48 protein-coding genes (1 of these 48 running past the window's edge) are annotated in these 57,525 nt (G+C 58.0%); 25 read left to right on the forward strand and 23 right to left on the reverse strand.

Annotated features, from left to right (window positions below):
- The 11 genes from ACLBW8_RS01320 to ccoN (ACLBW8_RS01370) all read right to left on the reverse strand — a co-directional run.
- Positions 1–1,595, reverse strand: the 5' portion of a protein-coding gene (locus ACLBW8_RS01320; RefSeq protein ID WP_447804381.1) for a heavy metal translocating P-type ATPase. Its footprint begins 856 nt before the window's first position; only the first 1,595 of its 2,451 coding nucleotides appear in the window; its start codon is at positions 1,593–1,595; its stop codon lies beyond the left edge, outside the window.
- 115 nt (positions 1,596–1,710) lie between these two features.
- Positions 1,711–2,250 carry a FixH family protein gene (locus ACLBW8_RS01325; RefSeq protein ID WP_262665895.1) on the reverse strand — a complete coding sequence of 180 codons (540 nt, stop codon included), beginning with the start codon at positions 2,248–2,250 and terminating at the stop codon, positions 1,711–1,713.
- Between the two features lie 31 nt (positions 2,251–2,281).
- Positions 2,282–3,697, reverse strand: coding sequence for a cytochrome c oxidase accessory protein CcoG (gene ccoG, locus ACLBW8_RS01330; RefSeq protein WP_447804382.1), 1,416 nt, complete (start codon positions 3,695–3,697; stop codon positions 2,282–2,284).
- A 431-nt stretch (positions 3,698–4,128) separates the two neighbouring features.
- Positions 4,129–5,106 carry a cytochrome-c oxidase, cbb3-type subunit III gene (gene ccoP / locus ACLBW8_RS01335; RefSeq protein ID WP_064453579.1) on the reverse strand — a complete coding sequence of 326 codons (978 nt, stop codon included), beginning with the start codon at positions 5,104–5,106 and terminating at the stop codon, positions 4,129–4,131.
- Complete coding sequence (locus ACLBW8_RS01340) at positions 5,103–5,288, reverse strand: CcoQ/FixQ family Cbb3-type cytochrome c oxidase assembly chaperone (protein WP_003193169.1); 186 nt, start codon at positions 5,286–5,288, stop codon at positions 5,103–5,105. The genes ccoP (ACLBW8_RS01335) and ACLBW8_RS01340 overlap by 4 nt, the downstream gene beginning before the upstream one ends.
- Before the next feature lie 5 nt (positions 5,289–5,293).
- A complete protein-coding gene (ccoO, locus tag ACLBW8_RS01345; protein WP_053257425.1) occupies positions 5,294–5,902 on the reverse strand; it encodes a cytochrome-c oxidase, cbb3-type subunit II in 609 nt (202 codons plus the stop codon).
- Positions 5,902–7,344 carry a cytochrome-c oxidase, cbb3-type subunit I gene (gene ccoN, locus ACLBW8_RS01350; RefSeq protein WP_064453578.1) on the reverse strand — a complete coding sequence of 481 codons (1,443 nt, stop codon included), beginning with the start codon at positions 7,342–7,344 and terminating at the stop codon, positions 5,902–5,904. The genes ccoO (ACLBW8_RS01345) and ccoN (ACLBW8_RS01350) overlap by 1 nt, the downstream gene beginning before the upstream one ends.
- 473 nt (positions 7,345–7,817) lie before the next feature.
- Positions 7,818–8,765, reverse strand: coding sequence for a cytochrome-c oxidase, cbb3-type subunit III (ccoP, locus tag ACLBW8_RS01355; RefSeq protein WP_447804383.1), 948 nt, complete (start codon positions 8,763–8,765; stop codon positions 7,818–7,820).
- Complete coding sequence (locus ACLBW8_RS01360; RefSeq protein ID WP_064453576.1) at positions 8,762–8,962, reverse strand: cbb3-type cytochrome oxidase subunit 3; 201 nt, start codon at positions 8,960–8,962, stop codon at positions 8,762–8,764. Before ACLBW8_RS01360 ends, ccoP (ACLBW8_RS01355) begins: the two co-directional genes overlap by 4 nt.
- 3 nt (positions 8,963–8,965) lie before the next feature.
- Positions 8,966–9,574: a cytochrome-c oxidase, cbb3-type subunit II gene (gene ccoO, locus ACLBW8_RS01365; protein ID WP_053257421.1), complete on the reverse strand. Its 609-nt coding sequence runs from the start codon at positions 9,572–9,574 to the stop codon at positions 8,966–8,968.
- A 10-nt stretch (positions 9,575–9,584) separates the two neighbouring features.
- Positions 9,585–11,018, reverse strand: a complete 1,434-nt coding sequence (gene ccoN / locus ACLBW8_RS01370; RefSeq protein ID WP_064453575.1) for a cytochrome-c oxidase, cbb3-type subunit I — start codon at positions 11,016–11,018, stop codon at positions 9,585–9,587.
- A 79-nt stretch (positions 11,019–11,097) separates the two neighbouring features.
- Here ccoN (ACLBW8_RS01370) and ACLBW8_RS01375 point away from each other — a divergent pair, with 79 nt between their 5' ends.
- The gene (locus ACLBW8_RS01375) at positions 11,098–11,790 is read left to right on the forward strand and encodes an alpha/beta family hydrolase (protein ID WP_447804384.1); all 693 of its coding nucleotides are present in this window, start codon (positions 11,098–11,100) and stop codon (positions 11,788–11,790) included.
- 78 nt (positions 11,791–11,868) lie between these two features.
- On the opposite strand, the gene ACLBW8_RS01380 is transcribed toward ACLBW8_RS01375, so the two are convergent.
- Complete coding sequence (locus tag ACLBW8_RS01380) at positions 11,869–13,434, reverse strand: methyl-accepting chemotaxis protein (RefSeq protein ID WP_221295383.1); 1,566 nt, start codon at positions 13,432–13,434, stop codon at positions 11,869–11,871.
- Between the two features lie 73 nt (positions 13,435–13,507).
- A complete protein-coding gene (locus ACLBW8_RS01385) occupies positions 13,508–14,299 on the reverse strand; it encodes a CPBP family intramembrane glutamic endopeptidase (protein WP_447804385.1) in 792 nt (263 codons plus the stop codon).
- Positions 14,300–14,719: 420 nt separating this feature from the next.
- On the opposite strand from ACLBW8_RS01385, the gene ACLBW8_RS01390 reads away from it, so the two are divergent.
- Positions 14,720–15,580, forward strand: coding sequence for a DMT family transporter (locus tag ACLBW8_RS01390; RefSeq protein ID WP_447804386.1), 861 nt, complete (start codon positions 14,720–14,722; stop codon positions 15,578–15,580).
- Between the two features lie 69 nt (positions 15,581–15,649).
- Here ACLBW8_RS01390 and ACLBW8_RS01395 read toward each other — a convergent pair whose 3' ends face one another.
- Positions 15,650–17,053 carry an FAD/NAD(P)-binding protein gene (locus ACLBW8_RS01395; RefSeq protein ID WP_447804387.1) on the reverse strand — a complete coding sequence of 468 codons (1,404 nt, stop codon included), beginning with the start codon at positions 17,051–17,053 and terminating at the stop codon, positions 15,650–15,652.
- Between the two features lie 590 nt (positions 17,054–17,643).
- Here ACLBW8_RS01395 and ACLBW8_RS01400 point away from each other — a divergent pair.
- The 15 genes from ACLBW8_RS01400 (at position 17,644) to ACLBW8_RS01470 (ending at position 34,232) form a co-directional block, all read left to right on the forward strand.
- A complete protein-coding gene (locus tag ACLBW8_RS01400; RefSeq protein ID WP_447804388.1) occupies positions 17,644–18,618 on the forward strand; it encodes a glycosyltransferase family 2 protein in 975 nt (324 codons plus the stop codon).
- Between the two features lie 4 nt (positions 18,619–18,622).
- On the forward strand, positions 18,623–19,693 hold the full coding sequence (rfbB, locus tag ACLBW8_RS01405; RefSeq protein WP_447804389.1) for a dTDP-glucose 4,6-dehydratase: 1,071 nt from the start codon (positions 18,623–18,625) through the stop codon (positions 19,691–19,693).
- The gene (gene rfbD / locus ACLBW8_RS01410; protein WP_407017021.1) at positions 19,690–20,586 is read left to right on the forward strand and encodes a dTDP-4-dehydrorhamnose reductase; all 897 of its coding nucleotides are present in this window, start codon (positions 19,690–19,692) and stop codon (positions 20,584–20,586) included. The genes rfbB and rfbD overlap by 4 nt, the downstream gene beginning before the upstream one ends.
- A 2-nt stretch (positions 20,587–20,588) precedes the next feature.
- Complete coding sequence (rfbA, locus tag ACLBW8_RS01415; protein WP_064454992.1) at positions 20,589–21,473, forward strand: glucose-1-phosphate thymidylyltransferase RfbA; 885 nt, start codon at positions 20,589–20,591, stop codon at positions 21,471–21,473.
- A complete protein-coding gene (rfbC, locus tag ACLBW8_RS01420; protein ID WP_447804390.1) occupies positions 21,473–22,018 on the forward strand; it encodes a dTDP-4-dehydrorhamnose 3,5-epimerase in 546 nt (181 codons plus the stop codon). Before rfbA ends, rfbC begins: the two co-directional genes overlap by 1 nt.
- Positions 22,018–22,836, forward strand: coding sequence for an ABC transporter permease (locus ACLBW8_RS01425; RefSeq protein ID WP_447804391.1), 819 nt, complete (start codon positions 22,018–22,020; stop codon positions 22,834–22,836). Before rfbC ends, ACLBW8_RS01425 begins: the two co-directional genes overlap by 1 nt.
- Positions 22,826–24,193 (forward strand): ABC transporter ATP-binding protein, encoded by a 1,368-nt coding sequence (locus ACLBW8_RS01430; RefSeq protein ID WP_447804392.1) that lies wholly within the window; start codon positions 22,826–22,828, stop codon positions 24,191–24,193. Before ACLBW8_RS01425 ends, ACLBW8_RS01430 begins: the two co-directional genes overlap by 11 nt.
- Positions 24,190–26,028: a sulfotransferase gene (locus ACLBW8_RS01435; protein WP_447804393.1), complete on the forward strand. Its 1,839-nt coding sequence runs from the start codon at positions 24,190–24,192 to the stop codon at positions 26,026–26,028. The genes ACLBW8_RS01430 and ACLBW8_RS01435 overlap by 4 nt, the downstream gene beginning before the upstream one ends.
- A gap of 29 nt (positions 26,029–26,057) precedes the next feature.
- The gene (locus ACLBW8_RS01440; RefSeq protein ID WP_262665881.1) at positions 26,058–27,137 is read left to right on the forward strand and encodes a DegT/DnrJ/EryC1/StrS family aminotransferase; all 1,080 of its coding nucleotides are present in this window, start codon (positions 26,058–26,060) and stop codon (positions 27,135–27,137) included.
- Between the two features lie 30 nt (positions 27,138–27,167).
- Positions 27,168–29,822, forward strand: a complete 2,655-nt coding sequence (locus ACLBW8_RS01445) for a glycosyltransferase (protein ID WP_447804394.1) — start codon at positions 27,168–27,170, stop codon at positions 29,820–29,822.
- Positions 29,812–30,990 (forward strand): glycosyltransferase, encoded by a 1,179-nt coding sequence (locus ACLBW8_RS01450; RefSeq protein WP_447804395.1) that lies wholly within the window; start codon positions 29,812–29,814, stop codon positions 30,988–30,990. Before ACLBW8_RS01445 ends, ACLBW8_RS01450 begins: the two co-directional genes overlap by 11 nt.
- An 83-nt stretch (positions 30,991–31,073) precedes the next feature.
- Positions 31,074–31,730, forward strand: coding sequence for an acetyltransferase (locus ACLBW8_RS01455; RefSeq protein ID WP_447804396.1), 657 nt, complete (start codon positions 31,074–31,076; stop codon positions 31,728–31,730).
- A complete protein-coding gene (locus tag ACLBW8_RS01460; RefSeq protein WP_447804397.1) occupies positions 31,730–32,686 on the forward strand; it encodes a glycosyltransferase in 957 nt (318 codons plus the stop codon). Before ACLBW8_RS01455 ends, ACLBW8_RS01460 begins: the two co-directional genes overlap by 1 nt.
- A complete protein-coding gene (locus ACLBW8_RS01465; protein WP_447804398.1) occupies positions 32,683–33,756 on the forward strand; it encodes a glycosyltransferase in 1,074 nt (357 codons plus the stop codon). The genes ACLBW8_RS01460 and ACLBW8_RS01465 overlap by 4 nt, the downstream gene beginning before the upstream one ends.
- Positions 33,757–33,791: 35 nt before the next feature.
- Entirely contained in the window at positions 33,792–34,232 is a 441-nt protein-coding gene (locus tag ACLBW8_RS01470; RefSeq protein WP_064453556.1) for a hypothetical protein, read from the forward strand.
- Between the two features lie 151 nt (positions 34,233–34,383).
- Here ACLBW8_RS01470 and cysN read toward each other — a convergent pair whose 3' ends face one another.
- The 4 genes from cysN to ACLBW8_RS01490 all read right to left on the reverse strand — a co-directional run bounded on the left by cysN (position 34,384) and on the right by ACLBW8_RS01490 (position 40,759).
- Complete coding sequence (cysN, locus tag ACLBW8_RS01475) at positions 34,384–36,270, reverse strand: sulfate adenylyltransferase subunit CysN (protein ID WP_447804399.1); 1,887 nt, start codon at positions 36,268–36,270, stop codon at positions 34,384–34,386.
- Positions 36,270–37,712, reverse strand: coding sequence for a sulfate adenylyltransferase subunit CysD (gene cysD / locus ACLBW8_RS01480; RefSeq protein WP_447804400.1), 1,443 nt, complete (start codon positions 37,710–37,712; stop codon positions 36,270–36,272). The genes cysN and cysD overlap by 1 nt, the downstream gene beginning before the upstream one ends.
- A gap of 454 nt (positions 37,713–38,166) precedes the next feature.
- Positions 38,167–39,069, reverse strand: a complete 903-nt coding sequence (locus tag ACLBW8_RS01485) for a DMT family transporter (RefSeq protein WP_447804401.1) — start codon at positions 39,067–39,069, stop codon at positions 38,167–38,169.
- A 64-nt stretch (positions 39,070–39,133) separates the two neighbouring features.
- Positions 39,134–40,759, reverse strand: coding sequence for a methyl-accepting chemotaxis protein (locus ACLBW8_RS01490; protein WP_447804402.1), 1,626 nt, complete (start codon positions 40,757–40,759; stop codon positions 39,134–39,136).
- Positions 40,760–41,148: 389 nt separating this feature from the next.
- On the opposite strand from ACLBW8_RS01490, the gene aceK reads away from it, so the two are divergent.
- From aceK to ACLBW8_RS01515, 5 genes are all read left to right on the forward strand, one after another.
- A complete protein-coding gene (gene aceK / locus ACLBW8_RS01495; RefSeq protein ID WP_447804403.1) occupies positions 41,149–42,864 on the forward strand; it encodes a bifunctional isocitrate dehydrogenase kinase/phosphatase in 1,716 nt (571 codons plus the stop codon).
- A gap of 70 nt (positions 42,865–42,934) precedes the next feature.
- A complete protein-coding gene (gene hrpA / locus ACLBW8_RS01500; protein ID WP_447804404.1) occupies positions 42,935–46,846 on the forward strand; it encodes an ATP-dependent RNA helicase HrpA in 3,912 nt (1,303 codons plus the stop codon).
- A 342-nt stretch (positions 46,847–47,188) separates the two neighbouring features.
- The gene (locus ACLBW8_RS01505) at positions 47,189–48,310 is read left to right on the forward strand and encodes a beta-ketoacyl-ACP synthase III (RefSeq protein WP_064453548.1); all 1,122 of its coding nucleotides are present in this window, start codon (positions 47,189–47,191) and stop codon (positions 48,308–48,310) included.
- 65 nt (positions 48,311–48,375) lie between these two features.
- Positions 48,376–48,990, forward strand: coding sequence for an RNA polymerase sigma factor (locus ACLBW8_RS01510; protein WP_064453547.1), 615 nt, complete (start codon positions 48,376–48,378; stop codon positions 48,988–48,990).
- The gene (locus tag ACLBW8_RS01515) at positions 48,984–49,217 is read left to right on the forward strand and encodes an anti-sigma factor family protein (RefSeq protein ID WP_447804405.1); all 234 of its coding nucleotides are present in this window, start codon (positions 48,984–48,986) and stop codon (positions 49,215–49,217) included. Before ACLBW8_RS01510 ends, ACLBW8_RS01515 begins: the two co-directional genes overlap by 7 nt.
- Positions 49,218–49,337: 120 nt before the next feature.
- Here ACLBW8_RS01515 and ACLBW8_RS01520 read toward each other — a convergent pair whose 3' ends face one another.
- Positions 49,338–50,660: a putative porin gene (locus ACLBW8_RS01520; protein ID WP_064453545.1), complete on the reverse strand. Its 1,323-nt coding sequence runs from the start codon at positions 50,658–50,660 to the stop codon at positions 49,338–49,340.
- Positions 50,661–50,944: 284 nt separating this feature from the next.
- On the opposite strand from ACLBW8_RS01520, the gene ACLBW8_RS01525 reads away from it, so the two are divergent.
- Positions 50,945–52,069 (forward strand): GNAT family N-acetyltransferase, encoded by a 1,125-nt coding sequence (locus ACLBW8_RS01525; protein WP_064453544.1) that lies wholly within the window; start codon positions 50,945–50,947, stop codon positions 52,067–52,069.
- 36 nt (positions 52,070–52,105) lie between these two features.
- Here the strand turns inward: ACLBW8_RS01525 and ACLBW8_RS01530 are convergent, their stop codons facing one another.
- From ACLBW8_RS01530 to ACLBW8_RS01545, 4 genes are all read right to left on the reverse strand, one after another.
- Positions 52,106–53,938, reverse strand: a complete 1,833-nt coding sequence (locus ACLBW8_RS01530) for an ABC transporter ATP-binding protein (RefSeq protein ID WP_262665858.1) — start codon at positions 53,936–53,938, stop codon at positions 52,106–52,108.
- An 82-nt stretch (positions 53,939–54,020) separates the two neighbouring features.
- On the reverse strand, positions 54,021–54,584 hold the full coding sequence (locus ACLBW8_RS01535) for a peptidylprolyl isomerase (protein ID WP_128590780.1): 564 nt from the start codon (positions 54,582–54,584) through the stop codon (positions 54,021–54,023).
- Between the two features lie 3 nt (positions 54,585–54,587).
- Positions 54,588–55,391, reverse strand: a complete 804-nt coding sequence (locus ACLBW8_RS01540; protein WP_407017005.1) for an alpha/beta fold hydrolase — start codon at positions 55,389–55,391, stop codon at positions 54,588–54,590.
- A gap of 14 nt (positions 55,392–55,405) precedes the next feature.
- Positions 55,406–56,329 carry a LysR family transcriptional regulator gene (locus ACLBW8_RS01545; protein WP_447804406.1) on the reverse strand — a complete coding sequence of 308 codons (924 nt, stop codon included), beginning with the start codon at positions 56,327–56,329 and terminating at the stop codon, positions 55,406–55,408.
- Positions 56,330–56,378: 49 nt separating this feature from the next.
- On the opposite strand from ACLBW8_RS01545, the gene ACLBW8_RS01550 reads away from it, so the two are divergent.
- Complete coding sequence (locus ACLBW8_RS01550) at positions 56,379–56,693, forward strand: 3-phosphoglycerate kinase (RefSeq protein WP_447804407.1); 315 nt, start codon at positions 56,379–56,381, stop codon at positions 56,691–56,693.
- A 151-nt stretch (positions 56,694–56,844) separates the two neighbouring features.
- Entirely contained in the window at positions 56,845–57,447 is a 603-nt protein-coding gene (locus ACLBW8_RS01555; protein WP_262665854.1) for an FMN-dependent NADH-azoreductase, read from the forward strand.
- The last annotated feature ends 78 nt before the right edge of the window (positions 57,448–57,525 follow it).

Below are 57,525 nucleotides of genomic sequence, written 5' to 3' on the forward strand. Positions count from 1 at the left end.
TTCAGTGCGCTCAAGGGGCGGATCGCGCGTAACGCCAAGCGGCCTTCGGTCAGCGTACCGGTCTTGTCGAAAATCACAGTGTCGATTTGATTCAAGCCTTCCAGCACATGGCCACGGGTCAACAGCAACCCGAGTTTGTGCAGAGTGCCGGTGGCGGCGGTGAGGGCGGTCGGTGTGGCCAGTGACAGCGCGCACGGGCAGGTCGCCACCAGCATCGCCAGCACGATCCAAAATGCCCGCGAGGCATCCAGTTCCCACCACACCAGGCCGATCAATACGGCGGCAATCAGTGAACACAACAGGAACCACTGCGCCGCACGGTCAGCGATTTGTGCCAGGCGCGGTTTCTCGGCCTGGGCGCGCTCCAGCAGGCGCACGATGGCGGACAGGCGCGTGTCATGGCCCAGGGCACGGACCTCGACGGTCAGTGCGCCTTCGACGTTGAGCGTGCCGGCGGTGACTGCATCACCGCTGTGCCGAGGCTGAGGCAGGTACTCACCGGTGAGCAGGGATTCATCGATGCTGGACTGGCCGTCAAGAATCACTCCGTCCGCCGGCAGTACCGCGCCGGGATGCACCAGCACCCGGTCACCCAACGCCAGTTCACTGAGCAGGATGCGTTCGCTCTGGCCGTCAGCGTTGAGGCGTAGGCAGGAGGCGGGTAACAGGTTGACCAATTGCGCGGTGGCGGCGGCCGTGCGTTCCCGCGCCCGGCGCTCAAGATAGCGGCCGGCCAGCAGGAACAGCGCGAACATGCCCACCGCGTCGAAGTACAACTCGCCAACGCCGGTGATGGCCGTCCAGATACCCGCGAAATAGGCGCCGCCAATCGCCAGGGATACCGACACATCCATGGTCAGGTGGCGCGTGCGCATGTCGCGCAGGGCGCCCTTGAAAAACGGCGCACAGCTGTAGAACACGATGGGTGTAGTAAGAAACATCGCCACCCAGCGCAGGATCACGTGCAGCTCCGGGCTCAGGTCGATATTGAATTCCGGCCAGGTGGCCATGGTCGCCATCATCGCCTGGAACCACAGCAACCCCGCCACGCCCAGTTGGCGCAAAGCCAGGCGATTTTCGCCGGCCAGTTGCTCGGCAGCGCGATCAGCCTGGTAAGGATGGGCGGCATAGCCGATATGGCGCAGCTCAGCGAGCAGTTGGCTCAACGGCAATTGCCCGTCGGCCCAGCGCACCTGCAGGCGATGGTTGGACAGGTTCAACCGTGCCTCGGCCACCGCGGGCAGGCTGCGCAGGTGTTTCTCGATCAGCCAGCCGCAGGCAGCGCAGCTGATGCCTTCCATCAGCAGCGTGGTTTCGGCGAGCTCGCCGTCGTGGCGCACAAAAGGCTTTTGCACATCGGCGCGGTCGTACAGAGCCAACTCGTCCACCAGCTGCACTGGCAGCGCCTCGGGGTTGGCCGAGGCTTCACTGCGGTGCTGGTAATAGCTTTCCAGGCCGCCGGCCACGATGGCTTCGGCCACCGCCTGGCAGCCTGGGCAGCACAGTTCGCGACGTTCGCCGAGGATCACGGCGGTAAACCGGCTACCGGGAGGGACGGGCAGGGCGCAGTGGTAGCAGGGAATCGGGCTGGTCATGATTTGGATCTTTGATGGCTGGGAGGGCCTCATCGCGGGCAAACCCGGCGCCCACATTGGATCATGGTGTCCTTGTGGGAGCGGGCTGGCCCGCGATGCGCGAAGCGCAGGTTGCTTACTTTTTCAGGTCTTCCGCACCTTGCAACGGCTCATCCCCCAGCAGCAAGTCCTTATCGTGGCTGACCTGTTCTTCTTCAAACAGGCGCCAGGTCTTGTCGCCTTCCACACCCAGCAGTTCCACGAAGCGTCGGCCTTCGACCTTGTCGGTAACCTGGCCGACGTAGCGGCCGGGCTCGCTGTCGCTGCGGGCCAGGTTGATCTTGCGGTCCTTTTCCGGCTGGGTCGGGGAAATCAGGTTCAGCTCCAGGGTATTCGGGTTGCTGTTGCCGGTGAGGTGCAACTCGACTTCACCGGTCAGTTCGTCCAGGTGCACATTGGCCCGCAGTTGCAGGGTCTGGGCCAGCAGTTCACGGTCCAGGGAGCGGTTGATACCCTTGCCGGCTTCGTAGTAGTTGTCGTTAACCAGGTTGTCCGGGTTTTTCACCGCAATGGTCACCATGGACAAGGTCAAGGTCACCGAGCAGGTCAGGATCCCAATGATGATCCAGGGCCAGAGGTGCTTGTACCAAGGGCTTGCGGCAGTAGCTACGGGCATTGTTGTGCTCTCTAGTTAGCGAACTTTATGTTTAACGGACTTGTGGGCCGATGAATCGGCTCTTGGCTTCAATGTGGACGCTGTCGTCATCGGCATCCTTGAGGATGAATTTCACCTCGTTGGTACTCGATGGCAGTTGCTCCGGCGCGCTGGACAGCTCCACCGGCATGCTGAAAATTTCTCCGGCGGCGACCTTGATTTCGCGTCGGCCTTGCAGCTTGAGGTCCGGCAGGCCCGAGGCGTCGAGCACGTAGGTGTGGTCGCGCTGGTCCTTGTTCATGATTTTCAGGCTGTAGACGTTTTCGATGCGCCCTTCAGCGTTTTCCCGGTACAGCACGCGGTCCTTGCTGACGTCGAACCCCACCAGCGCGCGCATGAAAAATGCGCCGGCCAACAGGCTGATCATTGCCAGCAACACCAGGGCATACCCAATCAGGCGCGGGCGCAACTTATGGGTTTTCTGCCCGGACAGGTTGTGCTCGGTGGTGTAGCTGATCAGGCCGCGCGGGTAATCCATCTTGTCCATGATGTTGTCGCAAGCGTCGATACACGCGGCGCAGCCGATGCACTCGATTTGCAGGCCGTCGCGGATGTCGATACCGGTGGGGCACACCTGCACGCACATGGTGCAATCGATGCAATCCCCCAGACCCTCGGCCTTGTAGTCGATGCCTTTCTTGCGTGGGCCACGCTCTTCGCCACGGCGCGGGTCGTAGGACACGATCAGGGTGTCTTTATCGAACATCACACTCTGGAACCGCGCGTACGGGCACATGTAGATGCACACCTGTTCGCGTAGCCAGCCGGCATTGCCATAGGTGGCAAGGGTAAAGAAACCGACCCAGAAATACGACCAGCCATCGGCCTGGCCGGTGAAGAAATCAAACACCAGTTCGCGGATCGGCGAGAAGTAGCCGACGAAGGTCATGCCGGTGACAAAACCGATCAACAGCCACAGCGTGTGCTTGCTGAATTTGCGCAGGAATTTGTTGGCGCCCATTGGCGCTTTATCCAGTTTGATACGCTGGTTACGGTCGCCTTCGGTGACCTTTTCGCACCACATGAAGATCCACGTCCACACGCTTTGCGGGCAGGTATACCCACACCAGATGCGCCCGGCATACACGGTGATAAAGAACAGGCCAAAGGCGGCAACGATAAGAATGCCCGAGAGCAGGATGAAATCCTGGGGCCAGAAGGTCGCGCCAAAAATGAAGAATTTACGCTCCGGCAGGTTCCACCAAACGGCCTGGTGGCCACCCCAATTCAGCCACACGGTGCCGAAGTAGAGCAGGAACAAACCGGCACCACCGAGCATGCGCAAATTGCGGAACAGGCCGGTGAAGGCGCGGGTGTAGATTTTCTCTCGCGGCGCATAGAGGTCGACCGTGTTGCTGGCGTTTTTGGCAGGCGGGGTAACGTCGTTTACCGGTATCTGGTTGCTCATCATTGCATCCCACGGCGGTGGAGATTTGCCTCGGCCAGTACGTGCCAACCGGGGTCAAAAATAGGGTCTTGCAGTGGCGTAATGATACGCCTCCGGTCCTGCTCAAAGGGTGCGACCTTTGGTCGCGTTGGGGGAAATCAATTGATGGTGTACGTGATCTGGATCAATTGACTTGGCAAGTATGGACGGTTTTGGCGGTTGTGGTGGTCGTACGAGTCTTAAAGCCCTCCACCCAAGAGACCGAGGTCTAACAACAAACAGTTCGAATGTGGGAGCGGGTTTGCTCGCGAATTCGCGGTGTCAGTCACCTTATTCATTACTGACACACTGCATTCGCAAGCAAGCCCGCTCCCACACTGGATCTGTGGTGTGTGCAGAAAAAAGGCCCTGTCAGCGACGGCTGACAGAGCCTCCTTCTATTGGCGTCTGCCTTACTGCGCTTCAGCCTGCTTATCGCCATGGGACAGGCTGTAAACATACGCTGCCAGCAAGTGCACTTTGTCATTGCCTTGCAACAGTTCCTGCGCAGGCATCTGGCCCTGGCGGCCATAACGGATGGTCTGCTGCAGTTGCGCAAAGCTCGAACCGTAGATGAATGCACCCGGGTGGGTCAGGTCCGGCGCGCCCATGGCCGGGGTGCCTTTGCCCGCAGGGCCGTGGCAGGCCACGCAGTTGGCGGCGAAGAGTTTCGCGCCGTTGGCGACGTCGGCCTTGGCGCCTTCGGGCAGTTTGCGGCCGTCGAGGTTGGTCACCACAAAGCCTGCCACGTCGGCCACGCCTTGCTCGCCGATGACTTCGGCCCAGGCCGGCATCACTGCATGGCGGCCTTTCATGATGGTTTCCTTGATGGTGGCGGGCTCGCCGCCCCAGCGCCAGTCGGCGTCGGTCAGGTTAGGGAAGCCGTAGGCACCCTTGGCATCGGAACCGTGGCATACCGAGCAGTTGGAGGCGAACAGGCGGCCACCCATCTTCAAGGCTTGCGGGTCTTTGGCGACGTCTTCGATCGGCATTGAGGCGAACTTGGCGAAGATCGGCCCGAACTTGGCGTCCGACTTGGCCATTTCCTTTTCCCATTCGTGCACGCCGGTCCAGCCGGTCTGGCCATTGGCGAACGGGGTTTGTTTGTCGTTGTCGAGGTAGTTGTAGCCCGGCAGCAAGCCCTTCCAGTTACCCAGGCCGGGGTACAGCGCCAGGTAGCCAAGGGCAAAGATGATGGTGCCGACGAACAGCATGAACCACCATTTCGGCAACGGGTTGTCATACTCCTCGATGCCGTCGAACGAGTGGCCGACTGTCTCGTCTGTTTGCTCGGCGCGCTGCCCCCTGCGGGTCGACAGCAGCAACCAGGTCAGGGCGAAAATGGTACCCAGACTGAGGACTGTGACGTACAGACTCCAGAACGTAGTCATTCTTTGTTACTCCTAGACGCTTGCTCGACGTGCTTGATGGCTTCGGGATCATCTGCAAAGGGCAGCATGGTCGCGTCGTCAAACTCCGACTTGCGCCGTGGGCTGAACACCCACAACGCCAGGCCGATAAAGGCCACCATCACGACAACGGTGCCCAGGCCTCGAATCATCCCGATATCCATGAAGATCACCGTTTGCTTTTGATGATGGTGCCAAGGCCTTGCAGGTAGGCCACCAGTGCGTCCATTTCGGTCTTGCCCTTCACGGCGGCGGCTGCACCGGCGATGTCTTCATCGGTGTAGGGCACGCCCAAGGTGCGCAGGACTTCGAGTTTCTTCGCGGTGTCCTTGCCGTCGAGCTTGTTTTCCACGAGGAACGGATACGCTGGCATTTTCGACTCAGGCACCACGTTGCGCGGGTTGTACAAGTGCGCACGCTGCCAGTCATCGGAGTAACGACCGCCGACGCGGGCCAGGTCCGGGCCGGTACGCTTGGAGCCCCACAGGAACGGGTGGTCCCAGACGCTTTCACCGGCAACCGAGTAGTGGCCGTAACGTTCGGTTTCGGCGCGGAACGGACGGATCATTTGCGAATGGCAACCCACACAGCCGTTGGCGATGAACACGTCACGGCCTTCAACTTCAAGCGCGGGGCGCGGTTTCATGCCTTCGACCGGCTTGTTGGTCACGTCCTGGAAAAACAGCGGAACGATCTGGGTCAGGCCGCCGATGCTCACGGCGATTACCATGAAGAAGGCCAGCAGGCCGATGTTCTTCTCGACTACTTCATGCTTCATCAGTGAGCTCCCACAACGGCGATCTTGGTGGCGGCTTCGGCTTCTACCGGGTCGGAAGCACGCACGGTGCGCCAGACGTTGTAGGCCATGAACAGCATGCCGCTGGCAAAGAACGCACCGCCGATGGCGCGGACGATGTAGCCCGGGTGGCTGGCTTGCAGCGCTTCGACGAAGGAGTAAGTGAGGGTGCCGTCATCGTTGATCGCACGCCACATCAGGCCCTGGGTGATGCCGTTGACCCACATCGAGGCGATGTAGAGCACGGTGCCGATGGTGGCCAGCCAGAAGTGGGTGTTGATCAGCCCGACGCTGTGCATCTGCGCACGGCCGAACAGTTTGGGGATCATGTGATACAGCGCGCCGATGGAGATCATCGCCACCCAGCCGAGGGCGCCGGCGTGTACGTGGCCGATGGTCCAGTCGGTGTAGTGGGACAGGGAGTTGACGGTCTTGATCGCCATCATCGGCCCTTCGAAGGTCGACATGCCGTAGAACGCCAGCGACACCACCAGAAAGCGCAGGATCGGGTCGGTGCGCAGCTTATGCCAGGCGCCCGACAGGGTCATCATGCCGTTGATCATGCCGCCCCAGCTCGGGGCCAGCAGAATGATCGACATCGCCATGCCCAGCGATTGCGCCCAGTCCGGCAGCGCGGTGTAGTGCAGGTGGTGAGGACCGGCCCAGATGTACAGGGTGATCAACGCCCAGAAGTGCACGATAGAGAGGCGATACGAGTAAATGGGGCGCTCGGCCTGTTTCGGCACGAAGTAGTACATCATCCCCAGGAAACCGGTGGTGAGGAAGAATCCTACGGCGTTGTGGCCATACCACCACTGGATCATCGCGTCCGTCGCACCGGCATACGCCGAGTAGGACTTGAACAGGCTGACCGGCAGGGACGCGTGGTTGACGATGTGCAGCATCGCCGTCACCAGGATGAAGGCACCGTAGAACCAGTTACCGACATAGATGTGCTTGGTCTTGCGCTTGACGATGGTGCCGAAGAACACCACGGCGTAGGTCACCCAGACGATGGCCAGCAAAATGGCGATCGGCCATTCCAGCTCGGCGTATTCCTTGGTGGTGGTGTAGCCCAGCGGCAGGGTCACGACCGCACCGACGATGACGGCTTGCCAACCCCAGAAGGTGAAGGCCGCGAGGCCGTCGGAGATCAGTCGCGTCTGGCAGGTTCGCTGCACGACATAGTAGGAAGTGGCAAATAACGCACAGCCACCGAAGGCAAAAATCACCAGGTTGGTGTGCAGCGGGCGCAGGCGGCCGAAGGTCGTCCATGGCAAACCGAAATTCAATTCCGGCCAAACCAGTTGCGAGGCGATAAACACCCCGAGCCCCATGCCAAGGATCCCCCAGACCACCGTCATGATGGCGAACTGGCGGACTACCTTATAGTTATAAGCAGTCGGACTGATTGCTGTGCTCATTCTAAGGTTCCACGGTTTAGGTTTTTTTATAGGTATAAAACGGCCGCAAGTATGTAGAAAGCGAGGGGCCATTGCAACGCAATGGCTGACCTGTATCAATGCGTTCCACGCCAGATTCTGCGCCCTTTCCATGTTTTGCGTAAGGACAAAATCGGAAATAGAAAGCTGATCGAGTGGACAGGAAATATTATTGCTGGCGGGGACTTGTAACTTGGTGTGTGTAAACACGCTCTCGAGGTGACGAGTGGTCAGTGGCACGATAGCCGGCCACTGCCAGCCTTTGCGCCTGTCACCCTGCAAAAATGTTCAACCCATCGAGTGCAAATCGGCCATCGACCGGTCAATACCGATCCACTGTGGGAACAAGCGTAGACCCGAATGGCAGGAGGGGAAAGTTGGGGTGGGGAAGGGTGCGACACTTGGTCGCGTAAAACAGTAGAGCTGCCGCCCCGAATGGGTGCGGCAGTCAAAGGTTACTGAGCCTGGCTTTCTGGCATTGCGCCATCAGCGTTGTGGGACAGGCTGTAAACATAGGCGGCGAGCAGGTGCACCTTCTCATTGCCTTGCAGTGCGTCCTGCGCCGGCATCTGGCCTTGGCGGCCATGGCGGATGGTCTGCTGCAACTGCGCCAGGCTGGTGCCGTAGATAAAGCCGGCAGGCTCGGTCAGGTTCGGCGCGCCCATGGCTTCCGTGCCGTGGCCTTGTGGCCCGTGGCACGCCACGCAGGTGGTGTTGAAGGCGGCTTGACCGGCCGCCAGATCCGCGGTGCTGTCAGCGGGTAATGGCAGCTTGGCCAGGTCGTGGCGCACAAAGGCGGCGACGTTTTTCACACCGTCCTCGCCCAGTATCTCGCCCCAGGCCGGCATCGCCGCGTGGCGACCATTCAGGATCGTGGTCTTGATCGCTTCAGCCGAGCCGCCCCAGCGCCAGAGGTTGTCCGCCAGGTTCGGAAAGCCATACGCGCCCTTGGCATCCGAGCCGTGGCACACCGCGCAGTTGGAGGCGAACAGGCGACCGCCCATCTTCAGCGCTTGCGGGTCCTTGGCGACTTCTTCTACCGGCATGGCGGCGAACTTGGCGAAGATCGGCCCGAACTTGGTATCGGCCTTGGCCATTTCCTTGTCCCATTCCTTGGCCGAGGTCCATCCGTCTTCATAGCCCGGCAACACGCCTTTCCAGTTGCCCAGGCCCGGGTAGAGGATCAGGTAGCCGACGGCAAACACCAAAGTGCCGGCGAACAGCATGAACCACCACTGGGGCAGCGGGTTGTCGTATTCCTCAATGCCGTCGAAGGCGTGGCCCATGGTCTGGTCGACGCTGCCCTTGGTCTCGCCCTTGCGGGTGCCGATCAACAGCCAGGTCAGGCCGATCAGGCTGCCGAGGGTCAGTACGCAGATCCATGTACTCCAGAAGGTAGTCATGGGCGAGTGCTCCTTGTTGCAGGCTCTTCTTGAGCGTCGGATGGGGAAGGTTCATCGGCGAAAGGCAGCAGGCGTGCCTGCTCGAACTCTTCATTGCGCCGGTTGTTGAACACCCACAGCGACAGGCCGATAAAGGCGATGGCGACCACCAGCGTGCCCAGGCCGCGGATGGTGCCCGCATCGAATTCAAATCCCATGGCTCACCTCTTGCTCTTGATGGCAGTGCCGAGCACTTGCAGGTAAGAAACCAGCGCGTCCATCTCGGTCTTGCCCTTGAGGCTGGCGACTGCACCGCTGATGTCTTCGTCGGTGTACGGCACGCCGAGCGTGCGCATTACGTGCAATTTGGTCTCGGTGTGGCTGCTGTCGACGGGGGCGGTGACCAGCCATGGATAGGCCGGCATTTTCGATTCCGGCACGACGTTGCGCGGGTTGTACAAGTGCGCGCGGTGCCAGTCATCCGAGTAGCGCGTGCCGACGCGCGCCAGGTCCGGCCCGGTGCGCTTGGAGCCCCACAGGAACGGGTGGTCCCATACGCTTTCGCCGGCGACCGAGTAGTGGCCGTAGCGTTCGGTCTCGGCGCGGAACGGGCGGATCATCTGCGAGTGGCACTGCACACAGCCTTCTCGGATGTAAATGTCGCGGCCTTCCAGTTGCAGCGCGGTGTAGGGCTTCATGCCTTCCACCGGTTTGTTGGTGACGTCCTGGAAGAACAGCGGGACGATCTGGGTCAGGCCGCCGATGCTCACGGCGAGCACCATCAGCAGCATCAGCAGGCCGACGTTCTTTTCAATCGTTTCGTGTTTCATCACTGACTCCTCAGGCCATCTGCGCAGCGGTGGCGTGTTCGGCGGTTTGGAGGGATGACGCCGAACGCACGGTGCGCCATGTGTTGTAAGCCATCAGCAACATGCCGCTGAGGAAGATCGCCCCGCCCACCAGTCGCACGATGAAGCCAGGGTGGCTGGCCACCAGGGTTTCGACGAAGGAGTAGGTCAACGTGCCGTCTTCGTTAATCGCACGCCACATCAGGCCCTGGGCGATGCCGTTGACCCACATCGAGGCGATGTAGAGCACGGTGCCGATAGTGGCCAGCCAGAAGTGCGCGTTGATCAGGCCGAGGCTGTACATCTGCTCGCGGCCGAAGACTTTCGGGATCATGTGGTAGAGCGCACCGATGGAGATCATCGCCACCCAACCGAGGGCGCCGGCGTGCACGTGGCCGATGGTCCAGTCGGTGTAGTGGGAGAGGGCGTTGACGGTCTTGATGGCCATCATCGGCCCTTCGAACGTCGACATGCCGTAGAAGGCCAGGGAGACGACCAAGAAGCGCAGGATCGGGTCGCTGCGCAACTTATGCCAGGCGCCCGACAGGGTCATCATGCCGTTGATCATGCCGCCCCAGCTCGGTGCCAGCAGTACCAGCGACATCACCATGCCCAGCGACTGTGCCCAGTCCGGCAGTGCGGTGTAGTGCAGGTGGTGTGGGCCGGCCCAGATGTACAGGGTGATCAGGGCCCAGAAGTGCACGATGGACAGGCGATAGGAGTACACCGGCCGCTCGGCCTGTTTCGGTACGAAGTAGTACATCATCCCGAGGAAGCCGGCGGTGAGGAAAAAGCCGACCGCGTTATGCCCATACCACCACTGCACCATGGCATCTGTCGCGCCGCCATAGGCCGAGTAGGACTTGGTCCAACTCACCGGCAGGGAGGCGTGGTTGACGATATGCAGGATGGCCACGGTGATGATAAACGCGCCGAAGAACCAGTTACCGACATAGATGTGCTTGGTCTTGCGCTTCATCACCGTGCCGAAAAACACGATGCCGTAGGCAACCCAGACAATGGCGATAAGAATAGCGATCGGCCATTCCAGCTCGGCGTATTCCTTGGAAGTGGTGTAGCCCAGCGGCAAGCTGATGGCCGCCAGCACAATCACCAATTGCCAGCCCCAGAAGCAGAACGCGGCAATTTTTGGTGCGAACAGCTGTGTCTGGCAGGTGCGTTGCACCGAGTAGAAGGAGCTGGCGAACAGTGCGCAGCCGCCGAAGGCGAAGATCACCGCGTTGGTGTGCAGCGGGCGCAAGCGGCCGAAGCTGGTCCAGGGCAAGTCGAAGTTGAGTGCAGGCCAAACCAATTGGGCGGCGAGAAAAACCCCGAGCCCCATGCCGACGATGCCCCACACCACCGTCATAATGGCGAATTGGCGGACCACCTTGTAGTTATAGGCGGTACTTAAAGTAGTGTTCATGGTTCCCCATCCACGGTTCAACCCAAGCAAATGCGGCACTTGGGCTGGAGTTATAGGCAGACTAAAAAGCGAGGCAAGCATGGGCAAAGAGCACAAGGCCAGTATTGACGGGGATCAATGGGCGCAGTGTGTGCGCGAGCATGGCTGGTTGTGGGATGCCGCGACCGGGTCTATCGCGCGTGCGCCGGTGACGCTGATCCTGGCTCATGGCGCGGGTGCGCCGATGGACTCATCCTTCATGAGCGACATGGCTGCACGCCTTGCCGGGCACGGCGTGAACGTATTGCGCTTCGAGTTCCCATACATGGCTCAGCGCCGGTTGGACGGTGGCAAACGCCCGCCGAACCCGGCGCCGAAACTGCTGGAAGCCTGGCATCAGGTGTATGCCGAGGTGCGACGTCATGTCGCTGGGAAATTGGCGGTTGGCGGCAAGTCCATGGGCGGGCGCATGGCCAGTATTTTGGCCGATGAGTTGGGCGCCGATGGGTTGGTGTGCCTGGGCTATCCGTTTTACGCGGTGGGCAAGCCGGAAAAGCCCCGGGTTGCGCATCTGGCCGGGCTGAAGACGCCGACGTTGATTGTGCAGGGTGAGCGCGATGCCTTGGGCAATCGAGCGGCGGTGGAGGGGTATGAGCTGTCGCCGAGCATCGAGGTGATGTGGCTGGTGGCAGGTGATCATGACTTGAAGCCGTTGAAGGCGTCGGGGTTTAGTCATGAGCAGCATTTGGAGGCTGCGGCGGTGAAAGTCGCTGAGTTTCTGGGTGCCTGTTAGGGCCCCTTCGCGAGCAAGCCCGCTCCCACATTTGGAATGCATTTCAAATGTGGGAGCGGGCTTGCTCGCGAAAGCGGTTTACCGGTTAAAACGCTCTACCAGCGAATACTGGGTATTGGCGGTATGCGTCAACTCTTCACTCAACTGAGCCGAGTTCATCGCCTGTTCCGAGGTCTGATCCGCCAACAGCGCAATCGTGCTGATGTTGCGGCTGATCTCTTCGGCCACCGCGCTTTGTTCCTCGGTGGCAGCGGCGATCTGGGTGGTCATGTCGGTGATATTGGCCACGGCCTCACTGATGCCAACCAACGCCTGATCCGCCTCCATCACCCGCGCCACACCTTCTTCGGCCTGGCGATGCCCGGCGTCCATGGTTTGCACCGCAGCGGCGGCGGTCTGCTGCAGCTTGGCGATCAGGGCATGGATCTGCCCGGTGGACTCAGCGGTGCGCTGTGCCAGTTGACGGACTTCGTCGGCCACCACCGCAAAACCACGGCCCATCTCACCGGCCCGCGCCGCTTCGATGGCAGCGTTCAGCGCCAGCAGGTTGGTCTGGTCGGCGATGCCTTTGATCACATCGACTACGCCGCCGATTTCATCGCTGTCCTTGGCCAATTGCGTAACGGTCACACCGGTTTCGCCCACGGCGACCGACAGACGCTGAATCGCCTCGCGGGTTTCCCCGGCGATGTCGCGGCCGCGACCGGTCAGGCGATTGGCTTCCTGAGTGGCGTCGGCGGTGCGCTGCACATGGCTGGCGACTTCCTGGGTGGTCGCCGCCATCTGGTTGACTGCGGTGGCCACCTGTTCGGTTTCTACACGCTGACGTTCCAGGCCGCTGGAGCTGTTGTGCGCCAGGGTGTTGGACTGCGCCGCCTGGTCGTTAAGGTGCTCGGCAGTGTCCTGCAAACGTGTAAGGCACGTCTTCAAACGCGCCTCCTGGCTGAGGATCGACATCTCCAGCCGCGCTTGTGCGCCACGGCTGTCGGTGTACATCTGCGCGATCAACGGGTCGGAAGTGGTCTGCTCAGCCAGGCGCAGCAAGCGCTTGAGGCCGCGCTGCTGCCAGCTCAGGCCCAGCAGGCCCAGCGGCACCGACAAACCCGCCGCAAGGGCAAAGCCCCAGTGGGAGTTGAGCGAAGCACCGATCATGAAGCTCAACTGGCTGACCAGAATAAACGGCAGCCAGTCTTGCAGCACCGGCAGCCATTTGTCCCGCTGAGGCACGGCCGACTTGCCCTGGTTGATGCGTTGATAGAGCGCTTCGGCCCGTCGGATCTGCTCGGCGGTGGGCTTGATGCGCACCGATTCGTAGCCGATCACCTGGTTGCCATCGAAGACCGGCGTCACGTAGGCGTTAACCCAGTAGTGATCGCCCGTCTTGCAGCGGTTCTTAACAATGCCCATCCATGGCAAGCCTTGTTTGAGCGTGGACCACATGTGCGCGAACACGGCCGGTGGCACATCCGGGTGACGCACCAGGTTGTGCGGGGCACGGATAAGCTCGTCGCGAGTGAACCCACTGATTTCGACGAAGGCGTCGTTGCAGTAGGTAATCACGCCTTTGGCGTCTGTGGTGGAGATCAACCGTTGCTGAGCGGGGAAGGTACGTTCGCGCTGGGTAACGGGTTGGTTATTACGCATGATTGTTCAATCCGCAAGGCTTTCATGGGTTGTCGGCCATTGCGGGCATTTATTTAACTTATTTTTGCAACAATCAGCCCGCCAGCATCGGGTAGGTAAACAACCCGAAGTGGAGCAGATTCAAGCCAAAGTGCGTGGCGATTGCTGCACCCAAGCCGCCAAAGCGATAGGCCAGCCCATATCCGACGCCTGCAATGCTCGCCAGCAGCACCCAATGCCAGCCTGCGCCCAGGTGCACCAGGCCGAATAACAGCGCGGCCAATAGCAGTGCCAGGTTCTCGCCGTAGGGCAGGTGTTTGAAGCGTTGGCTCAGGCCGCCCTGGATATAGCCACGAAACAGCGCCTCTTCGACCAGGGTCACCAGCAGCAGGTTATTCAGCACCCACAGCCACGCCTGTTCCGGCCATTTGGGTGCCCAGCTGATCATCCCCAGCAATGCGGCGCCACCCAAGGCCGCGACCGCCGTCAGGGTCACCGCCAGGGCGGCGACATAAATCGACAGGCGCAACGAACGCCGCGCCACAATCCATGGGCAAGCGAGCAGGAGCCAGAAGCCAATCAGCGGTTTGTCCTGGTTCAGGTACATCGAGAACGGCACCGAGTCCGGTGTAAGGCGCTCGGGCGCGATGCCGCGGCCGTTGTAGAAACCCGGCAGCCAGTGCATCGCCAGGCCCAATGCCAGCACCACGAACAATCCATGCCCGAGGTAGCGCGCCCAAGGGCTGCGTTGCTGGCGTACGGCGTACCCGGCGATCAGCAGCATGGCCACGGAGACCGCCGCCAGAATGCCCAATTGCCCGTAGGTCAAGGCCAGTACATAGCCAATGGAAAGAAGCACCAGGTACAGCCAGGGCAAAGCGATCATGTGAAATCCTTCAAAAAAACTGGCCGGCATTATAGCGACCGTGCTTGTTCGCAGGCATGAAAACTCTTCCACGCACAGCGCCTTGTGGAAGTGATTGCATAACTGCAAGGCGGCTGGTTATAGTCGTCGCGTCCTTATCCCTTCAAAAAAGATCAGCACATGCCAGCTTCCCTGCGCATAGCGGTAGTCGATTCAGCGGTCAACGCTGTGGTCGTGCCGTGCGGGAATAAGCAGCCTGCGCAGATCAGTCACTACCCTCCACCTGTCAGTCGCACGCCGGTGTACGCAGTCGTATCACCGCCGGGTGTTGGCATTACGGGCTGATCAGCGAATCGCTGTGCCCTGTGCCCGCCTGAAAAAAACCTACTGAGTTTCAGCCTTGGCTGAATTGGCTTTTTTGCCTGATGACAGGTGGTAACCATGTCTGTTCTTTCGAAACAATCCGTGGCCGCGGCGGCCTCGACGAGCCTGTTTGTCCTGTTGTGGAGCAGCGGGGCGATTTTCTCCAAGTGGGGTCTGGCCCATGCTTCGCCCTTTGCCTTTCTGCTGATTCGTTTTGCCATCGCCCTGGCGGGGTTGGTGGTTCTGGTGCCGATCCTCAGGTTGAAACTGCCACGTCCCGGCAAGCCCCTGCTGTATGCGGCGGCGACGGGGCTGGTGCTGTTAGGCGCGTATCAGATTTTCTATCTGCTGGCGCTGGACCTTAAAGTCACGCCAGGGGTGATGGCCACCATCATGGGCGTGCAGCCGATACTCACGGTGGTACTGGTGGAGCGTCAGCGTTCGTTAAGCCGGATGTTCGGTCTTGGGCTGGGGCTGGCGGGATTGATCATGGTGGTCTATCAGGGCATTGGAGTGTCGGGCATGTCCCTGGCCGGGATGGTGTTCGGCTTGCTGGCGCTGGCGAGCATGACGTTCGGCTCGATCATGCAAAAGCGTATCACCGACAACCCTCTCGGCACGTTGCCCGTGCAGTACCTGGCGGGGTTGCTGTTGTGTACCGTGTTTGTGCCGTTCCAGCCTTTCCACTTTGAGCAAAGCGCCAGCTTTTACCTGCCGGTGCTGTGGATGGGGCTGGTGGTGTCGTTATTGGCGACGCTGCTGCTGTACCGTCTGATTGCGCGCGGCAATCTGGTGAATGTCACCAGTTTGTTCTATCTGGTGCCGGCGGTGACGGCGGTGATGGATTACCTGATCTTTGGCAATCGGCTCGCGCTGTTGAGCGTGCTGGGGATGGGGTTGATCATCATAGGGTTGGGGTTTGTGTTTCGTAGACGTTGAGTGTGGCGCTGAGCGCTGAATCAACCCTGACGGGAGCCCGCCAAAACGGGCGCCCGTCAGGCCTGCGATCTATTGTCGAGTGAGTGCAGCCGTCAGCGTCTGCGCCATGCTTTTCACATACTCGCGCAGTTCAGGCACTGCGGTGGCTTCCCAGTCGCGCGCCTGGAGGAAGGGGCCGACGTAATACAGCCGGTCTGACGGCACTGCATTGCAATCGAGCAGTGCGCCTGACGGTGCGATATCCATACCTGTTCCGAGTGCGTCAGGCACTAACAGCCCATCTGCACGCAGGGATTTGAGCAGGGGGTCGTCCAATTGGCGAAGGTCCAGTGCCGGCGTCGTGCAATTGATCACCGCTTTGACCTCCAACTGTTCCTCGGTGCTTGCGCCACGACGGCGTACCGACACGCTTACGCTCTGAGGATTGGACGCGTAGCCGACGATGCGCCCGGCCAGCAGCTTGAGCTGTCCGCTGGCAAGTTCTTCGTGCAGGCGGGCTCCCGGTTGGGGCGCGCAACGATGCCGATGGGCATCCCAGTAGGGGCGTATGTGCCGCAAGAATCGCCGGCGTTCATCGAGCGGCAATGCATGCCACAACTGCAGGGTGGCAGACCTCAACCCACCGATGATGTCGCGCCAGTCTCCTCCGGTTTGTGCGTGCAGCCTGACCGCATCACGGACTGCGCGCACGTAATGACGCACCCTGCAATCGGTCAACATGTGCTGTGACAGCCCTTCGTCGTAAGCAGGATGTGCATTCAACTCACGGTGGGGCTGTGGCAGAAGGCCGCGGCGTGAGACGGCCTGAATAGTGCCTTTGTGGCCCCGATCACGTAAGTCGAGCACGACATCCAGCATCGTCAACCCGCTACCGATCAGGAAGACAGGGTCATTTGCACTGATGCCATCGAGTGCGCCGGGTTGCCATGGGTCATGCACGTAGCGTGGGCTTTCGTAGAACTGTCGATATTGGGGGGCAATAGAAGGTGCTTGGCGTGCACAACTACCAATGCTCAAAACGATGGTGTCGGCCCGATAATGCTCTCCGTTATCCATCAAGAGCAGTGCACCCTGTGCATTGGGCTGGGGAACTATTTTCACCACTTCCCCAATAACTTCTTGCAGCTCGCAGCCCAGCGGTGCGCGGCGGGTTGCATCGTTAAGCAGCGCTTCCAGGTAATCGCCATACACACGCCGCTCTACAAAGGAGCCGGGTGTAGCCGTTGGGGTGCTGCGTTTTACGTAGTCATAAAAGCTGTCGTCTTCGCCGGCGAGTGCGTTCATTCTGCCTGCGGGCACGTTGAGTACGTGCGCACGGGCACGGGTGCTGTAGGCGACACCCCGGGCCATGCTGCCAGGCCGGCTGATCAACAGAATTTTCAAAGGGGTGACCGGCGGGTGGCGCAATAAATGTACTGCCAGCGTCGAGCCGCAGAAGCCTGCGCCGATAATCGCGATGGTCTTGGTATTCATTCCAGCTCCAGTTTCAACGCTGCTCATTTTTCATTTGACAAAGTTGTTCTATTGCTCTTTTTGAATAAGAGCCGATAAGTGATGTGTAGAGTCGACCGATGGATTGTATGAGCGTGATAATGAAGTGGATCGGGTTCGTCATCCAGTACGCAACTGCGGCCATTCAGCGTTCGTTGATATAGATCAGTCGCACTCCCGATAGGCGTTGTCGACGCATCATAGCTGAATATGAACTATACCTGCCTCGGCGTTGCAGGGTGGGCGGCTGGGATGAATAGGTTTTTCGGGTCGCTGCGTGTGGGGCAGGTCGATGCTGTTGGGTTGATGAGTCGATGGCGCATTCACATTAGCTCGCCATGTCGGACGGGTCTGGGATTGATGCCATCCAGCTATTTAGGCAGCGTAACGTTACAAACCCCCGGTCTAGAGGCGCAACACCTCATACTAGAGCCTTTGAGGGGGGCGAGGCTGTCGACCGTTGGTCACCAGTAAGATTGCTCTTACCATGTAATGCTGTAATAATTCCGACCTTATTGTGGCCTATATCCTACCTCCCTACAGGATATGTAGTACGCTCGCAAAGGGATATTGTGTCTATTTTCGCATCGCGTAGCCTTTCCAATGCTCTGCCGAACGATGTTTGCCTGGCAAACGTCGCGGTATTGATGTGCTCGTACAATGGTGAAGCGTTCCTTGCTGAACAGCTCGACTCCATTGAGCGGCAGAGCTATAGCGGCTGGACATTAGTCATTTCTGATGACGGTTCCAAAGATGGTACTTCGCAGATCTTCCAGAAGTACTGCAATCGTTGGGGCAGCGACCGCTTGCGCGTCGTGGCGGGTCCTCAAAAAGGATTTGTCGCCAATTTTCTGTCGCTCACGTGTCGCGCCGATATCCAGGCAGACTATTTTGCATGGTGCGATCAAGACGATATCTGGAATGACGAGAAGCTGCAGGTGGCCATTGAGTGGTTGCAGACCCAGCCCTCAGATGTTCCGGCCCTTTACTGTGGCCGCACTCAACTGGTCAGTGACTCGGGTGTCACGCTTGGTTATTCGCCGCTATTCACGTTGCCTCCTCACTTCTCGAACGCGCTCGTTCAGAGCATTGCGGGCGGCAATACGATGGTGTTCAACCAGGCGGCTCGCGAGTTGATCATGGAGGCAGGGCTGGATGTCGTAGTCCCTTCTCATGATTGGTGGGCGTATCAGCTCGTCACGGGTGCGGGAGGCGTCGTTCACTACGATCCCGAGCCTAGAATGCAGTACCGCCAGCATGATGAAAATCTGATTGGCAGCAACTCCAGCTGGGCAGCTCGCCTGGTTCGGCTACGGATGATCTTTCAAGGACGTTTTTACGAGTGGAACGAACAGAACATTCGTGCACTCGAAGCCATGCAGCATCGTCTTTGCGAAGAGCATCGAACGACCCTTGCGCGCTTTAAAGGTGCGCGGAGTCAAACGTTATTTAGACGAGTGCTGGGGTTCCGGTCGGCCGGTTTATATCGGCAGACGTTCATGGGTAACCTCGGGCTAATTCTTGCAACACTACTGAAAAAGATCTGACTCAATGACTATCTTAGTAACCGGCGGTGCTGGCTTTATCGGTGCAAACTTTGTATTGGACTGGGTAGCCCAGGCGGATGAGCCGGTCATTAATCTGGATAAGCTGACGTATGCCGGCAACCTGGAGAACCTCAGCTCGCTCGAGGGTGACAAGCGCCACGTGTTCGTACAGGGCGATATCGCCGATACCCAGTTGGTCCAGCGCTTGCTCGCTGAACACCAGCCGCGCGCTATCCTGAACTTCGCCGCCGAGTCGCACGTTGACCGCTCTATTCATGGTCCGGAAGATTTTATCGAGACTAACGTCGTCGGTACCTTCCGTCTGCTGGAGGCGGTGCGCGCCTACTGGAAAGGTTTGGATGCGGATGCACAGCAGTCTTTCCGTTTCCTGCATGTGTCGACTGACGAAGTCTATGGCTCCCTGGCCAAGGACGATCCTGCGTTCACCGAAACTCATCAGTACGAGCCTAACAGCCCTTACTCGGCGAGCAAGGCTGCGAGCGACCACCTGGTACGTGCCTACCACCATACCTATGGCTTGCCGGTACTGACGACCAATTGCTCGAACAACTACGGCCCGTACCATTTCCCGGAAAAACTGATTCCGTTGATGATCGTCAACGCACTGGCAGGCAAAGCACTGCCGGTGTACGGCGACGGTCAGCAAATTCGTGACTGGTTGTACGTAAAAGACCACTGCAGCGCCATCCGTCGTGTACTGGAAGCTGGCACTGTGGGTGAGGTCTATAACGTGGGCGGCTGGAACGAAAAGCCAAACCTGGACATCGTCCACACCGTTTGCGCCTTGCTCGATGAGCTGCGCCCTCAAGCGAATGGCAAGCCTTACAGCGACCAGATCGCTTACGTGACGGATCGCCCTGGCCATGACCGCCGTTATGCCATCGACGCACGCAAACTGGAGCGTGAGTTGGGTTGGAAGCCGGCCGAGACGTTCGAGACCGGTATTCGCAAGACCGTGGAGTGGTACCTGGACAACCAGGATTGGGTGAGCAATATCCAATCGGGTTCGTACCGCGAGTGGGTAGAAAAGAACTACGCCGAGCGTTCGGCATGAGGATCCTTCTACTTGGCAAAAATGGCCAGGTGGGATGGGAGCTTCAACGCAGCTTGGCCCCTTTGGGCCAGGTGCTTGCGCTCGACTCGAAAAGCCAGGACTACTGCGGCGACCTGAACGATCTGCAGGGGCTGGCCGCGACTGTGCAGCGGTTTGCGCCTGACGTCATCGTCAACGCCGCGGCCTACACCGCCGTCGACAAAGCCGAAAGCGAGCCCGCCCAGGCGCTGCGTGTCAACGCAGAAGCTCCGGCGGTACTGGCGGCCGAGGCGCTGAAGCTGAATGCCTTGCTGGTGCACTATTCCACCGACTACGTGTTCGCCGGCACCGGCGACACACCTTGGCTGGAAAGCGACCCTGTCGGCCCGCTGAGCGTCTACGGCACGACCAAGCTGCAGGGCGAGCAGGCCATTCAGGCCAGTGGCTGTGCGCACCTGATCTTGCGTACCAGCTGGGTTTACGCAGCACGCGGTAACAACTTCGCCAAGACCATGCTGCGCCTGGCCATCGAGCGTGACAGCCTGAACGTGATTGACGACCAGTTCGGCACGCCCACCGGGGCGGACCTGCTGGCCGACGTCACCGCTCACGCGATCCGCATCCTCGGCTCAAACCCGCAGTTGAGCGGGGTGTATCACCTCGCGGCTGCGGGCGAGACCACCTGGCACCGCTATGCCCGCTTTGTGCTCGAACAGGCGCAAGCGGCGGGTGTGCAGCTCAAGGTCGAACCGGCCAACGTGGGCGCGATCACCACCGCGGCCTACCCGACGCCGGCCAAGCGCCCTGGCAACTCCCGACTCAACACTCAAAAACTGCAGAATGCCTTCTCACTGCGCCTGCCTGAATGGCAGGACGGCGTGGCACGGATGCTTAAAGAAATTCTAGAGAAATGACCATGCTTAAACGTAAAGGAATCATTTTGGCCGGTGGTTCGGGCACACGCCTGCACCCTGCAACCTTGGCAATCTCCAAGCAATTGCTGCCGGTTTACGACAAGCCAATGATCTACTACCCGCTGACCACGCTGATGCTGGCGGGTATTCGCGACATCCTGATCATTTCCACGCCGCAGGACACCCCGCGCTTCGAACAGCTGCTGGGTGACGGCAGCAACTGGGGCTTGAATCTTTCCTACGCCGTACAGGCCTCCCCGGATGGCCTGGCTCAGGCCTTCATCATCGGTGAAGACTTTATCGGCAACGATCTGTCGGCGCTGGTGTTGGGTGACAACATCTACCACGGCCATGATTTCAACGAGCTGCTCAAAAGCGCAACGCAGCGTCAGGACGGCGCCAGTGTGTTCGCCTACCACGTGAACGATCCTGAGCGTTATGGCGTGGTTGAGTTCGATGCCCAGGGCAAGGCGATCAGCCTGGAAGAAAAGCCGCTCAAACCTAAGTCGAACTACGCCGTTACCGGTCTGTATTTCTACGACCAGGACGTGGTTGAAATCGCCAAGAGCATCAAGCCGTCGCCGCGTGGCGAGCTGGAAATCACCGACCTCAACCGCATCTACATGGAGCGCGGCAAGCTGTCGGTCGAGATCATGGGCCGTGGCTATGCATGGCTGGACACCGGCACTCACGATTCCTTGCTCGAAGCCAGCAGCTTCATTGCCACGCTTGAGCACCGTCAGGGCCTTAAAGTGGCTTGCCCTGAAGAGATCGCCTTCCGTCAGAACTGGATCGATGCAGAGCAACTGGAGCGCCTGGCCGCACCGCTGCTCAAAAACGGTTACGGCCAATACCTGAAACGTCTGCTGACCGAGAAGATTTATTAATGAAGCACACAGAGCTAGCGATATCAGACGTCGTTCTAATCGAGCCCCGAGTTTTCGGCGACGAACGTGGGTTCTTTTTTGAGAGTTTCAATCAAGAGCAGTTTGAGAGCGCCATAGGCCGCTCGGTCAAGTTTGTTCAAGATAATCACTCCCGCTCTGTGAGAAACGTATTGCGTGGTCTTCATTATCAAGTCCGTCAGCCACAAGGGAAGTTGGTTCGTGTGGTGTCGGGCGAGATTTTTGATGTGGCTGTCGATATCCGTAAAGGCTCCGCGACGTTCGGTCAGTGGGTAGGTGAAGTGCTGAGCGCAGAAAACAAGCGTCAGCTCTGGATCCCGGAAGGCTTTGCTCACGGGTTTGTGGTGTTGAGCGAGTCAGCGGAACTGCTTTACAAGAGCACTGATTACTACGCACCGGCTCACGAGCGTTGCCTCGCCTGGGATGACCCAAGCCTGGCAATCCAGTGGCCAATCGATGGCACCCCGACACTTTCGGAAAAAGATACCAAAGGGCAGTTGTTGTCGGCTGCCGAGGTGTTTGACTGATGCAGAATTTTTCTGTGTCTCCCCGGGAGATGGTGGGGAGCCTGTGGCGTAATCGCCAATTGATCCGGACCCTGATTCAGCGCGACGTATTGGGGCGCTATCGGGGCTCGATCATGGGCGTGCTCTGGTCATTCATCACTCCGATCATGATGTTGGCGGTGTACACCTTTGTCTTCAGCGTGGTCTTCAAGGCGCGCTGGAGTTCGGGCAGTACCTCGGTGACGGAATTCGGCATGGTCCTGTTTGTGGGGTTGATCGTATTCAACATTTTTGCTGAATGCGTCAACAAAGGCCCTGCGCTCATTTTGGCGAACGTCAATTACGTCAAAAAAGTGGTGTTTCCGCTTGAGGTGCTGCCATGGGTCTCATTGGGGGTCGCACTGTTCCATGCCGCAGTGGGCGTTATCGTCTGGCTGACGGCCTATGTGATCCTTTTCGGAGTGCCCCATTTAACGGTGCTGTTGCTGCCAATTGTGGTGCTGCCGTTACTGTTTCTAATCATGGGGGTGACCTGGTTCCTGGCATCCTTGGGGGTCTACCTGCGAGATGTCACGCAGTTCGTCGCCATCCTGACCACGGTGTCCATGTTCCTGTCTCCGATCTTCTTTCCGGCGAGTGCTCTGCCTGAGCGGTTTCAGATACTGCTGCTGCTTAACCCTCTGACTTCCGTTGTGGAAGGTGGGCGTGACGTACTGTTCTGGGGTGTGGTGCCTGATTTGAAGTTCATTGCCATTTACTTTGTCGGCTCCCTCTTTATTGCATGGCTGGGTTTTGCTTGGTTCCAGAAAACTCGCAAAGGGTTTGCAGATGTCCTCTGATACCGCGATCTCAGTACAAAATCTTAGCAAGTGCTTTCAGATTTACGCTAAGCCACACGACCGCTTGAAGCAGTCGCTTTATCCCCGTATTCAAGGGGCTTTCGGCCTGCAGAGAAAGCAGTACTTCAACGAGTTCTGGTCGTTGCGGGACGTGTCTTTCGACATCAAGAAAGGCGAGACCATAGGCATCATCGGTCGCAACGGCAGTGGCAAATCCACACTGTTGCAGATTATTTGCGGAACGCTCAGCCAGACTGCCGGATCTATCCAGACCAATGGGCGTATTGCAGCCCTGCTTGAGCTGGGTTCCGGGTTCAACCCGGAGTTCACCGGGCGCGAAAACGTTTACATGAACGGTGCGATCCTGGGTTTGAGCCGGCAGGAAATCGAAGATCGTTTTGACGAAATCGCGGAATTTGCCGATATCGGAGCGTTCCTCGAGCAGCCGGTGAAAACCTATTCCAGCGGTATGTTCGTGCGGCTCGCTTTTGCCTGCAACATCATGTCTGACCCTGAAATCATGATTGTCGACGAGGCGCTTTCCGTCGGCGATATGAATTTCCAGGCCAAGTGCATGACGGCGCTGACGCAGATCAAAGAGCGTGGCGCGACGATTCTGTTTGTCAGTCACGACGTGGGCACGGTTAAAAGCCTGTGTTCGCGCTGTGTGTACCTTGACGGCGGTAAAGTGGTTGCGGTTGGGCCATCGGCCGATGTGACTGAGCTATACGTGCGTTCGATGCGCGAGGAGATGAACGCGGAACATCGCAAGTTTTCGCGCGTTTCCAAACCGTTTGCCGAGACGGCCGAGACTGCCGAGCCGGTTCAGCCGCCGTTGGGCCTGCCGGTCGTCGAGGAAAAGGTCTTCCAGATCGATCACGCGTTCGAAGCACGAGTCGCTCAATTCCGTTACGGTACGGGCGAGGTGAGGGCGCGCTCTGTCGAATTGCTGGATATGAACGATGAGCCCACGACTTTTCTTGATTTCAACCAGCAGGTCAAGATCAGGGTGAATTTCGAGGCTTACGCCGAGAAATCCGTTACTTTGAATGTCAGTGTTTTTGACGAGAAGAAGAACAACATCACCGGCTGTGGGTTCCAGCATGTCGATCAGCCTTACCTGCTGACGAAGCCGGGAGGCAAATACGTTGCCGAGTACCTGTTCAAGATGCCTTTGCAGGAAGGCCACTACTCGTTGCGTATCAATATATCGTCGGTAATTATTGAAAATGAATCGGCAGAGTTTATTGACTTGATCAATGATGCCGTCGTTTTCCGTGTTGCTCGTTGGGAGAAGGCCCGGATTTGGTCCCAAGTCCATCAGTTCGCAGAGTTGAGGGTTGAGGAGCTGCTGTGAGCGAAAAAATCAAACAGGCCTTTATCATCGGTACCGGACGCTGCGGCACCACCTGGCTTGCCCAGATGTTGAACAGCAATCCGGTGCTTTGCGTGCCTCCGGAAATTCAGTTGTTGTTCGAATACTCCAGCAATGGCAACCGGCTGCATGAAGAGTACCTGCTCGCCAACGAGCAGGGGCTCGACAGTGATCAATTGATCTCGATCATTGAGCGCTGCTGTCCGCACAACCTCGACCAGTTTTTTGACTACCCCGAGTTCTGCCGTCAGGACAGTACGCCAAAGCGTTCATTTCGTGAATTCGTCACCGCCTTCTATGCAGCGGTTGCTGAAAGCCACAGTAAACGCTGGCTTATCGAGCAGACACCGTGGTACGGGCAACGCCTCGATTTAGTGACAGCTTTGTTTCCTGATGCAAAGTTCATTCATGTGGTGCGGGATGGGCGTGATGTCGCATTGTCGTTCTCACGTACCATGTGGTGGCACCGATCCGCGCGTTTGAACCTCTCAAGATGGCAGCGGGAGATCAAAAAAATTGCGCTGGATGCAAAGCTTTTGCTGAAGCCCGAGGCTTACCTGGAAGTCAAATATGAAAACCTGGTGGCGGACACGACTGCAGAGCTGAAAAAAATCTGCACATTCCTCGGTGTCGATTTCGACCCGACGATGTTGGACCCCCAGGCGTTCATCGATTACGACCAGTTCTGTAAATTCGACCTCGGCCTGGTGTCGTCGCAGGCCTACTCGGCATGGCGCAAGCAAAAAAGTAAAACCGTATTCACCGATAGCGTTGAAGCCTGGCGTAAAAATGACGGTGCTTTTGATAAGAGCCTGCCGCCGGAGATCTCCAATTGGTTGACTCATTACGGTTACCCGGTCGAGACACCAGATGATACCGAAGCGGAAAATGTTCACCTTCGCGAGTACAACCTGAATGTGTTGGAACAGGAAAATCTCGAGAAGTCTCACTATATTCAAGCGCTGGAGCAGTCGGTTGCCGATTGCACTCAGCATTTAGGCGACGCCAGCGTGGTGGCTAATGACTGGGCTGCGCGCGGTGAGTTGCTGGAGCAATTGGCCGGCACCATTCATGCGCTGGAACAGGAAAATGCCGAGCGCTTCGAAAAAATTCTCACCCTGGAGAGAACGCTCGCGGGACACGTTGAACACGGTTCGTTTATCAAAAACGAGTGGCAAGCGCGTGGTGAGTTGATTGACGAGTTGGGCGAGAAGTTTCAAGCGCTGGAGCGAGAGCTTGCGTCCGGTGCTGAACTGAACGAGACATTACAGCAAGCACTTGCCGCTCAGCAAAGTGAGTCTAACGAGCTGGGGCAGACAATAGACGGTTTGAAACAAGAAATTGATAATCGTACGAATCAGGTACTGCAGGTTGAGCATGCCCTGACGGCTCATGCAGAGCAGCAGAGGGTACTTGAGCAAGCGTTGCAGGCACGTGAACACTTGCTGGAGCAGGCAGGCGAAGCCAATGAGGCTTTGAAGAAAGACAGTGCAGATCGTGACGAGCGCATCAATGTGCTTGAACGATTACTGGCCGAACAGATAGAGCAGTCCGGCGTTGCCGAAAAGTATCTCGCTACCCGAGAGGCTTTGATTCAACAACTGACGGCTTCTCTTGAAGCATTAAATTCAACGAGTCAGCAACAGGCAGAAAAAATCGAACAGCTTATGTTTGATGGTGTTGTCAGTGCTAATACGAACTCCCAACTCGTTCAGGAAATCGCCGATCAGAAACTATTGATCGAGGATTTGGAAGGCCGTCTTAATGAATTTGAGCGTTCGTGGTATGGAATCCTAAGAAAACGTCTCTCTAAATGAGATGTTATTAATTTTCGCTTGAGAACTTCATGAATATTACAGTCACCAAACCCTTTATGCCTCCGTACGCCGATTATCAGAGCTACCTGGCTGGTATATGGTCTCGCGAGTGGTTAACGAACAACGGCCCTCTCCTGAACGAGCTGGAAATCAAGCTCAAAGAATGCCTGTCGGTTGATAATCTGCTGTTTTTGAGCAACGGCACCGTTGCGCTGCAGATTGCAATCCGCGCTCTTGAGCTCCAGGGCGAGATCATCACCACGCCGTTCAGTTACGTAGCGACCACTTCCAGCATTGTCTGGGAGCACTGCGAGCCTGTGATGGTCGATATCTGCCGGGACACGCTGAACATTGACGTGAACCTGATCGAACAGGCCATCACTGAAAAGACCACTGCCATCCTTGCGACGCATGTCTTTGGCAACCCGTGCGACGTAGAGGCGATTGCAGTTATTGCCAAAAAGCATAACTTGAAAGTGATCTACGATGCGGCGCACGCCTTTGGCACTCAGCACAAGGGCAAATCCCTGCTGGCCTACGGTGACGTATCGACGTGCAGTTTCCACTCCACCAAGCTTTTCCACACGGTGGAAGGTGGCGCAGTGATCAGCCCGCACGCAGATGTCTCCAAGCGCATGGCAATGATGAGAAACTTTGGCCACTCCTCGGCCACTGATTTTGGCGACGTTGGCATCAACGGCAAGAACTCGGAGTTTCACGCGGCGATGGGCTTGTGCAACATCAAGCACGTCCCCGATATCCTGAAGGTACGCCGGCAGCTGTGCGAGCGTTATGTACAAAACCTGGAAGGCCTGCCGGTTACCTTCCAGAAAATCCTGCCGAAGACCGAATATAACCACGCGTATTTTCCAGTGATATTCGAGAGCGAAGCAGTGCTCTTGAAGCTGATTGATTTTCTGAACCTGAACAGCATCTACCCGCGTCGTTATTTCTACCCGTCGCTGACAAAGCTGCCTTATGTACACGGGCAGAGTGCGAGCATCGCAGAAGACATTTCCCGCAGAATTCTATGCTTGCCGCTGTATCACTCCCTCTCTCTGGAAGAGGTGGATATGATTTGTCGGCTGGTAAAACAAGACCTGTCGTGACCAGCAGTTTTGTGAATAGGGATATTTGAAATGGCTGTAAATACTAGTGAATACGCAGGCGGGGATACGAACGTGAGTGGTACTGGATTCTTTAAACGTGATCATTTCAGCGACGAGGATAAGCTCGGTTTGCTGAATTTTCTCATGCAGGAGTTCGGTCTTCAGCAGCCACTCGTGTTGAAAGGGGCCGACGTTGCATTGTCGGCCCGGTTCATCGCCAAGCAGTATTCGCTGCGCGGGAAAAAAATTGACCTGCTGCTACTGGATTCGATTCCGGCGCAACAGTCCGACGCTGCCGTGGCTAAGCTTTTCAATCTGCTCTCGGGGCGAGGGCTCGTCTGTATCGAATCAAAAGATGCCGCGCCCGCAGTGCTGAAGAGCCTGCACCATGCATTCGAACCGGTACTGATCGTGCCGGGCTTTTCGATCTTCGCGAAACCCGGTGGTGAGTGTTCGATTCGCAGCGCGCGCTATCGAGTTGATCTGTATCTCAGGAAGCTTCACTTCCAGAAAAGTTGCTTGATTAGCAAGGGGCCTGAGCACCTGCCATTGGTGACAGTGGTCGTCCTGACATACAAGCATGAAGCTTACATTGCAGAATGCATCAATTCGGTACTGCGCCAGCAAGGTGCGTTCCGCATGCGCATTATCGTGATTGACGATGTGTCGCCCGATAACACGGCGCAGGTTGTTCGGTCCACGATCGAAAATCAGCAAAACGAGCGTATCTCCATTGAGTTCCATGCGAACACAAAGAACGTTGGCGTTGTAGGGAACCTGGCGACGTCGGTAGAGCTTGCCAAAGGCTGTGACTACCTGACGTTCTGTGAGGGCGATGATTTCTGGACATCAGACACGCGTATTCAACAACACATTGATTTGCTGGCGACGCACCCGGAATCGGTGATGTCGTTCAACTCGATTGAGCTGTGTGTGTCTGATGGATCTTCGCGCGAGATTTTTTCGGTACATAAAAATCTTGAGCGTGACACGATCACCGGCCTTGAAATGGCCGAACATAACCTCATCGGGAATTTTACTGCGTGTTTCTATCGCGGCCCGTTACTGGACGTTATCCCCGCCGAAATATTCGATATTTACACGGTGGATTGGTTCTTTAATATTTACTGCGCTCAGTTTGGCAGTATTGCTCATCTCAAGCAGCCGCTGTCGGTCTACCGTCAACATGTCGGCGGCGAATGGAGTGCGCGTAAAGAACTGGACAAGGCAACAACCCTGATCGACTTGATCGATCAGTACAACGAATTTATCGATTTCAACTACGACGAAGGCTTTCAGAAGTACAACTTTGAGTTGTATTCCTGGGTAGACGGCAAATACGCCGACAGCTTTGAAAAGCTTGATTTGATTATCGTCGATGACGTGTTCCCTTCGCGTCGAAGTGGTTTCCGTCACGTTGAGTTCACTGCGTACCTGAAAGCGTTCAAGCGTTCGTTGGTGCTGACCACCGGCGCCACGTTGCACGTGCTTGAAACGGCATCGATCAACAGTGTGATTCGCGAATACCAGCACACCTACCCAGAGTTGGGTAACCGGGTCATGCTCAAGAATGAGGCATTCCCGCTGGCCATTGGCAAGCTGCTGTATGTCACCTTCATTTCCAACGCTTACGCGCTGTTGCCGTCTGCTGAAGCATTGAATATTCCGTTCGTCTTCACACTGTACCCAGGTGGCGGCTTTGCCTTGAACAGTATCGAATGTGACAAGAAGCTAAAGCGCATCTTTGATTCTCCTTGCTTCCAGAAAGTCATCGTTACCCAGCAAGTGATTTACAACTACATCACTGAAAAGCACCTGTGCCCGGCTGACAAGATCGAGATGATTTTCGGCGTGGTGATGCCTGAAATGGCCAATGAACGACCACCGCTGAAGAAAAACCGTTGGGGGTTTGGCAAGGATCGTCTGGATGTTTGCTTCATGGCGCATAAATACACGACGTATGGTGAAGACAAAGGTTATGACGTCTTTATCAACGCTGCGAGTATTCTACGCCAGCGCTATGACAACATTTTCTTCCATGTGGTTGGCCCCTACAACAAGTCGGTGATTGATGTCGGTACGTTCAGTGACCGGATCACGTTCCATGGTTCACTGAACCCGGAGGAGTTTGATGACTTCTTCCAGGACATGGACATCATCATGTCGCCGAATATCAGTGGGAAAATCTTCCCTGGCTCGTTTGATGGTTTCCCTACTGCAAGCTGCACTGAAGCTGCACTGCGTGGTACTGCGATTTTCGCGTATGACGAATTCAACTCCGCGCAGGGCCGCTTCACCGACGGTGAAGATATCGTACTGCTCAAGTACGACCTGTGGGATATCGTCAGATTGGTTGAGAAGTACCGTGCCGATCCTGCGGCATTGAAAGCAGTGGGCGAGGCGGGTATTGGCCGTGTTCGAGCGCTTTACAGCCATGAGGCACAGCTTGCGCCACGGATCGAATTGCTGCGTCAGGTCATCAGTAACCCTGTGATTTCGTCGGCAAGCGTCGACCCGTTGCCGCTGGTCATGCAAAACGTAGAGCCTGCGAGCGAAAGCGTGAAAGATGTGGCCTCCCAATCGGTGGCGCCAGGGCCGCGCGGCAGACTGAGTACGTTGCGTAAGTGCTGCCCTGAGCCGATCAAAAAAGTGTATCGCCTTTGGAAGGCTCGCCATGTCTCTTGAGAAAGTGGATACAGTACCGGGCACTGATGACCTGCCATTGGTCAGTGTTGTGGTGCCGTCCTATAACCACGCAAAACATATCAGCAAGGCTATTGACAGTGTATTGGGCCAGGGCTTTTCTAACTTTGAATTGCTGATTTCCGATGACTGCTCGCCGGACAATAGCTGGGAAGTGATTTCCAACTTCACGGATAAGCGTATTCGGACGTTCCGGCAGGAGAGAAACCTTGGGCCTGTCGGCAACCTGGTATTTCTGATCCAGCAGGCGCGGGGCAAATATGTTGCCCTGCTAAACTCCGATGATGCTTGGTACCCGTCGAAACTCGGTAAGCAAGTAGCAGTCCTCGACGCTCAACCCGAGTTGGGGGCTTGCTTTACATGGGCGGATTTGGTGGACGGTACGGGGCAGGAAATTTCCGGTCCTGAGGCGATCTGGAATGATGTGTTCAGGCAGCCTAACCGTACGCAAGGCGAATGGCTGAAGCACTTCTTCCTGAAGGGCAACTGCATCTGCCATCCGAGCATGTTGGCGCGTAAGGAAGTGTTCGAGACGCTCGGCTATTACAACCCTGGCCTAAGGCAGCTGCCGGATTTCGATATGTGGATCCGGCTGGTCAAACAGTTTCCGATTCATGTCATTCAAGAGAATCTGGTTGGGCATCTACGAGACGGGAATAATACCAGCGCGGTCTCCCCGGAAAACTCAGCGCGAAACTTGACCGAACTGGTTGAGATATTTGGTTCGTTTTTTGAATCGCTTTCGGATGAGCTCTTCATTGACGGGTTTTCTGAACACTTCCGGCTCAAAGGGGTGCCAGCCACACAGGCCAGGCTGGAAGCCGAGAAGTTCTTTTTGCTGCTAGACAGTGCTTTCGTACCCGCCTCCGGTAGAGCGGCGGCACTGTCCGTGTTTATCAAGCGGTGTGCGGATCCTGAATTCGAGCGTGTGCTACGCGATGAGTACATGTTTTCGGTTTTTGATTTCTACCGGATAAGCGGCCAAAGCGGATTTGGGCATTACTTGATGGCCGCCCATTATGCTTCTGTTCCCGCGCCGATCTCGGTGGAAGGGGCGGGTGCGAACACGTCGGTCCAGGGCCGTTTTATCTACTTTTTAAAACGCGTAGTGCGCCGTTTACGCCGAGAGCTGCAGCGGATCAGCGCTTAGGGCCATCAGGTTAAAAGTAGACAGGCAGGCGCGCGCATCAGCGCGCGTCTGTCGAGACAGCGGATAATCTTTCAGAGAGCATTATGAAAACATTTTTTGGTCTTATTGGCGCAGGTGGACACGGCCGGGAAGTGATGCCGATGCTGCGGTCAATGATCAAGGGCACGCCGGCCGAATCGAACTCTGAGTTATTATTCGTCGTAGAAAACCTTGAAGCGCCAACGCAGATCAACGGGTATCGCGCGATCAGCCTGCAGGCCTTTTTCGAGCTCGATGGCATCAAGCGATTCAACATCGCAATTGGTGACTCCAAGGCACGGCAGAGGATTGCGGATGTTTGCATGGCCGGTGATATCTCGCCGTTTTCGTTAATCGCCCCCAGCGCGATGTTATTGGACAGTAACGAGATCGGTGAAGGGGTCATGATCTCCGCGCAGACGATCATTACCTCGAATGTAAAAATCGGTCGGTTTTTTCAGGTCAATAACCAATGCAATATTTCACATGATTGCGTCATCGGTGATTTTGTAACGTTCGGGCCTGGTGTGAAATGTAATGGAAACGTCACGATTGGTGACCATGCTTACATCGGCGCTGGCGCTCTGATCAAGCAAGGCAGGCACGGGGCTCCGTTAAAGATCGGTGCGGGAGCGGTGGTTGGCATGGGCGCGGTGGTTGTCAAAGATGTTGAGCCCTACACCACGGTAGTGGGCAACCCTGCCAGGCTGTTGGTGAAGTAATGTCCGACGCGAGCTCGCGCTTCGACTTATCGGTGCTGTTGGTTACCTATAATCATGAGCTGTATATACAGCGTGCCTTGGACTCGCTTTTCAGCCAGGACTTCTGTGGCTCTGTCGAGCTCGTTGTTGCTGACGATGCCTCCTCGGATACCACGCTAAAATGTATCCAGCGTTATGAAGGTACAGACGCCCGGTTTACTTTTAAGTACCTCTCGCAATCGGCGAACGTGGGGATTACCCGGAACTATCAACGCGGTTTTGCCGCCTGTTCCGGCGACTATGTCGCGGTGCTCGAAGGTGATGATTACTGGAGCAGTCCCTATAAGCTCACGCGCCAGGTCACGTTTCTCGATGAACATTGGGAATGCAACCTTTGCTCTGTCAACTACTTCGTTTTTAATGAAGATGATGCCAGCGTTGTCAGCCGGGTCGAGCGCGGTGACGGCTATCGGCTGTTAACCGCGCGCGAACTGATTGCCGATAATCTGGTGGGTAACTTCTCCACCTGCCTTTATAGGGCGTCAGCGTTGCAAGCGCTGCCGGCCGAATTGTTCGAACTCAAGTCTTATGATTGGATCGTCAATATCTGCGTGGCGAGAAACAGCCTGATCGGCTTTATCGAAGAGCCAATGTCGGTTTATCGCGTGCATTCGGGAGGCGCCTGGTCTCACGTTGCCCATACCGGGCAATTGGAACTGCAGCTCAGCCTGATTCCCGCGTATGACCAGCTTACGAATCAACTGTTTCATGCCAGCTTCATGAAGCTGCAACGCCGCTTGCGCCGAGCGATAGTGCTATCGCGTCGCGGCCCATCGTTAGGCAGAGTTGCGGCATGGAGTGCGGCCAACATTGAGCAGTTCATACCGCCCGTAGTGCTCATGGTTTTCGACGCGCTGATGCCTCCGGTTATTAAAAAGATATTCCTGAGGATCATCCGCCGTGGAGAGGGGTTATGAGCAGCCCCTTGATCAGCGTGATAATGGCGACCTTCAACCATGCGAGTTACGTCAAGGAAGCCATCGCCAGCGTATTGAAGCAGCGCGGCGTTGAACTGGAGTTTTTGATCGCAGACGACGGTTCCACTGACGGTACGCGGGAGGTCGTCGAGTCGATTGTCGACCCCAGGATCCGTTTTTTCCCCCATCAGGAAAACCGTGGTGCCTGCGCGGTGACCAACGAGTTGATCGCGCGTTCAAAGGGGCAGTTTATTGCGCTGATCAACTCGGATGATTATTGGTGTGACGACGACAAGCTGGCTTATCAACTGCAGATATTGCTTGAGAATCCCCAATTAGGGGCGACCTTCGGACGAGCCCGTTTCATTGATAAGCGCGGCGACGTCATCAGCAAGAATCGGTTGACCTTTGGTGCGGTGTTCGACCAGCGGAATCGGTCGCAAGGTGAGTGGTTGCGCTTTTTTTTCGAGCAGGGCAACTGTATTTGTCACCCAACGGTGCTCATCCGGCGTGAATGTTATGATGAGGTCGGTGTCTACGATAATAACCTTCGACAGCTGCCTGACTTTGATATGTGGGTTCGACTGGTAAAAAAATTCCAGATTCATATCTCTGAGCGTGAACTGATCAGCTTCCGCGTGTTGCCGGGGCAAAGCGCCAGTAGCCATACGGTGGCTAACGCTGTGCGCACGATGAATGAGCATTACTTGATTGCCACTTCTTTCTTTCGGAACGTCGGGGCGCAAACACTCAAGGATGGCTTTTCTGACCTACTGAGATATCCTGATGTCCCTGGTGACATGCATCTTGATATCGAGAAAGCGCTGCTTTTTTTCGTGCCGAACAGAGCCTTGGGCAAGGCATATGAGATGGTAGGTATTCTCGAGCTCAATCGGCTTCTCAGCCTGGATGGGCATCGAGAAGTGCTGGCAAGGGACTACAAGATTGATGCCGGTTGGTATCATCGCAAGATGCAGGATGTCGACGTGCTGCGCCCGAAAGTTTTGGCAGTGATTGGCAATAAAATCGCGGGGTTGAAAAGTCTGTATGTGAAGCTTTTCAACTCTTAACTGGTTTGAAAATAGAAATTTAAAAAGGAAGATTTATGCGTTCTCTCTATCTACCCGCTGTTGCTCTCCTAGGTCTTCTTGCTGGCTGTGATGCAGACAAGATGAAAGATGTTGCGTCGAATAACTCATGCTCGCTGGACAGCCCGGCTACGGGCACCCAAGTACTGTCCAACGTTCCGTTCGAGCCGTGGGGCTGGGCGTATAACGTTGTGGCGGGCACTGTCCCTAAAGACGTGACTCTGCAAATTATCAACGCTAAAAACGATGTTGTCCTGACGACGCCGGCAACCCGTGCTCCTCGTCCAGACGTTGCCAAGGCGTTCGACAAGCCTGACCTGGCGAACTCTGGTTTTATCGCCAAGCTCGACATCAGCAAGCTGGAAGCGGGTACCTACTCGATCAAAGTCATCCAGCAGGAAGGCAACTTCCGTTACAACTGCACCTCCCCATCCAAGTTCAAAATTGCGGCTAAATAAGCCCGGTTTGAAAGTGGATTGAGCTGCAGACACAAGCGGGCATTGAGCTGCTTGTGAGCCTTCGTCGTTAATGGTGTCTGCATTAGTGACCGGGAAAAACACCTACCCTGTGACCCGCAAGGTAGGTGTTGTCCACGTTGTACCACGTTGGTTATTTGATAATGTCCAGCAGGCGGGTGAGTGCCTGTTCAAGGTCGGTGTGCGCCGTATCGATTTCAAGGTGCGCTTCGATGGGCGCTTCATAAGGGCTGCCCACGCCAGACAGGTTCGGCAATTGCCCGGCCCTGGCCTTTTTATACAGGCCCTTCACATCCCGCTCCTCACACACTTCAAGTGTTGTACTCACATACACCTCGACAAACCGATCCGCCCCAATCAGTTCCTTCGCCATTTCCCGCTCTCTTCTGAACGGTGAGATAAACGCCGTCAAGACGATCAGCCCTGCATCCATCATCAGTTTGGCCACTTCGGCAATACGTCGGATGTTTTCCACGCGGTCGGCGTCAGTGAAGCCCAAGTCTCTGTTTAAACCTTGGCGCACGTTATCGCCGTCCAGAATATAGGTCCGATAGCCTTTGGCGTGCAGTTCCAGTTCCAGCGCGTTAGCCAGCGTTGACTTGCCCGACCCTGACAGCCCGGTAAACCAGATGACTTTGCCTTTGTGGCCATTAAGCTTTTCGCGGTCTTCCCGGGCAATCGAGAGCGCTTGCCTGTGCACATTTTGCGCCCGTCGCAAGCTGTGATTGATCATGCCCGCCGCGACGGTGGCGTGGGTGACGCGGTCGACCAGGATAAAGCTGCCCAGTGTTTTGGACTGTTGATAGCTATCGAATACCAAGGGCTTGCTGGTCGCGAGGGTGCACACGCTGATGTCGTTCAGCGAAAGGTGTCTGCTGGCGTCACGGGCAAGGGTGTTGGTGTCGATGCGGTATTTTATGTTGGTGATGGAGGCGGACGCCCATTGTGTCGCCAGCTTGATGTCATAACTGCGCCCGTTCAGGCCCGCGTCTTCGTTCATCCAGATCAGCACCGCTTCAAACTGGTCGCTCACCTCCAGCGGGCTTTGGCTCAGGGAGAGAGTGTCGCCGCGCGAGACGTCGATTTCCTTGTTCAACTTCAGGGTGATGGCGTCTCCGCCTGCGGCGGACTGTACCGAGCCATCCATGCCGATAATGTCGGTGACCGCCGCTGTTTGCCCAGAAAGGCTTGCGCGAATCTCGTCACCCACGCATACCTGCCCCTCGGCGACATACCCGCTGAACCCGCGGAACGAGGCATCCGGTCGATTGACCCCTTGCACGGGGAATACCAGGCGCTTGGATTCAGAGGAAGGGATCTCCAGCGTTTCCAGGCAGCCCATCAAGGTGGGGCCGCTGTACCACGGTGTGTTGGTAGAGCGTTGCGTGATGTTGTCGCCCTTCAGCGCGCTGAGTGGGATCGCAATGATCTTGTCGAAGCGCAGGCTTTGCGAGAACTGGCGGAACTCATCGGTGATTTGGCGGAAAACCGTCTCGTCGAACCCGATCAAGTCCATTTTGCTCACGGCCACGACAACTTGGCGAATGCCCATCAGCGACACCAGGTACGCATGCCGACGTGTTTGTGTCAGCACGCCCTGGCGGGCGTCGATCAAAATCACCGCCACATCGGCGGTTGACGCGCCTGTCACCATGTTGCGCGTGTACTGCTCATGGCCAGGGGTGTCGGCGACGATGAATTTGCGTTTGGTGGTAGAGAAGTAGCGGTAGGCAACATCAATGGTGATGCCTTGCTCACGTTCTGCGGACAGGCCATCGACGAGTAGCGCAAAGTCGAGATCCTTGCCCTGAGTGCCATGTTTTTTCGAGTCGATGTGCAAGGCCGTCAACTGGTCGTCGGTCAGTTGCTGTGCATCCCACAGCAAGCGTCCGATCAATGTGCTTTTGCCATCGTCCACGCTGCCGCAGGTGATGAAGCGCAGCAGGTCCTGGTCACGCTGTTGCGCGAGATAGTCTTCGATCGTTGGATCGGTAGAGGGCGCAAGTGATTCGAGTGCCATTAGAAATAGCCCTCCTTTTTCTTCTTTTCCATACTCGACGCGCAGTCGCTGTCAATCGCTCGGCCTTGGCGTTCCGAGCGGGTGGACCCAGCCAGCTCCAGCAATACATCGGCGGCGGTGAGGGCGTTCGACTCCACCGCGCCGGTGAGTGGGTAGCAGCCCAGGGTACGAAAACGGACGTTGCGCGCTTCAATTTTTTCGTCCGGCAGCAACTTCATGCGTGAATCATCCACCATGAGTGCCACGCCGTTACGGATGACGACAGGCCGTTGTTTTGCAAAATACAGAGGTACCAATGGGATATTTTCCTGGTGGATGTATTGCCAGATGTCGAGTTCTGTCCAGTTGGACAACGGAAATACGCGAATGCTCTCGCCAGGGTTTTTATGTGTGTTGTAGAGGTTCCACACCTCTGGCCGCTGGTTTTTTGGATCCCATTGATGGCTTTGGCTGCGGAACGAAAAAATGCGCTCCTTGGCGCGGGATTTTTCTTCGTCGCGGCGGGCGCCACCGAATACCAGGTCAAACTTGTATTTATCCAGGGCTTGCTTCAAGCCTTCGGTCTTGGTCAGGTCAGTGTGCAGCGCAGAACCATGGTCGAAGGGATTAATGTCTTTGCTGACCGCATCGGGGTTGATATGCACGAGCAGGTCCATACCGCTCTCACGCGCCATGTAGTCGCGGAACAGGTACATTTCCTGAAACTTCCAGCGTGTGTCGACATGCAGCAATGGAAACGGCGGCAGCGAGGGGTAAAAGGCCTTGCGGGCAAGGTGCAGCATGACCGCACTGTCTTTACCCATGGAATACAGCATGGCCGGGTTCTCGGACTCGGCCACGGCTTCGCGGATGATTTGCACACTCTCCGATTCAAGCCGTTTGAGATGAGGCGCAAGGGGGCTTGTACGCGCTCGTGACGCGTTGAACGTGCTTTCGTCCAATACCGGCGCATAGCTCAGCAGTCCGAACTCTACGTTGGCGGGTGCGTCGGTGTGCCTGCACACAGCGGTGAGGCGCCCGCTTGGAAAGATAACGATGAATTTGGCGATATGTGTTTGCAAACGTTGCAGGGCGATGGCCAGCGCCTGCGCATCGAGCGGTACGGCGCCGAGTGGCAGCCAGTAGCGTGCGCCTCGGGCGTCGTTGGCGTGCAAAAAGTCTTGCCCGTCCGCGGTGCGGAACACTTGCGCGAATATCACCAGCCTGCGCTTGGCGCGGGCCCTTTCAATGTCCCAGGTCAGGACCGCGTGAGTGGGTGGGCGCCCCAGCTCATCCTCCAGGATTTGCACCGTCAGCTCGGCGGGCAGCAGGCCAAGCTCGTGCAGTCTTCGTTCGGCCGTGCGCTTGGTGTCGGCTTGTTCGAGTGCGTGAAGGTGCTGGTAGGCTGAGTGCGTATCCCAAACAATGGGCGCATCCAGTCCGAAAAAGTCTGGGTTGGGCATTATGACCTTTGTCGCATTTTGCGAATTGATCTATCGATATTCGCAAATTACATTATTTTTATTGGGTCGTTGCTTGTTTTTCGTTTTTTATGCAAATCGCGACGCGCTTCGTGGTGCGGTGTTGGCTCGTCATTGGGTTCGCGTCTGCCTTGGCTAAACGTTAAATGTCCATGCAGGCCACCTTGCCGTGGTTGCGGCTCTATACTGTCGGCTTACTGAATTGGGCGGTGGCCAGGTTGCTCGCGAGTTAATCGTCTGGACGGATGAACCCGTCATCAATAGTCAGTCCGGCTCTTACCGCGAAAGGATCGAGAAGAACTATTCCGAGCGTTTGGCATGAAGATTCGCAATTACGACGAGTTCAAAACGCTGATTACTGGGGCTTGATGGCCGCAGCTGAGTGCGATCCAGTCATTACTGCCAGTGAGTTACGCCGCTGACGTTGCCAACGCAATCAGCGGCGTTCCCCGACCAATAGTTTCCCCGGTCGCAACACCAGCCACAGTGCCCCCGCAATCAACACCCCGCCATACAAGTGCGCCATCGACAACGGCTCATTCAATAACAACGCCCCCCACAACACCCCGAATGGCGGAATCATGAAGGTCACCGTCATCGACTTGACCGGCCCAATGGATGACAGCAAGCGGAAGTACAGGATGTAGGCAAACGCTGTGCACACCAGTCCCAACCCCAGCAGTGACGCCCACACCTGCCAGCCGCCCCAACTTGCTGGAGGGTGGGTGATGGCGCTGTAGGCAAAGAACGGCAGCAAAAACAGGGTAGCGCCCAGCATGCTGCCCAACGCCGCGAGTCGGCTGTCCAGGCCGCCACGTTGATCGAGCCAGCGCCGTGCGAGGAAGCCGGCAAGGCCATAGCAGGTAGTGGCCAACAGGCAGGCCAATGCGCCCATCAGTAATTCCAAATCAAACGCCACCGGCCCCGCGCGCGTCAGCACGCCTACGCCAAACAAGCCCAGGCTGACCCCGGCGATTTTCGACGGCGTCAGGCGTTCACTGAAGAACAGCCCGCCAATCAACACACCCATCAACGGCGTGGTGGCATTGAAGATCGCCGAATAACCCGCCGGCAACACTTGGGCCGCCACCGAGTACATGGTCGCGGGAATCCCGGAGTTGATCACGCCCAACAGCAGGACGGTCTTGAATTTGCCCTGGAAGTCCCAGTTCACGCGCATCAACGTGAGGATCACCAGCAAGCCCGCCGCTGCAATCGAGACGCGAAAAAACGCCGTCGGCACCGTACCGATTTCCGGCGCGATGATGCGCATGAACAGGAAGCTCGCGCCCCAAATGGCAGCCAGCCCCAACAGGTACAGCGTGTCGACAGGTCTCACGGAACACTCCTACATCAATAAGGCGGCGAGTGTTGCCTAGAGGCCTGCCTGACACAATCGCTAATTACAGGGCAAACCGCGTGACCAGGCCATTGAGGTCCACTGCCAGGCGTGACAGCTCCTGGCTGGCCGCCGAGGTCTGGGTGGCGCCGGCGGCGGTCTGGGTGGACAGGTCGCGAATGTTCACCAGGCTGCGGTCGACGTCACGGGCGACCAGCGCTTGTTGTTCGGCGGCGCTGGCAATGACCAGGTTGCGTTCGCTGATCTGCGAAATGGCGGCGGTGATTTTTTCCAGGGCGCTGCCGGCGCTATTGGCCCGTTGCAAGGTCTGGCCGGCGTGTTCAGCGCTGCTGTTGAGCGCGTCGACGGTGCCCTGGGTGCCTTGCTGGATGCCGTTGATCATCTGCTCGATTTCTTCGGTGGAATCCTGTGTGCGCTGCGCCAGGGAGCGCACCTCGTCGGCGACCACCGCAAAACCACGCCCGGCCTCGCCTGCGCGGGCAGCTTCGATGGCGGCGTTGAGTGCCAGCAAGTTGGTTTGCCCGGCGATACCGCGGATCACTTCCAGCACTTTGCTGATGTCCTGGGCCTGGACCGCCAGGCCCTCGGCCTTGTTCGACGCGCCGAGCACTTCGTCCACCAGGTTCTGGATCGCGCTGATGGTTTCGCTGATCTGGTAGTGGCCGTGCTTGCTGTCTTCGTCGGACGCCTTGGACGCCTCGGCGCTGGACACCGCATTGTTCGCCACTTCATCCACGGCTGCGCTCATCTCGTTGACGGCGGTCGCGGCCTGTTCGATTTCATCGTTCTGCGCTTGCAGGCCGCGGGTGCTCTGTTCCATCACCGAGCTCATCTCTTCGGCGGCAGAGGCCAGTTGCTGCGCCGACTCGCTGATACCGCGAATGGTGGTTTTAAGCTGGTCCTGCATGGTGGCCAGGGCCGTCAGCAATTGCGCCGGCTCGTCGCTGCCATTCACTACAATCGGCCGGCTCAGGTCGCCACCGGCAATGGTGCGCGCCACAGCCAGCGCCTGGCCGAGCGGTGCCGTGATGCTGCGGGTCAGTAGCCAGGCCAGTAATAAGGTCGCAATAAATGCGCACACGATGATCAGGCCAACCACCCATTGCGCGCTGGCGTACATCTGCGCTGCCGAGTCGGCCGCGGCTTCCACGCCTTTCTGGTTGAAAGTGATCATGTCCTCCAGGCTTTTATTGAGGACGGTGCCCTGAGGACCGAGGCGGGTGGTGAGCAGGTCAATGGCGTCTTGCTGCTGGTCCTTGTCGACCTGTTCAACCATCTGGCTGACGATGCTGTTGTAGGTGTTCACGTTAACGTTGAGCTGCTTGAGCATCGCCCGTTCTTCATCACCGCTGAGCAGGCTTTCGTGGTGTTCAAGCAGGGTTTTGAGTTCGTTGCGTTGGCTGGCGATCAGGCTTTTGCTGTTGTCGCGGATCCGGGACTCGTCGGTAGTCGCCATGCGCATGGATTCCAGGCGGATGCTGGCAATGCAGGCAGCAGCGTCGTGGATATTCTCGATGCTCGGCATCCACGACTCTTCGATGATCAGCGCGCTTTCACGCAGCTTGGCCATCTGGCCCAGGCCAAACAGACCGACAATCACCAGCATGCTGGCCAAAACCCCGAAACTCAGACTGGCGCGCAGACCGATTCGCATATTCCTCAATGACATCTTGGTGCTCCTTAGGCGATTAGAATCTGTTCCCGGACCGGTCTTCTGACCTTGTTAGGGTGGGAGAGGGCGCGCTATATATCAAAGTGCCATCAAGGTGGTAATCAGGGTTTCCCTTACGGTGTATCAAAGCGGTTACAGGTGTTGTGAATCTGTGACAGCACAGGTTTTTTCCAGCGCCAGCGCCAAGCCACGCGGTTATGGGTCTACAGCGGTGTGCCAGGGGACTTTTCGGTGTATTTACTGACCGCTTGGTCGAGTTGTGAAATTTGAAAATAAATGTACAAGTCACGCGAAGGTGTACAGATACGCCCTGAAAATCATCCTTCTCCTGCCTCGTTTCACTGGCTAAGCTCAGGGCTTCCAGATGCCCGTCCGAGGTTTCCCGCATGTCGCAATCCGCCCTCGCCATCGCCCGCATGATCCTCGATGGCTTCGACGATTACCGTGAGCACTTTCGCCAGATCACCGACGGCGCCCGCGAACGTTTCGAAAAGGCCCAGTGGCAGCAGGGGCAGGCGGCTTCGGCGGCGCGTATCAACTTGTATGAAGATAAGGTGGCTGAAGTGACGGCGCGCCTGCGGGCCGGCTTCGACGAGGCTGCCTTGCTGGAGATCGACACATGGCCCCTGGTCAAGAGCGCGTATATCGGCCTGATCGACCTGCGCTTTGACGATGAGTTGTCCGAGACCTGGTACAACTCGATCTTCTGCGGCCTGTTCAGCCATGACCTGATCAGTGATGGCTGCATGTTCATCCACACCACACGGCCCAGCCTGCGCCGTGCGCGTGCGGCGCAGACCAGGACCTATAAACCGACGGGCGACCTGGCGTTGACGCTGGCGCAGATCTTCGCCGATTACCGTTTCAGCGAACCCTATGCGGACCTGGCGGCCGACGTGCGCCGGCTCGAAGCCCAACTGCGCGAGAACCTGCCGGACTGGGTATGCAAAGACCCGGACCTCAACGTCGAGCTGTTTTCCTCGGTGCTCTACCGTAATAAAGGCGCCTACCTCGTAGGGCGCATCTATACCCGCGACGAACAATGGCCGCTGGTTATTCCCCTGCTGCATCGCGAAGGGCGCGGCATCCAGATCGACGCGCTGATCACGGACGAAGCCGATGTGTCGATCATCTTCTCTTTCACCCGTTCCTATTTCATGGTCGACGTGCCGGTGCCGGCGGAATTCATTGGCTTTCTCAAGCGCATCCTGCCCGGCAAGCACATCGCCGAGTTGTACACCTCCATCGGGTTCTACAAGCATGGCAAGTCGGAGTTCTACCGCGCGCTGATCAACCACCTGGCCACCACCGATGATCAATTCATCATGGCACCCGGCGTGCGCGGCATGGTCATGAGTGTGTTTACGCTGCCGGGCTTCAACACCGTGTTCAAGATCATCAAGGACCGTTTTTCACCGTCGAAAAACGTCAATCGCGCCACGGTGATCGAGAAGTATCGCCTGGTAAAAAGCGTCGACCGGGTTGGGCGTATGGCCGACACCCAGGAGTTCGCCGACTTCCGTTTCCCCCTGAGCAAGTTCGAGCCCGAGTGCCTGGCCGAGCTGCTTGAAGTCGCTGCCGGTACGGTGGAAGTGGAGGGCGACAGCGTGCTCATCCGCCACTGCTGGACCGAACGGCGCATGACCCCGCTCAACCTTTACCTCGACAACGCCAACGCCGCCCAGGTGCGCGAAGCCCTTGAGGACTATGGCCTGGCCATCAAGCAACTGGCGGCGGCGAACATATTCCCCGGCGACATGCTGCTGAAGAACTTCGGCGTTACCCGACACGGTCGCGTGGTGTTCTACGACTACGACGAAATCTGCTTCCTCACCGAGGCCAACTTTCGGCATATCCCCGCACCGCGTACCCCCGAGGATGAAATGGCCTCTGAGCCCTGGTACTCCATCGGCCCGCTCGACGTGTTCCCCGAGGAATTCCCGCCCTTTCTGTTTGCCGACGCCGGCCAGCGCAAGCTGTTCAATGAGCTGCATGGCGAGTTGTACAACGCCGATTATTGGAAAGGCCTGCAGGAGGCGATTCGCGCCGGCAAGGTCATCGACGTGTTCCCGTACCGGCGCAAAGACCGTGATAGCGAATGAGGGGCGCGCGCATTGGCGGTTTTCTGCGACAATCCGCCCCCTGCATAAATAGACGACCCAAACGCATCTGATGACTGACCAAGCGCCCGCTATCGACCAACTGCTGAAAAACCTCGATCACGCCATGCTCGCCGACCGCCACCGCTTGCGGCGCCAGTTGCTTGAACTGCGCAAGAAGCCCGATGAGGAGAAGCTGGCGCAGTGGGTTACGCGCATGCAGGCGTCCTGCGCCCAGGTGACGGCGCGGCGTGCCAGCCTGCCGGTGATTCGTTATGACGACAGCCTGCCGATTGCCGCCAAGCGCGACGAGATCAAAGAGGCACTCCTCAAGCATCAGGTGCTCATCATTGCGGGCGAAACCGGCTCGGGTAAGACCACCCAGTTGCCGAAGATCTGCCTGGAAATCGGTCGCGGCCAGTACGGTTTAATCGGCCACACCCAGCCGCGCCGAATTGCGGCGCGCAGCGTCGCCAGCCGTGTCGCTGAAGAACTGGCGACGCCGCTGGGCGCGCTGGTTGGCTATCAGGTGCGCTTCGAAGACCAGAGTGACTCCAACACCCTGATCAAGCTGATGACCGACGGTATTTTGCTGGCGGAAACCCAGAACGACCGCTATCTGGAACGCTACGACACGATTATCGTCGACGAAGCCCACGAGCGCAGCCTGAACATCGATTTTCTGCTCGGCTACCTGAAAACCCTGCTGCCGCGTCGTCCGGACCTCAAAGTCATCATCACCTCGGCGACCATCGACCTGGAGCGCTTTTCCAAGCACTTCGACGATGCGCCGATTGTCGAAGTCTCGGGCCGCACTTTCCCGGTGGACACCTGGTATCGCCCGCTGACCCTGGAGCAGGACGAGGAGGGCAACCGTGTCGAGGACGATTTGACCGTTGACCAGGCAATCCTCGCCACCCTTGATGAAATTGCCGCCTATGAGCGCAGCGAACGGCGCAGCCCCGGTGATGTGTTGGTGTTTTTGCCGGGTGAGCGCGAGATTCGCGACGCCGCCGACATGCTGCGCAAGGCCCAGCTCAAACACACCGAAATTCTGCCGCTGTATGCGCGGCTGTCACCGGCCGAACAGCAGCGTATTTTCCAGTCCCACCCGGGTCGGCGCGTAGTGCTGGCGACCAACGTGGCGGAAACCTCGCTGACCGTGCCGGGCATTCGTTATGTGATCGACAGCGGCACCGCGCGTATCAGTCGCTACAGCTATCGCGCCAAAGTGCAGCGCCTGCCGATCGAGGCGATTTCCCAGGCCAGCGCCAACCAGCGTAAAGGCCGGTGTGGCCGTGTTGAGCCGGGCATCTGCATCCGCTTGTACAGCGAAGAGGATTTTATTGGGCGCCCGGAATTTACCGACCCGGAAATTTTGCGCACCAACCTTGCTGCCGTCATCCTGCAGATGCTGCACCTGCGCCTCGGCGAAATCACCGACTTCCCGTTTATCGAGCCGCCGGATGGCAAGGCCATCAGCGACGGTTTCAACCTGCTGCAAGAACTCTCGGCGGTAGACCGTAACAGCCAACTGACGCCACTGGGTCGCCAATTGGCGCGTCTGCCGGTGGACCCGCGTATGGGGCGCATGTTGCTCGAAGCTGCCAAGCTCGGCAGCTTGCAGGAGGTGTTGATTGTCGCCAGTGCGATGTCGATCCAGGACCCGCGCGAGCGCCCGCCCGAGCGTCAGCAAGCCGCCGATCAGGCCCACGCACAGTGGAAGGATGTGGATTCCGACTTCGCCGGTTTGGTTAACCTGTGGCGTGGTTTTGAAGAGCGGCGCCAGGCACTCACCGCCAGCCCGTTGCGTAACTGGTGCCGCAAGAACTTCCTGAATTACCTGCGGCTGCGCGAGTGGCGCGATTCCCATCGCCAGCTCAGCCTGATTTGCCGCGATATGCAGTTGACCGTTAACAAAGAGCCGGCGGACTTTGCGAAACTGCACAAAGCCGTGCTGTCCGGTCTGTTGAGCCAAATTGGCCAGAAGACCGAAGACGGCGATTACCTCGGCGCCCGTCAGCGGCGCTTCTGGATTCACCCGTCCTCGGGTATCGGCAAAAAACGCCCGCAATGGCTGATGACCGCTGAACTGGTGGAAACCACCAAGCTGTATGCGCGCATGGTGGCGAAAATTGATGCGGACTGGATCGAGCCCCTGGCCGGGCACCTGATCAAGAAAAACCACTTCGAACCGCACTGGGAGAAGAAGCGCGGCCAGGTCGTGGCGTTTGAGCAGATCACCCTGTTCGGGTTGATTGTGGTCGGGCGGCGGCCGGTGCATTACGGGCCGATTGACCCGGTGGTGTCGCGCGAGCTGTTTATCCGCGAAGGTCTGGTGCGGGGCGAGATTCAATCCCGGGCCAAGTGCCTGACGGCGAACCAGCAACTGCTGGAGCAGCTTGATGAACTGGAGGCCAAGGCGCGGCGTCGCGACATTCTGGCAGACGAAGAAACCCTCTACGCCTTCTACGACGCGCGGCTGCCGGCGGAGATCCACCAGACGGCCACCTTCGACAGCTGGTACAAGGTCAACAGTCAGAAAGACCCGCAATTGCTGATCATGCGCGAGGAAGACGTGCTGGCCCGCGAGGCCAGTGAAGTCACCGCCGCGCATTACCCGGACACCCTTCACCTGGGCGACTTGGCCCTGGCCCTGAGCTATCACTTTGAACCCAACCACCCGCGCGACGGTGTGACCCTGCGTGTGCCGGCACCGCTGCTGCCGGCACTGCCGCCGGAGCGTCTGGACTGGCTGGTGCCGGGGGTGATCGAAGCCAAGTGCATCGCGCTCGTGCGCAACTTGCCCAAGGCGCTGCGCAAAAACTTTGTGCCAGTGCCGGATTTCGTCAAGGCGGCGCTGCAACGTATCGAATTTGGCCAGGGTTCACTGCCCCAGGCGCTCGGGCGCGAATTGCTGCGCATGACGGGCGCAAGGGTCAGCGATGAAGCCTGGGCCGAAGCGGCGCAGCAGGTGGAAAACCACCTGAAGATGAACCTGGAAGTGGTCGATGGCCAGGGCAAGTTCCTCGGCGAAGGCCGCGACTTGGCCGAGCTGACTGCACGCTTTGCCGAGGCCAGCCAGGCTGCCTTGGCCGTGCCGCAAACCGCGAAAAGCCAACAGCCGGTTGAGGCCAAGGTGTTCGCGGCGGTGGCGGAGAAGACCCAGCAAAAGATCGCCGGCCTGTCGATGACGGTCTACCCGGCGCTGGTCGAAGAGAACGCTACGGTCAAGGAAGGGCGCTTTTCGACGGCCGCCGAAGCCGAGTTCCAGCACCGCCGCGCCTTGCAACGCCTGCTGATGCAACAACTGGCGGAACCGGCCAAGTTCCTGCGTGGCAAATTGCCCGGGCTGACCGAGTTGGGCCTGATGTACCGCGAATTGGGGCGCATTGACGCGTTGGTGGAAGATATTTTGCTGGCCAGCCTCGACACCTGCGTACTGGACGGCGAAGCCAGCCTGCCGCGAGACGGCGCGGGCCTGGCCGCCCTGGCCGAGCGCAAGCGTGGCAGCTGGACCGAACACGCCGAGCGCCTGGCCCGCCTGACCCTGGAGGTGCTGAAACTGTGGCACGGCTTGCAGAAGCGTTTCAAAGGCAAGATCGACCTGGCCCAGGCTGTGGCGTTGAACGATATCAAGCAACAGCTCAGCAACCTGGTTTATCCCGGTTTTGTCCGGGAAACGCCGGCGCAGTGGTTCAAGGAATTACCGCGTTTCCTCAAGGCCATCGAGCTGCGCCTGGAGAAGTTGCCAAGCCAGGTGCAAAAAGATCGCGTTTGGAGCGCTGAGCTGGGCGGCCTGTGGGCGCAGTACCAGAACCGCCTGAACAAACACGCCCAGGAAGGCAAGCGCGACCCCCAGTTGGCACTCTATCGCTGGTGGTTGGAGGAATATCGGGTGTCGTTGTTTGCCCAGCAGTTGGGCACCAAAGTGCCGATTTCCGACAAACGTTTGAGCAAGCAATGGAGCCTGGTGGAGGCTTGACGTGGTTCTTGGCTAACCCGACACACCCCATCCAATGTGGGCGCTGGCTTGCCCGCGATGCTGACACCCCGGTGTCTGATTGATATCGGGTCGATGCCATTGCAGGCAAGCCAGTTCCCACAGATGAATCGTGGGTTTATCCGGCAAATGGCGCCAAATCCCCAGGGTTGTGGCAAACTTCGCGGTTATAAATGCCGGGATCGTCGTAATGGGCTGGTGCGCAGCCGCGGCGCGATGGAATAAAGCGTTGCCAGTTTGATGCCCGCTGGACGGGATCGAACGACTTAAAGTTTGGTACGACGGTACCAATATCTTCTGCCTGACAGATTTAGAGGAACGACCGTGCATAACGTCGTCATCAGCGGCACTGGCCTGTACACCCCGGCCAACAGCATCTCCAACGAAGAGCTGGTGCAGTCTTTCAACGCCTACGTGCAGCAGTTCAACAGCGACAACGCTGCCGCCATCGAGCGCGGTGACGTGCAGGCGCTGACCGAGTCCAGTGCGGCCTTTATCGAAAAGGCGTCCGGCATCAAGAGCCGTTTTGTCATGGACAAGGACGGTATCCTCGACCCGCAGCGCATGGCGCCGCGCCTGCCCGAGCGCAGCAATGACGAGTGGTCGGTACTCTGCCAGATGGCCATCGGCGCTGCCGAGCAAGCCCTGCAGCGCGCCGGCAAGACGGCTGCCGACATCGACGGCGTAATCGTTGCCTGCTCCAACCTGCAACGCGCCTATCCGGCCATCGCCATCGAAGTCCAGGAAGCCCTGGGCATCGCGGGGTTTGGTTTTGACATGAACGTGGCCTGCTCCTCGGCCACCTTCGGTATCCAGAACGCCGCCAACAGCATCCAGCTGGGCCAGGCGCGGGCGATCCTGATGGTCAATCCGGAAGTCTGCACCGGTCACCTGAATTTCCGCGACCGCGACAGCCACTTCATCTTTGGTGATGCGGCCACTGCGGTGATCCTCGAGCGCGCCGACCTGGCGACCTCCGAGCATCAGTTCGACGTGGTGAGCACCAAGCTGCTGACCAAGTTCTCCAACAACATCCGCAACAACTTCGGCTTTCTCAACCGCACGGCGGAAGAGGGTATCGGCGCGCCAGACAAACTGTTCGTGCAGGAAGGCCGCAAAGTCTTCCGAGATGTCTGCCCGATGGTCGCCGAACTGATCGCTGTGCACCTTGAAGAAAACCAGTTGAATGTCTCCGACGTGAAGCGGTTCTGGCTGCACCAGGCCAACCTGAGCATGAACCACCTGATCGTAAAAAAACTGCTGGGCCGTGAAGCCTCGGTGGAAGAGGCGCCGGTGATTCTCGACACCTACGCCAACACCAGTTCGGCCGGTTCGGTGATTGCGTTCCACACCTACCAGGATGACTTGCCCAAAGGCTCCGTGGCAGTGCTCAGTTCGTTTGGTGCGGGCTATTCGATCGGCAGCGTGATCCTGCGCAAGCGCTAAACGTGGTCAATGTGGCATCGGGTTTGCCACACTGACTGGGTTTGCACTTTGAAATAGAGGTTCCAATGGCGGCAGCGGACGACGCGCACCTGCTTGAACGGCTGCTCAAAGGCGAGCAGCGGGCCTATAAAGAATTGGTCACGACCTACCAGAGCGCCATGCGCGCGGTGGCCTATGCGATTGTCGGCCAGCGTCACGCCGACGAAGTCGTGCAGGACGCCTGGCTGTCGGTGGTGCGCAACCTGGCCAAGTTCGAAGGGCGCTCCAGCCTCAAGACCTGGCTGCTGACCATCACGGCCAACTCGGCCAAGGGCCGCTATAAACAAAATCGACGGGAAGTATTGCTCGACGATTTGCCCTCACCCCATGGCACCATCGGTGACGATCGCTTCGTCCCCGACGACGGGCACTGGGCTGTCGCCCCCTACGCCTGGCACCAGGACACTCCGGAAGCCCTGCTGACCGAGGATGAGCTGCGCAAATGCCTCGAGCATACGTTGCTGAGTTTGTCGGAGTTGCAAAGCAGTGTGCTGGTGCTGCGTGAGCGCCAAGGTTTGGAGTTGGAGGAGATTTGTAATCTTCTGACGCTCTCGCTCTCCAATGTTCGTGTGCTGTTGCATCGAGCACGGCTTAAAGTCTTCGCCACGGTGGAGCATTTTGAGGAAACGGGCGAATGTTGACCTGTAAAGAGCAAGTGGCGCGGTCCAGTGACTATCTCGATGGGCAATTGACCTTTCGTGAGCGTCTGCTGGTGCGTCATCACTTGATGTTCTGCCCTAATTGCCGGCGATTTATCCGCCAGATGCGCCTGATGCAGGCGACGCTGAAAATCATGCCGGAGGCGCCGGTGAAAGATGCTGATGCATTGGCTGAACGGCTCGCGGCCGAACGGTTGAAAGATCAGTAACGGCGGGGCAGAGGCAGACTCGCGTGGGTGAGTCGAACGGATGAGGGGGATCGGCCCACCCACGCAAAGCTGTTGAAATCACCTCGGGCCGTCCTGGCCCAAGGCTTGTTACACACACATTTAGAACTTGGCTTCAGCATCCAACTGCAGGGTGTTGGTGTTGGCATCACGCTGGGTGCGGCTGGCGTAGTCAGCCTTGGTCAGGAAGTACGTGGCGCCGAGGGCAAAGTTCTTGTCGATGTCGTAGCTGACCTTCATCTTGTGACCGCGCGAACCGGTGGTGCCGTTGGCAAAGTCCGAGTCGGTGAAGGCGCCAACCACGGCGTCACGCTGGATATCACGGTAGTTGTAGTCCAGGTTGAAGCCGAACACCTTGGACTTGGCACCGATCAACCACGCGGTGTCCTGATCGGTCACGGCATCGTTGTTTTTCACGTACTGGCCGTAGAACGCCAGGGGCACTGCCAGGCCGCCGATGTCAGCCTGGGCGAAACCTTCATACAGGCGGAATTGGTTGTCGGCCGAGTTGCCGTTGACTGCCAGTGCGCAAGGCGTAGTGGTCGTCGTGCACCGGCTGTCCTTGTCGTTCTGGTAGGCGTAGACACTGCCGCCCAGGGTCATTTTCAGGTTGTCGGTGACCGAGAAACGCGTCCCCAACTGGCCGGATGTCAGGCGCAGGTCGTGGCGAAATTGCACGCCGTCGCCGTCGACGTTGTCCTTGAGGTTGTAGTTACCCAGGCTGCCGAACAGCTCTGCGCTGCTGCCCAATGGGTATTTGTAGGTAAGGGCCAGGCCTTCCGGGTTGATGTCGCTGTCCCAGATCACATCGCCCATGTTCACCCACGGCTGCAGCATCTTGCCGCCGATCACGTGCAGGTTCTTGATCTGATCCGGGTGATAGTCGATGTAGCCCAGGTCCAGCCAGATCGACTTCTTGTCGAAGTAGTTGTCCTGGTCCTGGTTGGTGGACCGCGCGTCGTCGCTGCTGCCGGTGGCAATGCGAATGCCGGTGTCCACTTGCGAGTTGACTTCGGTGTACGCACCCAGGCGGGCACGGATGCGCTGGCGGTCCTTGTCACGGCCACCGTTGTTGGATTCGCCCTGAATCTTCACGGTTTCCTGACGGAAGCGCACGTCCCCCTTGAGTTGGGTGCGGGCGGCCCACGCCAGCTTCTGGTCGAACACGCTCAGGTCGTTGGTTTTTTTCGCGGTGGCCGCGATCTGTTCGTTGGTCTCTTGTTGAGCTTGCTGTGCGATCTGCTTTTCTTTCTGGTCTTTGGCCAATTCCGCTTGCAGTTCGGTGTACTGCGCAGCGGTGATCTGGCCGTTGGCCTTGAGCATGTCGAGCAATTTAGCGTCGACTGCAGCGCTGACCGGAACGCTGAGGGCCAGCAATAGGCCGCCACACAGGACCGCCGCAGTTTTAGTGGAAGCAAGACGCATATCAATCTCCGAAAGTGAGGAGGGATGGCAAACCATCCAGGACACAACCGACCGATGACGGACGGAAAATAGCCGCCTGCTAGAACCAGGCGCTCTAAAAAACAGGCGTCAGTATCGCGATCACTTATGACGAGACAGTGGCTAAGTGATGTCGTGAAGATGACAAATTATTTAATAACGGAACCAATTGTTTCTGGGTTTGTCCGGCGTGGTTCGAGGTGTGCCCAGCGCTGTGATAGGCGATACTCGCGAAGCTTTCACGCCAACAAACAGTGAGGATGCCGATGCCGTTGCAACGCCTGGACAACCTGTCCGAAATCGCCCCCCATGTTTGGGATGCCCTGGTGCCGCAGGCGCAGCCCTTTGTGCGGCATGCATTCCTGAGTGCCCTGGAAGACAGCGCCAGCCTCGGCCCGCAATCGGGCTGGCAACCTGAGCATTTGCTGCATTGGGAGGGCGATCACCTGGTGGCGGCACTGCCGAGTTATCGCAAGTGGCATTCCTACGGCGAATACGTGTTCGATCACGGTTGGGCGGATGCCTGTGAGCGTGCGGGCATTGATTACTACCCCAAGTTGCTGACGGCGGTGCCGTTCAGTCCGGTCAGTGGGCCGCGCTTGCTGGCGAGGAACGTCGAGGACGGTTTTGAACTGCTCAACAGCCTGCCGGGCTATCTGGAAATCGAAGGGCTCTCCAGCGCCCACATCAATTTCACCGACCCGCTGGCCGACGATGCGTTGTCGCAACAACCGGGCTGGTTGCAACGTTTGGGCTGCCAGTTTCATTGGCAAAATCGTGGCTACCGCGACTTTCAGGACTTCCTTGACGCTTTGAGTTCGCGCAAGCGCAAACAGATGCGCAAAGAACGCGAGCAAGTGGCGGGGCAGGGCATCGACTTCGAATGGCTGCAAGGCCATGAACTGAGCGAAGCGCAGTGGGATTTTGTCTACGCCTGCTACGCCAACACCTACGCGGTGCGCCGCCAATCGCCCTACTTGACCCGTGCGTTTTTCAGCCTACTGGCCGAGCGTATGCCCGAGGCGATTCGCGTGGTGCTGGCCAAACAAGGGTCACGCCCGGTGGCCATGGCATTCAGCCTGATCGGTGGCGACAGCTTCTACGGACGTTATTGGGGCTGCCTGGCGGAGTTCGACCGCCTGCATTTCGAAACCTGCTTCTACCAGGGTATGGATTACGCCATCGCCGCAGGCCTGCAACGCTTCGACGCGGGCGCCCAGGGCGAGCATAAGTTGATTCGCGGATTTGAGCCGGTGATTACGCGCTCATGGCACTACCTGCGCCACCCGGGTTTGAAGAGTGCTGTCGAGGATTTTCTGGAACGCGAGCGCGTGGGAATTCTGGCGTATGCCGAAGAGGCGAGGGCAGCCCTGCCTTATCGGCAGGGCTGAGTTCGTGCAGAAGGGGCTTGGCTGAGCCCCAACGCATTAATCGATGCCGACAAACCCGCCAGTCTGGTGCTGCCACAACCTGGCATACAGCCCACCATGGGCGAGCAGCTCGGCATGGCTGCCCGTCTCGGCGATCTGGCCTTTCTCCAGCACCACCAGCCTGTCCATCCGTGCAATGGTCGACAGCCGGTGCGCAATTGCAATCACCGTCTTGCCCTGCATCAGGGTCTCCAGGCTTTCCTGGATCGCCGCTTCCACTTCCGAGTCCAGCGCCGAAGTGGCTTCATCCATGATCAGAATCGGCGCGTCCTTGAGCAGTACCCGGGCGATGGCGATGCGCTGGCGTTGCCCGCCGGAGAGCTTCACGCCGCGCTCACCCACATGGGCATCCAGGCCGTTGCGGCCTTCAGCGTCCGACAGCAGCGGGATGAATTCATCGGCGCGGGCCTTGCGGATGGCGGCAGTGAGTTCCTCGTCGGTGGCATCCGGCTTGCCGTACAGCAAGTTGTCACGGATCGAGCGGTGCAGCAGCGAGGTGTCCTGGGTGATCATGCCGATCTGTGCGCGCAGGCTTTCCTGGGCGACTTCGGCGATGTTCTGACCGTCGATCAGGATACGCCCGCCTTGCAGGTCGTACAGGCGCAGCAGCAGGTTGACCAGCGTCGACTTGCCTGCACCGGACGGGCCGATCAAGCCGATTTTTTCCCCGGCCTTGATGTTCAGGTTCAGGCCACCAATGATCCCGCTCTTCTTGCCGTAGTGGAAATCCACCTGCTCGAAACGCACTTCGCCATGGGGCACGTTCAGGCGTGGGGCATTCTCGCGGTCGGTCACCGCCAGCGGCGCCGCGATGGTTTTAAGACCGTCTTGCACCATGCCGATGTTTTCGAAGATGCCGTTGACCACCCACATGATCCAACCGGACATGTTGACGATACGAATCACCAGGCCGGTGGCCAGGGCAATCGCGCCGACGGAGATCAGTGACTGTGTCCACAGCCACAAGGCCAGGCCGGTGGTGGTGACAATCAGCAGGCCGTTCAAGATGGCGATCGTCACGTCCATGCTGGTGAGCACGCGTGCGGCCAGTTGGGTTTTTTCGGTTTGCTCGATGATCGCTTCCTTGGCGTATTCCTGCTCATTCTGCGTATGGGCGAACAGCTTCAAGGTCGTGATGTTGGTGTAGCCGTCAACAATACGGCCCATCAACTTCGATCGCGCCTCGGAGGAAATCACCGAGCGTTCCTTCACGCGGGGCACGAAGTAGCGCAGTGCAACGCTGTAACAAATAATCCAGCTGATCAGCGGGATCATCAGCCGCCAGTCGGCCTCGGCAAACAATACGAGCGAACTGATCGCATAGATCGACACGTGCCAGATGGCTTCCGCCGTCGCCACCGACGAGTCACGCAACGAGTTGCCGGTTTGCATGATGCGCTGGGCGATGCGCCCGGCGAAATCGTTCTGGAAGAAATTCAGGCTCTGTTTGAGCACGTAGCTGTGGTTTTGCCAGCGGATCAGGCTGGTCATGCCCGGGTTGATGGTCTGGTGCACCAGCAAGTCATGCAGGCCGTTGAAGATCGGGCGTAGCAACAGGGCGACCACGGCCATCCAGATCAGCTCGGTGCTGTGGATCTGGAAGAAGTTGGCGGGCGGCGTGCCCTGGGCCAAGTCAATGATGCGGCTCAGGTAGCTGAACAACGCCACTTCGATCAGCGCGCCGATCAGGCCCACCACCAGCAAGGCGGCAAAACTTGGCCACACCTGGCGCAGGTAGTAGAGGTAGAAGGGCAGGACTTTGTCGGGAGGGGCGGCGCTCGGGGCGTCGCGGAAGATATCAATCAGTTGTTCAAAGCGACGATAGAGCATTAGGTTGACGCCCGCCTGGCGGGCTCTCCTGTTCAAATGCGCGCGGTGCCTTGTGAGCACCGCACGGAAACACCTGCAGACCTCAGTCGATGCGCTTGGCCGACTTGATCAAAACAGGATCGATAGGCACGTTTTGCATGCCCTGCTTGGTGGTGGTCTGCGAGTTGACGATGACGTCTACCACGTCCATGCCCTTGACGACTTTGGCGAACACGGCATAACCGGCGTCACGGCCCGGGTCGAGGAACGCATTGTCGGCCACGTTGATGAAGAACTGGCTGGTGGCCGAGTTCGGATCATTGGTGCGCGCCATGGACAAAGTGCCCCGCACGTTATGCAAGCCGTTGCTGGCTTCGTTCTTGATGGGCGCTTTGGTCTCCTTCTGCGACATCTGCGCGGTGAACCCGCCGCCCTGGACCATGAAGCCCGGGATTACCCGGTGGAAGATCGTGTTGGTGTAGAAACCGCTGTCGACGTAGGCCAGAAAGTTCTTGGTGCTGATTGGGGCCTTGACCGGGTCCAGTTCGATTTCAATGTCGCCATTGGTGGTGGTGATCAGTACGTGCTGGGCCTTGGCGGGCTCGGCAGCCATCAGGTTGGCCGCGAACAGTACGGAGCCGGCAAAGAAGGCGATTTTTTTCAGCATGGGTCAGTGATCCTGGGTAGTGGTTTCGACTGTCTTTAGAAAATCGAGCAAGGTAGCGTTAAAGACATCGGGTTGATCCAAGGGCGTGGCATGGCGGGAATCCTCGATCACCACCAGCCGCGCATCGGGCAGCAGTTTTACATAGATTTCTTTCTGCGCCACGGGGGTGTAATCGTGGTCGGCGCTGATGACCAGGGTTGGACAGGTAATTCTGGAAAGTTGTTCCTGCACGCCCCAGCCCACAATTGCGTCGAAGCTGGCGAGATAAGCACGTTTGTCGTTCTTTGCCCAGCGCTCGGCCATCTTGCGACGCAGGTCGTGTTGGTCCGGCTTGGGGAATAATCGGTCGCCCAACGCCTTGCCGATGGTCGCCAGGCTAAGCAATCGCGCCAGGCTCCAGCGCTTGGCCCATTGCCAATAGTCATCGGCACTGCGCACTTTGACTTCGGGCGCGCTGTTGACGATGCACAGGCTCTTGACCAGGCGGGGTTCATCCACGGCCAACTGAAAGGCAATCATGCCGCCCATGGACAAGCCCACCACATGGGCCGGTGGCAGGTTCAGGTGTTCAGTCAAGGCGATCAGGTCGACGGTGAAGCCTTTGATGCTGTAGCGCTCGCGCGGTTTGTCGGAACGACCGTGACCGCGTACATCCACTACGATCAGGCGGTAATGCCTGGCCAACACTGGAATTTGCAGCTCCCAGTCCAGGCTGCTGGAACCCAGGCCGTGGATCAGAATCAGCGGGGTGCCGTGGCCGTATTCCTCGTAATGCAGGCTGCATCCTTCATGGTCGAACCAGGCCATGCACGAACTCCGTTTCAGGCTTGTTGGGGGGCGGCGAAAGGCGCGTCCAGAGGGGCGGTGTCAAAGGTGCGCAGCAACTCCACAAGAATCTGCGTGGCCGGGCCCAGAGGTTTGTCCTTGTTCGCATAGAGGTAGAACGTCGGGTTGCGGCTGCCGCCCTTTTCCAAGGGTAGCTGCTTGAGCAGGCCTTCGTTGAGTTCGCGCTCAATCATGTGCCGGGGCAGCCACGCAAAACCCAGGCCGCTGCTGACGAAGGCGGCGGCGGTGGCCAGGCTGCCGACGGTCCAGCGCTGTTCGGCGCCGAGCCAGCCGACGTCCCGTGGCTGCTGGCGGCCGGAGTCGCGGATCACCACCTGCATCTGGCTCTCCAGGTCCTGGAAACTCAACTCGCGGTTCAGGCGATGCAGGGAATGCTCGGGGTGGGCCACGGCAATAAACTCCACGTCGCTCATTTCCGTGCCCAAATAGCCCGGGATGATGAAGCTGCTGATGGCCAGGTCGGCCACGCCCTCCATCAATAGCTCTTCAACGCCTGACAGCACTTCTTCGCGCAGGCGAACGCGGCAGCCACGGCTTTGCGGCATAAAGGCGGTGAGGGCGCGCACCAGGCGCGCATTGGGGTAGGCGGCATCCACCACCAGGCGTACTTCGGCTTCCCAGCCTTGTTCCATATGGTGGGCGAGGTCTTCCAGTTGGCTGGCGTTTTTCACCAGTTGTCGGGAGCGCCGTAACAGCACTTCACCGGCTTCAGTGAGTACGGCCTTGCGCCCGTCGATGCGCAGCAGCGGCACGCCGAGCTGGTCTTGCATGCGCGCCACGGTGTAACTCACCGAGGACTGCGAACGGTGCAGCGCTTCAGCCGCCTGGGCGAAGCCACCATGGTCGACCACGGCCTGCAGCGTGCGCCATTGATCGAGGGTAACGCGGGGCGCTTTCAAGATGAGCTCCTCTTGTCCTAAGCTGGCAGTCCTTATTGGAGACTGCCGAATGAGAAAATTCTGTTGTGTGCTGCTGGCGTTGCTGCCATTGACTGCGTTTGCCTATACCACTGATGTTTCCAAAGATATTCAGGGGGTGAAGATCGATTACAGCGCGTCCGACATCGACAGCAATATCAGTTCGATTCGATTGACCAACTACGGAGCCAACGACGCGGTATGCAAAATGGTCTTCACCAACGGCCCGGAGGCACCGCGTGCGCGTAAAGTCACGGTCGAAGCGGGCAAAAGCACCAACACCACGGTCAATTTCAGCCGGAGCATTATCAAAATGCGCATCAAGCTGACCTGCGCTCCAAAATAACGCAGCAGCGGAGCATGCCCACGGCAATACTCCGCTTATAAACAAATTTATAGATTGGTTATAGCAGTTTTTTGCGCTTTTTTATCGAATGAGCCCTGGCTAATCTTTTCTCCATCGCCTTACAGCATTTGCAGATGGAGCCTACCTAGCCATGTCCAACGTTCTGATCATCGAAAGCAGCGCCCGCCAGCAGGATTCGATCTCCCGCCAGCTGACCCAACAGTTCATCAGCCAATGGCAGGATGCTCACCCTGCGGATCAGATCACCGTGCGTGACGTGGCGCTCAACCCCGTGCCGCACCTGGATGCCAACCTGCTCGGCGGCTGGATGAAGCCCGCCGAACAGCGCAGCACTATCGAACAGGCGTCCCTGGACCGCTCCAACGAATTGACCGACGAATTGCTCGCCGCCGACGTGCTGGTGATGGCTGCACCGATGTACAACTTCGCTATCCCCAGCACCCTCAAGGCCTGGCTGGACCACGTGTTGCGTGCCGGTGTGACCTTCAAGTACACCGCCACTGGCCCACAGGGTTTGCTGAACGGCAAGCGCGCCATTGTGCTGACCGCTCGCGGCGGCATCCATACCGGTGCCAGCTCCGATCACCAGGAACCTTACCTGCGCCAGGTCATGGCCTTTATCGGGATTCATGACGTCACTTTCATTCATGCCGAAGGGGTGAACTTGAGCGGTGACTTCCAGGAAAAAGGCATTAACCACGCCAAAGCGCTGCTGGCGCAACTCGTGGCATGAGCCGAGTAAACGTTTAATCGTCACATAATCGCGGGGTGTTTATATCGCTTCACGCAAACCCTTCAAGTACGCGTATCG

Source organism: Pseudomonas sp. M5A4_2d, assembly GCF_053345295.1.

What these genes read in the sequence shown, in the direction of transcription:
- ACLBW8_RS01540 (WP_407017005.1), bottom strand. Translation starts at nt 55,391, where the DNA reads ATGGCCTGGTTCGACCATGAAGGATGCAGCCTGCATTACGAGGAATAC.
- ACLBW8_RS01445 (WP_447804394.1), top strand. Translation starts at nt 27,168, where the DNA reads ATGGCTGTAAATACTAGTGAATACGCAGGCGGGGATACGAACGTGAGT.
- ACLBW8_RS01325 (WP_262665895.1), bottom strand. Translation starts at nt 2,250, where the DNA reads ATGCCCGTAGCTACTGCCGCAAGCCCTTGGTACAAGCACCTCTGGCCC.
- ccoP (WP_064453579.1), bottom strand. Translation starts at nt 5,106, where the DNA reads ATGACTACGTTCTGGAGTCTGTACGTCACAGTCCTCAGTCTGGGTACC.
- cysD (WP_447804400.1), bottom strand. Translation starts at nt 37,712, where the DNA reads ATGCCCAACCCAGACTTTTTCGGACTGGATGCGCCCATTGTTTGGGAT.
- ACLBW8_RS01375 (WP_447804384.1), top strand. Translation starts at nt 11,098, where the DNA reads ATGGGCAAAGAGCACAAGGCCAGTATTGACGGGGATCAATGGGCGCAG.
- ACLBW8_RS01390 (WP_447804386.1), top strand. Translation starts at nt 14,720, where the DNA reads ATGTCTGTTCTTTCGAAACAATCCGTGGCCGCGGCGGCCTCGACGAGC.
- aceK (WP_447804403.1), top strand. Translation starts at nt 41,149, where the DNA reads ATGTCGCAATCCGCCCTCGCCATCGCCCGCATGATCCTCGATGGCTTC.
- ACLBW8_RS01510 (WP_064453547.1), top strand. Translation starts at nt 48,376, where the DNA reads ATGGCGGCAGCGGACGACGCGCACCTGCTTGAACGGCTGCTCAAAGGC.
- ccoO (WP_053257425.1), bottom strand. Translation starts at nt 5,902, where the DNA reads ATGAAGCATGAAGTAGTCGAGAAGAACATCGGCCTGCTGGCCTTCTTC.
- ACLBW8_RS01455 (WP_447804396.1), top strand. Translation starts at nt 31,074, where the DNA reads ATGAAAACATTTTTTGGTCTTATTGGCGCAGGTGGACACGGCCGGGAA.
- ACLBW8_RS01450 (WP_447804395.1), top strand. Translation starts at nt 29,812, where the DNA reads ATGTCTCTTGAGAAAGTGGATACAGTACCGGGCACTGATGACCTGCCA.
- ccoG (WP_447804382.1), bottom strand. Translation starts at nt 3,697, where the DNA reads ATGAGCAACCAGATACCGGTAAACGACGTTACCCCGCCTGCCAAAAAC.
- ccoP (WP_447804383.1), bottom strand. Translation starts at nt 8,765, where the DNA reads ATGACTACCTTCTGGAGTACATGGATCTGCGTACTGACCCTCGGCAGC.
- ACLBW8_RS01385 (WP_447804385.1), bottom strand. Translation starts at nt 14,299, where the DNA reads ATGATCGCTTTGCCCTGGCTGTACCTGGTGCTTCTTTCCATTGGCTAT.
- rfbC (WP_447804390.1), top strand. Translation starts at nt 21,473, where the DNA reads ATGAAGCACACAGAGCTAGCGATATCAGACGTCGTTCTAATCGAGCCC.
- cysN (WP_447804399.1), bottom strand. Translation starts at nt 36,270, where the DNA reads ATGGCACTCGAATCACTTGCGCCCTCTACCGATCCAACGATCGAAGAC.
- ccoO (WP_053257421.1), bottom strand. Translation starts at nt 9,574, where the DNA reads ATGAAACACGAAACGATTGAAAAGAACGTCGGCCTGCTGATGCTGCTG.
- rfbB (WP_447804389.1), top strand. Translation starts at nt 18,623, where the DNA reads ATGACTATCTTAGTAACCGGCGGTGCTGGCTTTATCGGTGCAAACTTT.
- hrpA (WP_447804404.1), top strand. Translation starts at nt 42,935, where the DNA reads ATGACTGACCAAGCGCCCGCTATCGACCAACTGCTGAAAAACCTCGAT.
- rfbA (WP_064454992.1), top strand. Translation starts at nt 20,589, where the DNA reads ATGCTTAAACGTAAAGGAATCATTTTGGCCGGTGGTTCGGGCACACGC.
- ACLBW8_RS01430 (WP_447804392.1), top strand. Translation starts at nt 22,826, where the DNA reads ATGTCCTCTGATACCGCGATCTCAGTACAAAATCTTAGCAAGTGCTTT.
- ACLBW8_RS01525 (WP_064453544.1), top strand. Translation starts at nt 50,945, where the DNA reads ATGCCGTTGCAACGCCTGGACAACCTGTCCGAAATCGCCCCCCATGTT.
- ccoN (WP_064453575.1), bottom strand. Translation starts at nt 11,018, where the DNA reads ATGAACACTACTTTAAGTACCGCCTATAACTACAAGGTGGTCCGCCAA.
- ACLBW8_RS01490 (WP_447804402.1), bottom strand. Translation starts at nt 40,759, where the DNA reads ATGTCATTGAGGAATATGCGAATCGGTCTGCGCGCCAGTCTGAGTTTC.
- ACLBW8_RS01395 (WP_447804387.1), bottom strand. Translation starts at nt 17,053, where the DNA reads ATGAATACCAAGACCATCGCGATTATCGGCGCAGGCTTCTGCGGCTCG.
- ACLBW8_RS01340 (WP_003193169.1), bottom strand. Translation starts at nt 5,288, where the DNA reads ATGGATATCGGGATGATTCGAGGCCTGGGCACCGTTGTCGTGATGGTG.
- ACLBW8_RS01460 (WP_447804397.1), top strand. Translation starts at nt 31,730, where the DNA reads ATGTCCGACGCGAGCTCGCGCTTCGACTTATCGGTGCTGTTGGTTACC.
- ACLBW8_RS01470 (WP_064453556.1), top strand. Translation starts at nt 33,792, where the DNA reads ATGCGTTCTCTCTATCTACCCGCTGTTGCTCTCCTAGGTCTTCTTGCT.
- ACLBW8_RS01515 (WP_447804405.1), top strand. Translation starts at nt 48,984, where the DNA reads ATGTTGACCTGTAAAGAGCAAGTGGCGCGGTCCAGTGACTATCTCGAT.
- ACLBW8_RS01425 (WP_447804391.1), top strand. Translation starts at nt 22,018, where the DNA reads ATGCAGAATTTTTCTGTGTCTCCCCGGGAGATGGTGGGGAGCCTGTGG.
- ACLBW8_RS01380 (WP_221295383.1), bottom strand. Translation starts at nt 13,434, where the DNA reads ATGCGTAATAACCAACCCGTTACCCAGCGCGAACGTACCTTCCCCGCT.
- rfbD (WP_407017021.1), top strand. Translation starts at nt 19,690, where the DNA reads ATGAGGATCCTTCTACTTGGCAAAAATGGCCAGGTGGGATGGGAGCTT.
- ACLBW8_RS01535 (WP_128590780.1), bottom strand. Translation starts at nt 54,584, where the DNA reads ATGCTGAAAAAAATCGCCTTCTTTGCCGGCTCCGTACTGTTCGCGGCC.
- ACLBW8_RS01465 (WP_447804398.1), top strand. Translation starts at nt 32,683, where the DNA reads ATGAGCAGCCCCTTGATCAGCGTGATAATGGCGACCTTCAACCATGCG.
- ACLBW8_RS01440 (WP_262665881.1), top strand. Translation starts at nt 26,058, where the DNA reads ATGAATATTACAGTCACCAAACCCTTTATGCCTCCGTACGCCGATTAT.
- ACLBW8_RS01520 (WP_064453545.1), bottom strand. Translation starts at nt 50,660, where the DNA reads ATGCGTCTTGCTTCCACTAAAACTGCGGCGGTCCTGTGTGGCGGCCTA.
- ACLBW8_RS01555 (WP_262665854.1), top strand. Translation starts at nt 56,845, where the DNA reads ATGTCCAACGTTCTGATCATCGAAAGCAGCGCCCGCCAGCAGGATTCG.
- ACLBW8_RS01530 (WP_262665858.1), bottom strand. Translation starts at nt 53,938, where the DNA reads ATGCTCTATCGTCGCTTTGAACAACTGATTGATATCTTCCGCGACGCC.
- ACLBW8_RS01550 (WP_447804407.1), top strand. Translation starts at nt 56,379, where the DNA reads ATGAGAAAATTCTGTTGTGTGCTGCTGGCGTTGCTGCCATTGACTGCG.
- ACLBW8_RS01360 (WP_064453576.1), bottom strand. Translation starts at nt 8,962, where the DNA reads ATGGGATTTGAATTCGATGCGGGCACCATCCGCGGCCTGGGCACGCTG.
- ccoN (WP_064453578.1), bottom strand. Translation starts at nt 7,344, where the DNA reads ATGAGCACAGCAATCAGTCCGACTGCTTATAACTATAAGGTAGTCCGC.